This is a genomic window from Pseudomonas sp. Irchel 3E13, from assembly GCF_900187455.1.
GTDB lineage: Bacteria > Pseudomonadota > Gammaproteobacteria > Pseudomonadales > Pseudomonadaceae > Aquipseudomonas.
The window spans coordinates 113,247-169,145 of the sequence record NZ_FYDX01000016.1 but is presented as its reverse complement, the minus strand read 5'-3'; the positions used below and the strand labels follow the sequence as shown (position 1 = coordinate 169,145).

Genomic DNA, 55,899 nt, shown 5'->3' with positions numbered 1-55,899 from the left:
GGTACGGCTACCAGCGCTTCGACACCCAGATCATGCTGACCGTGATCGTCATGCTGGTGGTGCTGGTGGCGTTGATTCAGGTAAGCGGGGACCGATTGGCGCAGCGGTTGAACAAGCGGTGAGGTAGCGCCGGGATCCTGGCTTAAAGCCAGACTGCATCCCAGTGAGAGTAATCTCTTACCCTTCTGGCCAACCCGGCCCGCATATGTCAGGCATTACTATCCAAGCCAGCGAGTTGGCTGCACCCTCCGTTTGTGCCAGACGGAATTGCTCAACCACTAGACGGGCCGGCCTCAAGTCCTGAAACACGGCTTTGCGCCCCTCCGCTACGCAGGTCAGTAAATACAGCCGCCCGCGTTCGGAAAAACGGCCAATACGTAACAGCTCGGAGGCTGGGTAGGGCATGAGGCAGTCCTTGAAAAGATGAGCGTTCAAGGTAGTCAGGCGCTGCGCCGCCGATCGCGGATGAATCCGCTCCTACACCTGCAGTGAGCCTGCTAGCGATTGCGGACTACCAGCCCCCGCCGAGTGCCAGGAACAACCCGATCTGCCCCATCGCCACCTGGGTATTGGCCGTCGCCAGTTGCGCGCGCATGTCGGTGTAGGTGCGGGTCGCTTCCAGGTCGGCGAGGAAGGACGCCCGGCCAGCCTGGTAGAAACGGTGGGTCTGATCCGCCGCCAGCCGCGCCGAGCGCTCTGCGTCTTGCAGCGCATCGCGACGGTCCAGCAAGGCGCTGTACTGGGCCAGGCTGGTCTGGGTTTCGCGGATGGCGTTGAGCACCACGCCGTCGAAGTTTGCCAGCGCGGCCTGGGTGCTGGCCTCCGCTTCGCGAATCCGCGCCCGCGAGCCGTTGGTCGGCACGGTCCAGGTCAGCAGCGGGCCAAAGCCCCAGCGGTTGGTGGCCGGCTTGCCGAGGTTTTCCAGGATGCCGATGGTGCCCACTTGCGCGCCGATGCTGATATCCGGGTACAGCTGACCCGTGGCCACGCCGATGGTCGCGGTGGCCGCCGCCAACTGGCGCTCGGCGCGCCGCACATCAGGGCGGCGCTTGAGCAGCGCAGCGCCATCGCCCACCGGAATCAGTTGGGCGATATGCGGCAGTTCGGCGCAGTCGGCGGTGCCGGCGGGCAACTGGTCGACCGGCTTGGCCAGCAGCATCGACAAGGTGAACAGGCCGGACTCGCGGGCCGCCTGGTAGCGCGGCAGCTCGGCGCGCAGGGATTTGAAGCGGGTTTCCGAGCGGGTCACCTGGGTTTCGTCGCCACGCCCGGCATCGCGCAGGCGCTGGGTCAGGCTGACGCCCTGCTCCTGCAGGTCCAGCGATTCGCGGGCGATGTGCAATTCCTCGTTGGCCGCGCACACCTGGGTGTAGGCGCGAACCACGTCGGCGACCACGGTGATCCGCGCCGTGTCCGCCGCGGCCTGGGCCGCGTCGGCATTGGCCTGGGCCGCCTCGACGCCACGCTTGAGGGTGCCCCAGAGGTCGAACTGATAGGAGGCGCTGAGGATCGCCTCGCCGATGTTCGCCACCGGCACTTTGTCAGGCTGCAGGAACGCCTCGCCCGACTCCTGCAAGCGCTGCGCCCCCAGCTTCACGCCGCCGCTGAAACCACCCTGGGCCTCGGCTTCCTCGACTTGCGCACGCGCGCGGGCAATGTTGGCCGCCGCCACGCGCAACTCGCTGTTGGCCGCCAGCGCCTGATTGACCAGGGTATCCAGCCGCCCGTCACGGTACAGCCGCCACCAATCACCGGGCACCGGCGCCGACACCACGCTGTCGGCATCGGCGCGCAGCGCACCTTGCAGGTCGCCACGGTTGAGCGCCGCCTTCTCTGGCAGGTGGTAATCCGGCCCGACCATCTGGCAGGCCGAGAGCATCAGGCTGACGCCCAGCAGCGACAGCTTGTTCATTGATGCGCGTCCTCGATGATCGACACGGTGGCGGTCCGCCCGGCGATCAGGCGGAAATCCGCGGGCACGTCATCGAAGGCGATCCGCACCGGAATCCGCTGCGCCAGGCGCACCCAACTGAACGCCGGGTTGACGTTGGGCAGCAGGTTGGCGCCGCTGCTGCGGTCGCGGTCTTCGATGCCGGCGGCGATGCTCTGCACATGGCCGCGCAGGCGGGTGCTGTCACCCATCACGCGGATGTCCACGGACTGGCCGATGTGGATGCCGGACAACTTGGTTTCCTCGAAATAGCCATCGACGTGGTACGACTCGCTGTCCACTACCGACAGCACCGGACGGCCGACGCTGACGAACTCGTGGGCGCGCGGCGCGCGGTCGTTGAGGTAGCCGTTGACCGGGCTGCGCACCACCGAACGGTCGAGGTTGAGCTGCGCCGCGTCCACCGCCACCTGGGCTTCATCCAGCGCGGACTGGGCACGGGCCTGACGCGACTGGCTCTCTTCCAGTTGCTCGGCCGCCACCAGGTTGCCGAGACCCTTGTTGCGTTTGGTCTCGCGCTGCGCCTGGGCCAGGGTTTCCTTGCGCTCGGCGAGGGTCGCCTGGGCCTGGCGCAAGGCCAGGTGGAAACGGTCCTGGTCGATGGTGAACAACACGTCGCCGCGCTTGATCAGTTGGTTGTCGCGGACCTCGACCTTCTGGATCAGGCCGGAGACGTCCGGGGCGATCTGGATCACGTCGGCGCGGATATGCCCGTCGCGGGTCCAGGGGGCGAACATGTAATACAGGACCATCTGCCAGACCAGCACGGTCGCCAGGGTCACTACCAGCAGCGTCAGGACAACACGGCCCAAGGTCAACAAAGGTTTTTTCATGGCAGCATCAGGCTTCGGCAAAAGTGGTCCACCGTACCGAGCAGCACGGCGTAGAGCGCAACGTTGAAGAGTGCCCGGTGCCAGACCAGGCGATAGAAATGCACGCGGTTGAGTACGGCATGCAGTGCGAGGAACAGCACATAGGTCAGCAGCATCATCACCAGCAGCGTGGGCAGGAACACCCCGCTGATATCCAGTTCACCGATCACAGGGGCGCTCCATCGATGCCATAAGGCAGTTGCGGTTGACGGTCGGCGGGCTCCAGCACCACTTCCACACCCGGCAGCAGCGCCAGGCGCAGGCCGCTGAGCGCGTGCAGCAAGTGCAGGCGGGCATCGCCGTGGCCGTCCATGGCCGCAATATTCAGGGCGCGGCGCGCCAGTTCCATGCTGCCCAGCAGCGCGGGCGGCGCGTGCAGGCGCTCGCGAGCGTCAAGGCAGGCCTGGAAGTGCGCGCCGACTTCCGCGATGACTTTTTCCAACGCCGCCCGAGGCTGCGCCGACGCCCGCGGCAGGTACGCCAGCAGGTCGAGCAGATTGAGGCCGACACGCAGGTCACGCAGGGCGCTGCCACTGTCCTGGCCGGTCTGGTTCAGGCGCGGCAGGTGCTGCATCAGGCGGTCGAGCATCTGCACGCCGAGGCGCCGATGCTCGGCAAGCGTCGCCGGCCGGGTCATGCCGACGATGTCGCGCCAACTGAAGCGGGTCAGGCGCTTGGCCGCCAGCTCGACGCCGAACGGGCGCATCACCAACGTCCAGAGGAAGGCGAACAGCAACCCCACGGGCCCGGCGATGTTGGCGTTGACGAAGGCCAGGAAGTCGGCGTCGTAGGCGCCCTGGATGCTGATGAACGACGCGGTGTTGACGATGGTCAGCAACGTGCCGAGGTAGAAACGCGGCTGCACGGTCAGGGTGCCGACGCAGATGAACGGGATGGCGAAGGCCAGCACCAGCATCGGGAAGTCATGCAGGTTCGGCAGCACCAGGAACAGGTAGAGGCTGGCGAACACCACCGACAGCGTGGTCCAGAAGAAGAACCGGTAGATCTGCGGCGCCGGGTCGTCCATTGCCGCGAAGAAGCTGCACGCCACCGCCGCGAGGATCACCGCGCTGGCGCCATCGGCCCAGCCCGTCAGGACCCACAGGGCGGTGGCGGCGAGGATCGCGGTGAAGGTGGAGAACACCGAATAGAGCATCAGGCCGCGGTCGAAGAACGGCGTCAGCCGGCCGAGCCGCCAGTGCCGGTACACGGCGCGCCAGGGCGAGAGGTCTTCGCGGGCGATGGCGTGTTTCAGGCTGCAGCAGTCCTGCCACAGGTCGATCCACTCGCCGAGCCGATAGAGCGCGTTGGACAGCAGCAGGCCGGGGCGTTCATCCAGCTCGGCGACGCTGGGTTGCAAGCGTTCGAGCTGTTCGCGCAGCGCCGACCAGCGCGCCACCGAGGCGTCTTCGGCCGTGGCGCGCAGCCACTCACGGGTGCTCGCCAGCAGCGGCTGCAACGCTCGAGCCTCCTGCGGCGCGCGGGCTTCGAGGGCGAGCAAGGCGTCGTCCAGCGCATCGATCACCGGCAGCAGGTGAATCATCCGCCCGCGCAGTTCGCGGGCGTTCTTCACCGTCTGCGGACGGGCGCCTTCATGGGAAAGCTGGCCGATCATCATTTCCAGCGAGTTGAAGGTGGTGACCATCGAGGCGCGCAGGCTGCCGACGGTGTCGGCGGCGGTGTCGCGGGCGAGGAAGGTGTCGCTGTAGCGGATCGCTTCGGCGAACCAGTTGCCAGTGGCACCGACGAACACCGGGGTCAGCCGGCGTGGCCAGAACACCGCGCCGACCACCGCCGCGCAGACGATACCGAGGCAGATTTCCTGGGCCCGCGACGAGGCGATATCGAACACCGCCAGCGGGTTGTCGACCACCGGCAAGGCGATCATTGGCAAGGTGTAGCCGGCCAGCATCAGGGTGTAGCTGTTGGCGGTGCGCAGGTGCAGCGAAAGGAACAGCAACGTGGCCGTCCACAGCGCGACGGCGATGGTCAGCAGCACCGGCGCCTGCACCAGCATCGGCACCAGAAACACCGCGCCGGCAGCACCGATCAGCGTGCCGACCGCGCGGTACAACGCCTTGGAACTGGTGGGCCCGACGAACGGGCTGGAGACGATGTACACCGTGGCCATCGCCCAGTAAGGCCGCGGCAGTTGCAGCAGCAGGGCGATGTACAGCGCGATCATCGACGCGGCGAAGGTGCGCACGCCGTAGAACCAGTCCCGCGCCGGTGGCATGGAGCTGAAGAAGTCTTTCACAAGGGCAGGCCCGGCGAGCGCTGGGCCGCCTCTTCGAAGGCTTTGACCACGCGCAGCGCGGCTTCCAGGTCGGCGGCGGAAATGTCCTTGAGCACATCGCGGCGCAGGCGCACCAGTTCGCCCTCGATGGCTTCGGCCAGTTCCCGGCCCTTGTCGGTCAGGCTCAGGGCCTTGGCCCGGCGGTCGCCCGGGTCTTCGCTGCGGCAGACGTAGCCGGCACCGCACAACTGATCCAGCAGGCGCACCAGCGACGGGCTTTCCACCCCCACCGCCTGCGCCACCGCGACCTGATGCACACCGTCACCCAGGCGCAGGATCATCAGCAGCGGCACCGCACAGGCTTCGGAAATGCCAAAGCGCGCCAGCGTGGTCTGGCAGATGCGCCGCCAGTTGCGGCTGGCCGCGACCATGCCGCTGCTGGTGTTCATTTGCAGTGCGTCGAGTTTCATGGGAACGGTAGTGACCATATTCATAGTTTGCTAACTATCAATGTTCTTCGATCACGCCCCCGAGCGTCAATAGCCTTTCGGCGTGGCCCGGATCAAGGGCCACGGACTCACATCAGATACGCAACTGGGCTTCCAGTTTCATCGCCAGCGCCAGCGGGCTGCCGAGGCTGATGGCCTGATCGCGCCAGAACAGATAACGCAGATCGTTGCCGCTGGTATTGAAGTGCAGCGCCAGCTCTTCCGCCGCCTGCGCAACCCCCGCCACCGCCGCCAGCTCCAGCCAATACACCCCGGCACGGCTGTCGGCGGCGACCTGCTGACCATGCAGCAAACGATAGCCCACCTCGAAACGGCAGCGCGCATCGCCACGCTGGGCGCCACGGAAAAACCATTCGTAGGCTTTTTGCAGGTCCACCGACCAGAGATTGCCGCCGCCGTCGCAGACCTCTTCTTCATACAGATCGCCCAGCGCCGCTGCCGCCTCGGCCAGCCCGGCCTCGAAGGCGTGCCGGTAATACTCGGCGGCGTTGAGATAGGAAATTTCCACGCCCTTGCCGAAGTAATGCTGCTGACCGAGGTTGAACCAGGCCACCGCACTGCCCTGCACCGCCGCCATGCGCAGCAGGTGTCCGGCGAGCGTCGGATCGGCGCGCCAGTAGCGGCCGTTGAGCCAGATCCAGCCCAGGTCGTTGAGCGCCGTGACACTGCCTTCCAGCGCCTGCCGGCGTAGATCGCCATAGACCGCCAGCAAGTCCGGAGCGTCATCCAGCAGGCTGACCAGGCTGAAGCGCTCCCCAAGCGCCGCTCGCTGCGCCGGCAGGCCGACGCCGGTGTACAGCCGTCTCACGCGCAGACGGCCAGGCGCGGGCACGACACGCTCGGGCAAGAGGCGCCCGAGCAGAGAGTAGATATTGCTGGCAGCAGACATGTTCATCCTCACTGAACCGCCCTCCCTGGTTTCTGCGCGGGCGTTGAGGCGTGATTCTGCTGGGCGTCACGACAAAACCTGTCGCGGACACGTTGGTCGGGGCAATTCAACGGTTCATCCCTGAATGGGTAAATTAATGGCAAACTGCCATGCCTTCTGCTGGACATCATGCTTTCGCCGCAAGCCTAGACAAGGACTGACCGTTTTGCCCTCCGCCACCACCCGCGCCACCCTCAGCCGTCAATGGGAATTGCTGCGCCAGCTCCCCAGCCGCTCCCCCGGCATCACCAGCGCGGAGCTGGTCCTGCGCCTCAAGGACGCCGGCTTCAGCATCAGCAAGCGCAGCATCGAACGCGACCTCAACGAGCTGTCGCTGATCTTCCCACTGGAGCGCAACGACCGCAGTATTCCCTACGGTTGGTACTGGGCGGCGAACGCCTACGTGGACTTGCGCGGCCTCAGCGTGGGCGAGGCGTTGAGCCTGGCGCTGGTGGAAGACGCGGTGCGGCCCCTGCTCCCCGGCAGCATGCTCAAAGGGCTGGATGCGCGCTTCAGCCATGCCCGGCAAAAGCTCGAACACCTTTCGTCGGAGAACAAAGCGGCGCGCTGGCTCGACAAGGTCGCCAGCGTGCGTCCGGACATGAACATGCAGGCCCCGGAAGTCTCCGACGCCATACTGGAAACGGTGCAAAAGGCCCTGCTCGAGGAATATCAGTTGCAGTGCCAGTACTACTCGGCGCACACCGACCGCACCGTCGAACTGACTCTCAACCCGCTGGCGCTGATCCAGCGCGGCCAGATCGCCTACCTGATCGCCACCGCCCAGCCGTTCACCGACACCCGCCAGTTCGCGGTGCACCGCTTCCGCCAGGTGAGCGTGCTGGCCAGCCCGGCCCAGGGCCTGGACGCCTTTGACCTGCAAAGCTACCTGCGCAGCGACGCCCTGCAATTCGGCAGTGCCGAGAAAATCGAATTGCACGCCTGGGTCAGCAGCAACCTCGCACGGCTGGTGCGCGAGACGCCGCTGTCAGCGGACATGACCCTGACCGACCTGGAACACGGCCACAGGCTCCAGGCCACGGTCAGCAACAGTTGGAGCCTGCGCTGGTGGCTGCTCAGCCAGGGCGATGAACTGATCGTCGAACAGCCAACGGCACTGCGCCAGTTGATCGCCAAGACCCTGACCAGCGCCGCAGCGCAGTATCAGGACGAGTAATTCAGCGCTGCATCCCCCAGCGCCGCACCGTCACCCGCTCCAGCACGTTGAACACCAGACTCTCCACCAGCAGACCGATCAGGATCACCACCGCAAGGCCGGCGAACACCTTGTCGGTGTACAGCTCGTTGCGATTCTGGAAGATGTACCAGCCCAGCCCGCCTTTGCCGCTGGTGGCGCCGAACACCAGTTCGGCGGCGATCAGCGTGCGCCAGGCGAAGGCCCAGCCAATCTTCAGGCCCGAAAGGATCGACGGCAGCGCCGCCGGCACCAGAATGTGCACCACCAGCCGCAGTCCGCGCAGGCCGTAGTTGCGCCCGGCCATGCGCAGGGTTTCGTTGACGCCGAGAAAACCGGCGTAGGTGTTCAGCGCCAGGGCCCAGAGCACCGAGTGCACCAGCACGAAAATCAGGCTGTTCTCGCCCAGGCCGAACCACAGCAGCGCCAACGGCAACAAGGCGATGGCCGGCAGCGGGTTGAACATCGACGTCAGGGTGTCGAGCAAGTCGCGGCCGATCTGCGTGGATACCGCCAGGCTGGTCAGGCCGAACGCCAGGACGATGCCCAGCACGTAGCCCTTGAGCAGCACCACCAGCGACACGCCGACTTTCTCCAGCAGCTCGCCGCTGATCAGGCCGTCGTACAGCGCCTGGGCGGTTTGCAGGAAGGTCGGCAGCAGCAGGTCGTTGCCCTGATAGCGGGCCGCGGCCTCCCAAAGGATCGCCAGCACGATCAGGATCACGCTCTTGCGCAGCCAACGTTGCTGCCACAGGCGCTGGGCCAGCGGCAGTTCGCGCTCCAGGGCGATGCCGTCCCAGGGTTGCAGGGCGATTTCGTATTCCTGACGCGGGGAAGATGAAGTGGTCATGAGAAAAGCTCCCGGTCAGTAGGCGATGCGAATGTCGTTGAAGCCCAGGTCAGCCTCATCGGCCGGCGCCTGGCCGTCTTCGAACAACAGGTTGTGGATACGCCGGGCGCTGGCCTGGAAGTCGGTGCCGCCGAGGCTGTGCAGGTCGTATTGATGGCTGTGGATCTCGGCGCGGACCCGCCCCGGATGCGGCGACAACAGCAAAATGCGGTTGCCCACCACCAACGCTTCCTCGATCGAGTGGGTGACGAACAGCAGGGTGAAACGCACCTCCTCCCACAACGCCAGCAGCTCTTCCTGCATCTTGCGCCGGGTCAGTGCGTCGAGCGCGGCGAAGGGTTCGTCCATGAGCAGGATCTTCGGCTGCATGGCCAAGGCCCGGGCAATCGAAACCCGCGCTTTCATGCCGCCGGACAAGGTGTGCGGATAGGCGTCGGCGAACGCCGCCAGGCCGACTTTCTCCAGATAGTGCAACGCTCGCGCCTCGGCTTCGGCGCGCTTGAGGGTGCCGGACACCAGCAGCGGGAACATGACGTTCTGCTTCACGGTTTTCCAGGGCGGCAACTGGTCGAACTCCTGGAACACCACGATGCGATCAGGGCCGGGGCCATGCACCGCCTGACCTTGCAGGCGGATGCTGCCTTCGCTCGGTTCGATGAAGCCGGCGACGGCCTTGAGCAAGGTCGACTTGCCGCAGCCGGACGGCCCGAGCAGGACGAAACGGTCGCCCTTGTCCACATCGAAACTGACCTGGTGGGTGGCCCGCACCACGCGCTGCGCGGTGCGGTATTCCAGGCTGAGAGAATCCACCTGCAACAACGGTGGGGTGTCTATGGGGCTGAGCTTGCTGACCGTGTGGCCTTGCAATGGGGCGGTCATGAACTCAGCTCCCCTGCAACGGCTTGTCGTCCTGGAAGAAGTAGTCCTTCCACGATTCCGGCTTGTGCTTGATGGCGCCGACCCGGTACAGGAACTCGGCCAGCGGATAGGTGTTCTTCGGCGTGATGCTGAATTCGTACTTCGGGTTGTCGATGATCTTCAGCAACTCGTCGCGGCTGATCTTGGCCTTGGTCACGCGGATATAGGTGTCTGCCGCCGCAGCCTTGTCGTGTTGGGCGAAGTCCGCTGCTTCGGCGAGCGCGTCAACGAAGGCCTTGTAGGTCTTGGGGTTGTCCGCACGGAATTTCTCGGTGGTGAACAGCACCGTCGGCGAGTTCGGGCCGAGCAGCTCGTAGGTGTCGAGCACCACGTGAACGTCCTTGTTCGCCAGCGCCTGGTCCTGGAACGGCGGGTTGGAAAAGTGCGCGTTCAGCTCGGTGCCGCCGGCCAGCAGCGCCGCGGTGGCGTCCGGGTGCGGGACGGCCAGGCTGTACTTGTCGAGACGGTTGTATTCCTTGTCGCCCCACTGCTTGGCAGCGGCGTATTGCAGGAAGCGCGACTGCACCGAGACACCCACCGCCGGCAGGGCGATGCGGTCTTTTTCGGTGAAGTCGGCGATGGTCTTCACGTTCGGGTTGCTGCTCAGCAGGTAGTACGGGAAGTTGCCGAGCGACGCCACGGCCTTGACGTTCTGCCGGCCGTAGGTGCGGTCCCAGATGGTCAGCAGCGGACCGACGCCGGCGCCGACGATATCCACCGAACCGGACAACAGCGCGTCGTTGGTCGCGGCGCCGCCGGACAGTTGCGTCCAGTCGACCTTGATGTCGAGGCCCTGCGCCTTGCCGTGCTTCTCGATAAGGCCCTGGTCGCGGACGACGTTTAGCAGCAGGTAGACGATGCCGAACTGTTCGGCGATGCGGATCTCGCCTTCGGCCTGAGCCACGCTCGGTGCGACGAGGCTGCCGGCGATCAGGCTGGCGCCCAGGCCGATACTGGCCGCAAGGCGGCTGAATGATTTACGCATGGGGAATTCCTCGACAGGTCAGAACGGGGCGTCGCCCTGGATGGTGGTGCGGTACAGCTTGCGACGCAGGTGCGCCGGGCAGCCGGCGGCCAGATGGATCAACGAACGGTTGTCCCAGAACACCAGGTCGTGGGGGCGCCATTGATGGCGGTAGATGTTCTGCTCCAGCACGCTGTGGGCGTACAGCTCGGCGAGGATCTGCCGGCTTTCGTCTTCGGGCAGGCCGACGATGCGGGTGGTGAAGCCTTCGCTGACGAACAGCGCCTTGCGGCCGTTTTCCGGGTGGGTGCGAACGACCGGGTGAATGACCTCCTGAACCTGCGCCAGTTGTTCGGCGGTCAGGGTCGGGCGCCAGTTGCCTTCGAATTTGGTTTCGCTGTAGCGCGCGGTATAGGAGTGCGCCGCGCTGCGGCCTTCGACCGCCTTGCGCAGGTGTTCCGGCAGGCTTTCCCAGGCTTTGTGCATATCGGCGAACAGGGTGTCGCCGCCTTCGCTGGGCAACTCCTGGGCGTGCAGCATCGAACCCAGGCTCGGCAGCTCCTTGTACGACAGGTCCGAGTGCCAGAACTTGCCGGCATCGCCCAGGCCGACGTTCTGGCCGTTCTCGACGATGTTGGAGACGATGAGGATTTCCGGGTGATTGGCCAGCAGGAACTGCTTCAGCACATGGATCTGCAGCACGCCGAAACGGCGGCTGAAGGCGATCTGTTGTTCGGGGGTTATGCGCTGATCGCGAAAGACCAGGACATGATGGTCGAGGTGTGCCCGGTGGATGCGGGCGAAGTCTTCGCCATTGACCGCAAGGGACAAATCCAGGCCGATGATCTCGGCGCCGACTGCGCCGTTGAAAGGCCGTATTTCAAAGGTTTGTTGCTGCGCGCCGTCGATGGACGACAAGACGTTAGAGACCGCTGACATGATTCACTCCCACCCAGAGCGCGCCCAACAGGTGCGCGCATCGATCAAGAAACTCACGGGTTTGCCGTGTTGGTTCGTGTTCGTGCGGCGCGCCGATTGGTCGGCGGGTACGCAGGGGAATGACTATAAAGGCATAAGAAAAATTATTTAAATATCTTTAGGAAATAAGAATATTCGGGTTTTGGGGCCCTCACCTACGGGCCCTGTAGGAGCGAGCTTGCTCGCGATGAACCCCAAACGGGCCCGCTCTCACCCGGAAAAACTCCCGGCCGTCGCCTGCAACCCCGCCAACAACAACCGCTGATACACCTCCTCCTTCAACCCATCCGGCTTCTCCAGCCCCATCCGCGCCAACTGCGCCGGATACGCCTCCGGCGCCGGAGCATCCAGCGCCGCCTTGCCCAACTCCAATGCCTCACTCAGCTTGAACTTGCTCTTGAGCCAGTTCAGCGCCCGCAACAGATCCCGCTCCTCGGCGGTGAAATCACAACCCAGCGGATACTCCGGAAACAGCCGCCCATGCCGCGCACGCAGCGCTTCCAGACGTTGCGGCGTGTTGTCGGTAAAGCGCGCATCAAGGACGAAGTCTTCCGCCAGCTTGCCGGCCTTCTGCGCCTGGGCCTGCAACTGTGGCTGGAAGCGCGAATCACTGATCGCCAGCAGGCGGGCGATGACTTCGGCGTCGGTCTGCCCGCGCAAGTCGGCGATGCCGTATTCGGTAATCACAATGTCCCGCAGGTGCCGGGGAATGGTGCAGTGCCCGTACTCCCAGACGATATTCGAACTCACCTCGCCGCCCGCCTCGCGCCAGGAGCGCAACAGCAGGATCGAGCGCGCGCCTTCCAGCGCATGGCCCTGGACCACGAAGTTGTATTGCCCGCCCACGCCGCTGAGCACGCGGCCGTCTTCCAGTTGGTCGGCTACCCCGGCGCCCATCAGGGTCATGGTGAACACCGTGTTGATAAAGCGGGCATCGCGGCGTTGCAAACGCTTGAGCGCTTCCTGGCCGTACAACTCGTTGATGAAGCTGATGGCGCCCATGGCGATCCGCGCGCGGCTCTCCATCGGCAGCTCGCGCAAACGCTGATAGAACGCCCGCGGCCCGAGGAAAAAACCACCGTGCACCAGCACGCCCTCGGCGCCGGGCGGCGCGCCGGCGTTGGCCGCCTGCTGGCGTGTTTCGTCGGCATACACCGGGCGCCGGACGATGCCCGCTTCGAGCAACGCCAGCAGGCCGTTGACGAACATTTCGCTGCAACCGTAAAGCCCGTGAGCGAAGGGCATGACGCCGCCTTCCCGCTCAATCAGCCCTTGCCACGGCGACAGGTCCAGCTCGCCCAGCAGCGCCTGATACCCCGGCGTATCCGCCTGCCGCGCCAGCAGTGCGGCGGTCAGCGCATCGCCCATGGCGCCGATGCCGATCTGCAGCGTGCCGCCGTCGCGCACCAGGGTGCTGGCGTGCACGCCGATCAGATGGTCCTGGGTGCTGACCGGCATGTTCGGCGTGGAAAACAGCCGGCAGCGTTCCGAGGTGTCGATCAGCAGGTCGAAGTCATTGCGCGCCAGCTCCGCCGTGCCAGGCATGTACGGCAGTTCGGCGTGCACCTGCCCCAGCAGCAGGATGGTTTCGCCAGCGGCGCGGCGGCGGGCGATCATAGGCAGCAAGTCGAGGGTGATGTCGGGGTTGCAGCTCAGGCTCAGGTGATCGGGGCGGGTGTCGTCCTCGGCCACCAGTTGCGCGATGAGGTTCAGGCCCTTGGCGTTGATGTCACGGGCGGCGTGGCTGTAGTTGCTGCTGACGTAGTCCTGCTGCGCCTGCGGGCTGTGCAGCAGGCTGCCAGGCTGGAGGAAGAACTGCTCGACGCGGATGTTCGCCGGCAACCGGCTGGCCCGCAGGTCGGCGAGGTAATCCAGCTCCTGGTAATCGGCGAACACCCGCTCGACGAAGGGTTCGAGAAAGCGCCGCTGCAGGCCGTCGCCGAGATCGGGGCGGCCGAGGGTCAACGCGGTGTAGATCGTCAAGCGCCGCTCCGGCAGCGCCCGCACCCGCGCATACAGCGCGTTGACGAAGCGGTTGGGCTTGCCCAGCCCCAACGGCAGCCCCATGTGAATATGCGCCGGCAATTGCGCCAACACCTGCTCCACCGCGTCTTCGATCGAATACCTGTGCACTGTGCCCTCTCCCCGTGGCGCCCGTGAGTACAGCTTGGACCGGGCGGGTGTCCGAATTACTCCACGGTAGCCAGAAACGACGAAGCCCGCACAAGGCGGGCTTCGTTGCGAGGTTCGCGAGGCTTACAGGCCGGACATCTTCTTGATGGCGCCTTTCAGGTCGTCATCCGAGCAGTCGGCGCAGGTGCCTTTCGGCGGCATGGCGTTGATGCCGGTGATGGCCTTGGCGAGGATGCCATCGAGGCCACCCTGGTGGTCGGCACGCTCTTTCCAGGCTGCGGTATCGCCAACTTTCGGCGCGCCCAGCAGACCGGTGCCATGGCAGGCATTGCAGTGCTTGGCGATGATTTCATCCGGGGTCTTGGCACCGCCGCCGCCTGCGGAGGCAGCCACTTCCATTCCCTTGCATTCCTGACCCTGGACGCAGACCTGGCCGACGGGTTCCAGTCGCTTGGCGATCTCGTCGTTGGTCGTAGCCTGAGCACTGACTGCCCAAAGGGCCACTACGGTAGCTGGTACGGCCAGCATTTTCTTGATTAGGTTCACACGTACACCCTCATGGTGGCTAGTCACGCCCGCGGCCACGGATTCGCAGGCGGCGCAAGTATAGCGGGAACCCCGCCGCACCGAAACAGCCCTACAGACTAAAGGGGTTTAGCCGCGACAATCAGCCGCGCCACGCGCTGTTCGCAAGCCTCTGTTCAGAAGTTCGCCGGGGTGGCTGCGCTGATCAACCGTGCCGGCTCATCGTAGGGATTGCGGAAGCGGTGCGGCTTGGTGCTTTCGAAATAGTAGCTGTCGCCCGCCTCGAGGATGAAGGTTTCCATGCCCACCACCAGTTCCAGCCGACCTTCAAGCAGGATGCCGGTCTCTTCGCCGTCATGGGTGAGCATTTCTTCGCCGGTATCGGCGCCTGGCGGGTAGATCTCGTTGAGAAAGGCGATGGCGCGGCTCGGATGCCCGTTGCCGACCAGCTTCATGGTCACGGCGCCGTCCGAAATGTCGATCAGTTCGTGGGCCTTGTAGACGATCTGCTTCGGATTTTCCGGCAGCAGGTCTTCGGAGAAAAACTCCATCATCGACATCGGAATCCCGCCGAGCACCTTGCGCAGCGAACTGATGGACGGGCTCACGCTGTTTTTCTCGATCATCGAGATGGTGCTGTTGGTCACGCCCGCACGCTTGGCGAGTTCCCGCTGAGACAGGCCCTTGAGCTTGCGAATGGCTTGTAGTCGTTCACCGACGTCCAATGCTGGAGCCCTCCTGACGAACGTATGGGGTCGAAATGTGCGCCATCATCGCAACAGCGTTCAGTATTTACAACACTTCGACCCGCAGCTCGTCAGTGATGGCGCGTCACTCTCCGGTATAGATCAGCGGCACCCGGCGCAGGTTGCAAAAGATTTGATACGGGATGGTATCGGCCTTCGCCGCCACCTCGCTGGCCAGTACCCGCTTGCCCCACAACTCCACCGGACTGCCGAGACCGGCTTGTGGCACGTCGGTGAGGTCGATGCACAGCATGTCCATGGAAACCCGCCCAATCAGTTGACTGCGCTGGCCGGCGACTACCACCGGCGTGCCGGTTGGCGCGTGACGCGGATAGCCATCGGCATACCCCATGGCGACCACGCCGACCCGGGTCGGACCCGGGCTGACAAAGCGTGCGCCGTATCCCACCGGCTCACCGGCGGGCAATTCACGCACGCTGATGACGCGGGATTTGAGGGTCATCACCGGCTGCAAACGGTCCGCTTCGGCGTGCGAGGTTTCGAACGGGGTGGCGCCGTAGAGCATGATGCCCGGACGCACCCAATCACTCGGAATCTGTGGCCAGCCAAGCACGGCCGGCGAGTTGCGCAGGCTGACTTCGGCATTCAGGCCCTGGCGCGCGGCCTGGAACACCGCCACCTGGTCGTTGCTGGCCTGGCTGTCCAGTTCGTCGGCGCGGGCGAAGTGGCTCATCAGCACGATCTTCGACACCTTGCCGCTGGCCTGCAGGCGCTGGTACGCGGGTTGATAGTCCTTCGGATGCAGGCCCACCCGGTGCATGCCTGAGTCGAGCTTGAGCCAGACCTGAATCGGCTTGGCCAGCGCAGCCTTCTCGATCGCCTCCAGTTGCCACAGCGAATGCACCACGCACCAGAAATCGTGCTGGACGATCAGCGGCAGTTCGTCGGCCTCGAAGAAGCCTTCCAACAACAGCACCGGTGCCTTGATCCCCGCCTCGCGCAGCGCCAGCGCCTCTTCGATGCAGGCCACGGCAAAACCATCCGCCTCGGCTTCCAGCGCCTGGGCGCAGCGCACCGCGCCATGCCCGTAGGCATCGGCCTTGATCACCGCCAGGGCACGGGCCCCGGAGAGTTGACGGGCAATCTGGAAGTTGTGGCGGAGTGCTTGCAGGTCGATCAGGGCACGGGCGGGACGCATGACGGCAGCCTTCTGGCAGTCTGTTTGAGGAAAAAAGACCCGGCGCCTGAACGGCACCGGGTGAAGACGAGAGAGCGTTACGGAAGCGCGGCAACCACCGACATTTCAACCAGGATTTCCGGTTCGCAGAGCTTGGCCTCGACCGTGGCGCGGGCCGGTGCGACGCCTTTGGGCAGCCACTTGTCCCACACCGCGTTCATGCCCTGGAAATCGGCATCGATGTCTTTCAGGTAAATGGTCACCGAAAGCAGGCGGTTCTTGTCGGTGCCTGCCAGGTCCAGCAGGCGTTCGATATTGCCCAGCGTTTCACGGGTCTGTTGTTCGATCCCGGCGTTCATGTCGTTGCCCACCTGGCCCGCCAGATACAGGGTGCCGTTGTGGGTGACGATCTGACTCATGCGCTCATTGGTGAGCTGGCGCTGGATTGCCATGCTTGGCGGTCTCCTGGTGTTGTCCGTAGCGTGAAATATCGAGGCCTTCGGCACTGATCTGCGGCTTTTTCCGGGCGATCAGGTCAGCCAGCAGACGGCCGGAGCCGCATGCCATGGTCCAGCCGAGCGTGCCGTGACCGGTGTTGAGGAACAGGTTGCGGAACGGTGTGGCACCCACGATCGGCGTACCGTCCGGGGTGGTCGGGCGCAGGCCGGTCCAGAATTCGGCCTCGCTCAGGTTGCCGCCCAGAGGATAGAGATCGTTGACGATCATCTCCAGCGTTTCGCGCCGACGCGGGTTGAGCGACAGGTCAAAACCAGCGATTTCAGCCATGCCGCCCACGCGGATGCGGTTGTCGAAACGGGTGATGGCGACCTTGTAGGTCTCGTCGAGAATGGTCGAGGTCGGTGCCATGTCCGGGTTGGTGATCGGCACAGTCAGCGAGTAACCCTTGAGCGGGTAGACCGGCGCCTTGATGCCGAGCGGCTTGAGCAGTTGCGGCGAGTAGCTGCCGAGCGCCAGCACGTAGCGGTCGGCGGTTTCCAGCTTGCCGTCGATCCATACGCCGTTGATGCGGTCACCGGCGAAGTCCAGGCGCTGAATGTTCTGGCCGAAGCGGAACTCGACGCCCAGCTTGATCGCCATGTCCGCGAGGCGGGTGGTGAACAGTTGGCAGTCGCCAGTCTGGTCATTCGGCAGGCGCAGCGCGCCGGCGAGGATGTCGGAAACGTTGGCCAGGGCCGGCTCGACGCGGGCGATGCCTTCGCGGTCCAGCAGCTCGTAAGGCACGCCGGCCTGTTCGAGGACGGCGATGTCCTTGGCGGCGTTGTCCAGTTGCGCCTGGGTGCGGAACAGTTGGGTGGTGCCGAGGGAGCGGCCTTCGTAGGCGATGCCGGTTTCAGCGCGCAGTTCGTCGAGGCAGTCGCGGCTGTACTCGGACAGACGCACCATGCGCTCCTTGTTCACCGCGTAGCGGTTCGCGGTGCAGTTGCGCAGCATCTGGGCCATCCACAGGTACTGGTCGACGTCGCCCGTGGCCTTGATCGCCAGCGGTGCGTGGCGCTGCAGCAGCCACTTGATGGCTTTCAGCGGAACGCCCGGCGCGGCCCATGGCGAGGCATAACCTGGCGAGACCTGGCCGGCGTTGGCGAAACTGGTTTCCATGGCCACCGCCGGCTGGCGATCGACCACCACGACTTCGAAACCTTGCCGGGCCAGATAGTAGGCACTGGCGGTTCCGATCACACCGCTACCAAGTACCAGAACGCGCATGTTGTATCCCTCGAAGCGGCGCACCGCAGACATTTATTGTGAAAGGCATGAATGCGCGCAGTGTAAAAAACTCGAGGCAGTGCATTTCACTATATAAAAACCTATATTTGGCGAGAATTCTCGGCAAAGTTGGCTTTTACAAAGGGGCATCCACTATGAGAACCCAGCACCAAAGCAAGCGTGAACTGGACAAGATCGACCGGAATATCCTGCGCATCCTGCAGACCGACGGGCGTATTTCCTTCACCGAGCTGGGCGAAAAGGTCGGACTTTCGACCACACCGTGCACTGAGCGGGTCCGCCGCCTGGAGCGCGAAGGCATCATCATGGGCTACAACGCCCGCCTCAATCCGCAGCACCTCAAGGGCAGCCTGCTGGTGTTCGTGGAGATCAGCCTGGACTACAAGTCCGGCGACACCTTCGAGGAATTCCGCCGCGCCGTGCTCAAGCTGCCGCACGTGCTGGAATGCCATCTGGTCTCGGGTGACTTCGACTACCTGGTGAAAGCGCGGATTTCCGAAATGGCCTCGTACCGCAAGCTGCTCGGCGACATCCTGCTGAAGCTGCCGCACGTGCGCGAATCGAAGAGCTACATCGTCATGGAAGAAGTGAAGGAAAGCCTGAACCTGCCGATTCCCGACTGATTTCTACACCAGCACCTGACGGGTGCTGGCGATGAACTGATGAATTAATTGCTCAGCGCCCGCATCGATCATCTCTTGCGGGCCGCGCCCACGCGGGCACGGCAAGCGCGGCGTGGTGCCGAACAGCCGGCAGATCAGCGGCCGTTCCTCGTACACCGTGCAGCCTTGGGGCCCGAGGTGCACGCAGTTGAGTTCGGCCAGCGCGGCCTCCTGCTCCTCGGCGCTCTTGCGCGGCAGGCGTGCCATCTCCTCGCTGGAAGTGGTCACCGGCCCGCAGCAGTCGTGGCAGCCGGGCACGCAGTCGAACGACGGAATCTGTTCGCGCAGGAAGCGAATCTTATGGCTGTTACAGGACATGAGAGGACACTGACAGGGACGGCTCGGTATTTTGCCGAAGGGCTCGTCAAACATGAAGCCCAACCACCGCAAAATTATTAATCCACGGTCCGATGAGTAAATCATCCACCTTCGCACCGAATATCCAGGTTCACTACTGTTAAAAATGTCAGTTTTCGCCCTCCCGGCAAGCGCCTATTGTTTGAAGTGCCAAAACGGCGCTTAACAACTTGGACGCGCGATCATGAACCTTATTAAAAATGGAAATTTTGAATCAGGAACTGAACCATGGACAACGATGGCAGGACAACCTTTAACGTTTGAAATTATTTCATGGAACAATAAAAAATGGTTACTTACCAATGGACTTGACGGCCCATCCAATGGAAACCTCCAACAAATAATCCCTAAGTCCGATAACTTGTGGGGCATTCACTTTCGGCTAACGATCACGGCAAAAGCTGTTCCCACCGGGGGAACAATGCAAAGTGGCGCCCAGTTCGACAACGATGCAAATCGTCTGACAGGGGAATTGATCGCTTATCTTTTTTTATATCCTCTATTCCCTGACATATCGCACCCGGCGGGGTCTATACGCGTTTCCGTCAAGGAACAAACTTATAGTCACCGCTTCACAATAAAGCACTTTGCCCCCATCACCCATGGGCGACTTTCGATCATCAACTGGGGCGATATAGATACGGACAAAGCCAATATATTGATAACCGATATAAAGCTTGAAGCGGTCGACCCCGCGGTCGATCCGGAAGAGCCCGCGGAAAACGTCAGAGTCATTGATCTTTCCAGTCTCGGACTGCCGGCAGTCAATGTGTCGCCCATGAAAGTAATCAAATGAGTGCGCACCGCTAGCCTCGGCGACTCCGGTGAGCCGCCGAGCATCATCCCGGCAACGACTGAGCCCTAAGTCGCATGACGCGTTCAGTCCGATATTGTTCCGACCTGATGCAAGACATATCCTGCGCCGCATAGCCCGCCTCAGGACCACTACCCGATGCCGCCTCGCGCTCAGCAGTCAACCTCGCACACCGCTTCCTATTACGCCGCCAGCAGCGTCCCGCAGCCGGACTACCCGCGCCTGACCGGAGAACTGCGCTGTGACGTCTGTGTGGTCGGCGGCGGTTACTCGGGGCTGAACACCGCCATCGAGCTGGCCGACCGCGGTTTCAGCGTGATCCTGCTGGAAGCGCGCAAGGTCGGCTGGGGCGCCAGCGGACGCAATGGCGGGCAACTGATCCGCGGCGTCGGCCACGGCCTTGAGCAATTCCGCCCGGTGATCGGCGAAGACGGCGTGCGCCAGATGAAGCTGATGGGCCTCGAAGCGGTGGAAATCGTCCGCCAGCGGGTCGAACGCCACGACATCCCCTGCGATCTGACCTGGGGCTACTGCGACCTGGCGAACAAGCCGGGCGAATTCGACGATTTCGCCGAAGAGGCCCAGGCCCTGCGCGACCTTGGTTATCGCCACGAACTGCGCCTGGTCCAGCCCGAACAGATGCACAGCGTGATCGGCTCCGACCGCTACGCCGGCGGCCTGATCGACATGGGTTCCGGCCACCTGCACCCGCTGAACCTGGCCCTCGGCGAGGCGGCAGCGGCGACGCAACTGGGCGTGCAGATTTTCGAACAGTCCGCCGTCACTCGCATCAACTACGGCCCGCAGGTGACGGTGCACACCGAGCAAGGCAGCGTCCGCGCCAGCACCCTGGTGCTGTGCTGCAACGCCTACCTGAACGACCTCAACCGCGAGTTGGGCGGCAAGGTTCTTCCCGCTGGCAGCTACATCATCGCTACCGAGCCGCTGGGCGAGGAACGGGCGCGGCAACTGTTGCCGCAGAACATGGCCGTGTGCGATCAGCGGGTCACCGTGGATTACTTCCGCCTGTCCGCCGACCACCGGCTGCTGTTCGGCGGGGCCTGCCATTATTCCGGCCGTGACCCAAAAGACATCGGCGCCTACATGCAGCCGAAGATGCTCAAGGTGTTCCCGCAATTGGCGGACGTGCGCATCGACTTTCAGTGGGGCGGCATGATCGGCATCGGCGCCAACCGCCTGCCGCAGATCGGTCGGCTACGCGACCAGCCCAATGTGTATTACGCACAGGCGTATGCCGGGCATGGACTGAATGCCACGCACCTGGCCGGCCGCCTGCTCGGCGAAGCCATCAGCGGCCAGCAGAGCGGGCGTTTCGACCTGTTCGCCCGGGTCCCGCACATCACCTTCCCCGGCGGCAAACACCTGCGCTCGCCATTGCTGGCGCTGGGCATGCTCTGGCATCGGCTCAAGGAACTGACCTGACCCGTATCACGAGCGCCAGAACGGCTTGAGCCCTTCTTCCTCGGCGGCCTCGCGGCTCAGACCGATGTCATTCAACTGATCGGGCGTCAGCTCGAGCAGCGCCCGGCGGGTGCGCCAGCGATGCAGCATCAGGCCCAGGCGGCCCATGCCGGTCGGCGTGTCGATCAGTGATTTGCGCTGGCCTTGCTCCAGCTCGCAGCCATACAACTTCAATCGCACATCACTCAGGCCGTTCATCGCGTCACTCCTTTCAGGGTGGGAAACCGTGAAGAAATGATGCGCGCGCGGGAAAAAGCATTACAGATCCAACCGGCGACTATTATTTCCATACAGATTTCGCCAAATTCACTCTGAATGCTGTATTTTTCCGACATCTGTACTGGTTGCGTCCTACAAGCCTGTCTGGAGTACGCTCATGACCCTCTACCTCAACCTCGCCGAACTGCTGGGCGCCCGCATCGAACAGGGCCTGTACCGTCCGGGTGACCGCCTGCCGTCGATACGCGCCCTGAGCCTTGAACACGGGGTCAGCCTGAGCACCGTGCAGCAGGCCTATCGACTGCTGGAAGACAACGGCCTGGTGGCGCCGCGGCCCAAGTCCGGCTACTTCGTGCCGCAACACCGCAACCTCCCGGCCCTGCCGGCGATAGGTCGGCCGGCACAGCGGCCTGTGGATATCTCGCAGTGGGAACACGTGGTGGAGTTGGTGCGCAGCGTGCCGCGCAAGGATGTGGTGCAACTGGGCCGCGGCATGCCCGATGTCGACAGCCCGACCCTGAAACCGCTGCTGCGCAGCCTGGCCCAGCTCAGCCGCCGCCAGGACATGCCGGGCCTCTACTACGACACCATCAGCGGCAACCTGGCCCTGCGCGAACAAGTGGCGCGGCTGATGCTCGACTCCGGCTGCACGGTCAACGCCGCCGACCTGGTGATCACCACCGACTGCCACGAAGCGTTGTCGGCGAGCATCCGCGCCGTGTGCGAACCGGGGGACATCGTCGCGGTGGATTCACCGAGCTTCCACGGCGCCATGCAGACCCTCAAGGGCCTGGGCATGAAAGCCATGGAAATCCCCACCGACCCGCTCACCGGCATCAGCCTCGAAGCCCTGGAACTGGCGCTGGAACAGTGGCCGATCAAGCTGATCCAAGTGACGCCAAGCTGCAACAACCCGCTCGGCTACATCATGCCCGAGGCCCGCAAACGCGCGCTGTTGAGCCTGGCCCAGCGCTTTGACGTGGCGATCCTCGAGGACGATGTGTATGGCGACCTGGCCTACACCTACCCACGACCGCGGACTATCAAGTCCTTCGACGATGACGGACGCGTGTTGCTGTGCAGTTCCTTCTCCAAGACCCTCGCTCCCGGTTTGCGCATCGGCTGGGTCGCGCCGGGGCGCTACTTCGAACGGGTGCTGCACATGAAATACATCAGCACCGGCAGCACCGCGCCCCAGCCGCAATTGGCGATCGCCGACTTCATCGAGGCCGGCCACTATCAGCCCCACCTGCGGCGCATGCGCAGCCAATACCAGCGCGGCCGCGACCAGATGATCGACTGGGTCACTCGCTACTTCCCGCAAGGCACCCGGGTCAGCCGGCCACAGGGCAGCTTCCTGCTCTGGGTCGAATTGCCGGAACACTTCGACACCCTGCGCCTCAATCGCGCCCTGCTCGGCCAAGGCGTACAGATCGCCATGGGCAGCATCTTTTCCGCGTCGGGCAAGTACCGCAATTGCCTGCGCATGAACTACGCCGCCCGGCCGAGCCCGGCGATCGAGGCCGCGGTGCGCACCGTCGGCGAAACCGCCATTCGTCTACTGGCCGAGGAGGTAATCGCCGGGTAACGTTGCGCCGCTTCGCGCGGTCTACAGTTCAACTGCCCCGCGACCACGGAATCCTCATTTGACCAGTTATCGGCTGCTGCCCTTCCTGCTCACCCTGCTGCTGGCCCTGAATGGCTGTGCCAGCGTCAGCGCCCCGCGCGATGTCAGCCAGGCGCTGCCGGCCAACGAATCGGCGTTCGGCCGCTCGGTGCAACGTCAGGCCGCGGCCTATGACGGGCGCTCCGGCTTTCGCCTGCTGCCCAACAGCAACGAAGCCTTCCGCGCCCGCGCCGAGCTGGTCCGCAACGCGCAAAGCAGCATCGACCTGCAGTACTACATCGTCAACGACGGCCTCAGCACCCGGGCACTGGTGCATGAACTGCTGGCCGCCGCCGACCGCGGGGTGCGGGTGCGCATCCTGCTCGACGACACCACCAGCGATGGTCAGGACACCGAGATGGGCGTGCTGGCCGCCCATCCGAACATTCAGATCCGCGTGTTCAACCCGCTGCAACTGGGCCGCAGCACCGGCGTCACCCGCGCCATGGGCCGGCTGTTCAACCTCTCGCGCCAACACCGGCGGATGCACAACAAGCTCTGGCTGGTGGACAACAGCATGGCCATCGTCGGCGGGCGCAACCTGGGCGACGCCTATTTCGACGCCGAGCCGAACCTGAACTTCACCGACATCGACCTGCTGGGCGTCGGTCCGGTCGCCGAACAACTCGGGCACAGCTTCGACCAGTACTGGAACAGCGCCCTGAGCCAGCCCATCGGTGATTTTCTCTACCGCCAGCCGGACGCCGACGACCTGCGCGCCAGCCGCCAGCGCCTGGAACAATCACTGGCCGAGGCGCGGCTGCAGCACAAACAACTCTACGACCGGCTGATGGCCTACCAGACCCAGCCGCGCCTCGACATCTGGCGCAACGAACTGATCTGGGCCCACAGCCAGGCCCTGTGGGATGCGCCGAGCAAAGTGCTGGCCGACGACGAGCCGGACCCGCAGTTGCTGATGAGCCAGCAACTGGCGCCGGACCTCAACAACGTGCGCCATGAACTGATCCTCATCTCGGCGTACTTCGTCCCCCGCGAGCCGGGCCTGCTGTACCTGACCGGACGCGCCGACGCCGGCGTCTCGGTGAGCCTGCTGACCAACTCCCTGGAAGCCACCGACGTACCGGCCGTGCACGGTGGCTACGCGCCTTATCGCAAGGCGTTGCTGGAGCACGGCGTGAAACTCTTCGAATTGCGGCGCCAGCCCGGTGATCCGGGGCAGCCGCGCTACAGCGTCAGTGGCGGCTCGGATTCGAGCCTGCACAGCAAAGCGATCGTCTTCGACCGGCAGAAGACGTTCATCGGCTCATTCAATTTCGACCCGCGCTCGGTGCTATGGAACACCGAAGTCGGGGTGCTGGTGGACAGCCCGGAGCTGGCGCAATACACCCGCGACCTGGCGATCCAGGGCACGGCGCCAGCGGTGGCGTATCAGGTGGAATTGCAGGACGGGAAGCTGGTGTGGGTCACCGAGGACAACGGCCAGCGGCGCGTGCTGACCACCGAACCCGGCGGCCTGTGGCGGCGTTTCAATGCCTGGATCACAAAGGCCGTCGGGTTGGAGAAGATGCTGTGAGGTGGGGTTGGGCGCGGGCTTGGTGAGGACCGGAGGACGTTGCGGCTGTCATGGAGCCGTTCTTGATTCCAGGTCCATATCGGCGGGCCATTTGACCTTCGGTGCCAGGAGCATGGCGATGTTGCACCACGACACATCGTTGTGGTCTTTCGGCGGGTCGGGAGGCGGTAGCGCGTCGGGGCCTTGTTGCATGTAGGTGCAGATATAGGCCCACGCGTGTTCGTCAGCGCCCATGGTAGTCAGGGGGAAGCGGTCGATGACTTCATTGGTGCCCGGCTTGACGATGGAGAGCACCACGCCGCCCTTGATGACGACTCCATGCGCAGTCGCGCCGCGCTTCAGCCAGCGCTCGGCGCGGACCTGTGACCAGTCGTACGCCACCGGCTCGACCCGCCAGCGCTCGAAGGGGTTCCACCAGCGGTAGTTGAAGTTGTAGGCGTAGAGGCGTTGGCGGGTGCGGTTGAAGCGCAGGGGCATATCGCGGGGAGGCGATACATCGAACTTCCAGAAGATCGGGGCTGACCAAACTCCAACGGATAAACAGCAGAAGAATATCGTCCAGATTTCAAACCTAAGTTTTTGCTCAATTGAAAAAAAGAGCCATGACAGAACAACCATCAGGATGCTCATGGCCAGCGCGAACCAGATCATCAAACCTCTGATCAACGCAGATGCACGCGGTAGTTCCAGAAAGACATCATCTTGATGATTGGGTGTATCGAATCCAAGAGCCGGCATTACGATCGGCACTTCATCAGGATGAGGCAGATCTTCTTGCCAGCCAGAACAAGGAGGAACTAGGCGAGGTTTTTTCATATGAAGCCCAGCCCACGCGTCCCCTCAATCTTGTCTTCCTTCACGATCAGCCGGGCTACGCCGGACTCATCGTGTCTGTCCAGCCAATAAGGCACTTCGAGCTTGATAGTTTGAGCATCGAGAACCTCGAACTCCATCGACATATCACTCATGGCGCCGTCCTCGACTCCAGGTCCATATCGACGGGCCACTTGACCTTGGATGCCAGCAGTAACGCGATATTGAAACCCACATCGTCGTGGTCTTTCGGTGGGCCAGGTGGGGGGAGTGCGTCGGGGCCTTGCTGCATGTAGGTGCAGATATAAGCCCAGGCGTGGGCGTCGGCGCCCATGGTGGTGAGGGGAAAGCGGTCAATGACTTCATTGGTGCCCGGCCTGACGATGGAGAGCACCACGCCGCCCTTGATGACGACCCCGTGCGAAGTCGCACCGCGTTTCAGCCAGCGCTCGGCACGGACCTGTGACCAGTCGTAGGCCACTGGCTCCACCCGCCAGCGTTCGAAGGGGTTCCACCAGCGGTAGTTGAAGTTGTAAGCGTAGAGGCGTTGGCGGGCTCGGTTGAAGCGGAGGGGCTGATCGCGGGGAGGTGCTACATCGAATTTCCAGAAGATACAGATAGACCAGATTCCAACTATCAAAGTGGCGATAACCATTAAATGCAACTCAAAGCGAATTGCCTGCATAGCCGGCAGATAGTCCCACAACAACATGGCAAGAAAGGCCATCGATAGTGGTACGAACCAAATCACCGATCCTCTGACAAGCGCTGACGAACGCCGTAGTTCCAGATAAATATCATCCTGATGGTTGGGCGTATCGAATCCAAGAGCCGGCATTACGATCGGCACTTCATCAGGATGAGGTAGATCTTCTTGCCACCCGGAGCAGGGAGGAACGAGTTGCGGTCGGTTCATACGACTCACCACTTTGCTCCCCCAGAAATCTTGTCTTCCTTCACGATCAGCCGGGCTACGCCGGACTCATCGTGTCTGTCCAGCCAATAAGGCACTTCGAGCTTGATAGTTTGAGTATCGAGAACCTCGAGTTCCATCGACCTATCGATCATGGCGCTGTTCTCGATTCCAGGTCCATTTTGGCGGGCCATTTGACCTTGGGCGCCAATAGCAGCGCGATGTTGAAGCCCACATCGTTGTGGTCTTTCGGTGGGCCAGGTGAGGGGAGTGCGTCGGGGCCTTGCTGCATGTAGGTGCAGATATAAGCCCAGGCGTGGGCGTCGGCGCCCATCGTGGTGAGGGGGAAGCGGTCGATGACCTCGTTGGTGCCCGGCTTGACGATGGAGAGCACCACGCCGCCCTTGATGACGACCCCGTGAGAAGTCGCGCCGCGTTTCAGCCAGCGCTCGGCACGGACCTGTGACCAGTCGTAGGACACCGGCTCCACCCGCCAGCGTTCGAAGGGGTTCCACCAGCGGTAGTTGAAGTTGTAGGCGTAGAGGCGTTGGCGGGTGCGGTTGAAGCGGAGGGGCTGATCCCTGGGTGGGGCCAATTCAAATTTCATGCAGAACAGGAACGACCAAACGCCAACGAAACCACTAGAGAGGAACATGAACCACTCTTCGAATCCCGGCGTGCGATCAGTTGATAAATGGCTCCAAAACGAGTCTATCGTCAGAAAGCCTTGAGCCATTCCGAGCCAGATTAGCCATCCTCTTACTAGCGCCGACGCACGCGGCAGCTCAAGAAAGACATCATTCCGATGGTTGGGTGTATCGAATCCAAGAGCCGGCATTACGATCGGCACTTCATCAGGATGAGGCAGATCTTCTTGCCACCCGGAGCAGGGAGGAACGAGTTGTGGTCTGTTCATACGACTCACCACTTCGGCTCCCCAGAAATCTCATCTTCCTTCACGATTAGCCGGGCTACGCCGGACTCATCGTATGTATCCGGCCAATAAGGCACTTCGAGCTTGATAGTTTGAGCATCGAGAACCTCGAACTCCATCGAAACATCACTCATGGCGCCGTCCTCGACTCCAGGTCCATGTCGTCGGGCCACTTGACCTTCGGCGCCAGCAGCAGCGCGATGTTTAATCCCCCATCGTTGTGGTCTTTCGGCGGGCCTGAGGGCGGCAGTGCGTCGGGGCCTTGCTGCATGTAGGTGCAGATGTAAGCCCAGGCATGGGCGTCGGCGCCCATGGTGGTGAGGGGAAAACGGTCGATGACCTCGTTGGTACCCGGCCTGACGATGGAGAGCACCACACCGCCCTTGATGACGACCCCGTGCGAAGTCGCGCCGCGCTTTATCCAGCGCTCGGCGCGTACCTGTGACCAGTCGTAGGCCACCGGTTCCACTCGCCAGCGTTCGAAGGGGTTCCACCAGCGGTAGTTGAAGTTGTAGGCGTAGATGCGTTGGCGGGTGCGGTTGAAGCGAAGGGGCTGATCTCTAGGAGGTGCCACATCGAACTTCCAGAAGATAAAGGTAGACCAGACTCCAATGAACAAAGTGGAAAGAAATATTATCCACTCCTCAAAACTCAGCGCTTGCCAGTCTGATAAAAAAAGCCAAAACAAAATTCCCAGGCCCACAGTGCAAACAGCGACGAACCAGATCATCAAACCTCTGATCAACGCAGATGCACGCGGTAGTTCCAGATAGACATCATCCTGATGGTTGGGTGTATCGAACCCAAGAGCCGGAATTACTATCGGCACTTCATCGGGATGAGGCAGATCTTCCTGCCATCCAGAGCAAGAGGGAATGAGTCGCGGTCTTTTCATACGACTCACCACTTCGCTCCCCCAGAAATCTTGTCTTCCTTCACGATCAGGCGGGCTACTCCGGCTTCATCACTCTTGTCGGGCCAGTAGGACACCTCAAGCACCAAAGCATGAAAATCAGGAGTACCCCGGAAGGCCATACAGCCCTGGATTTCGAGCGATTTTGACTCTGCATCGTAATCAATGACTGGAGCCGTAGTATCAGACTCGTAACCCGATAGCTTCCGGGAAGCCGGGGCCGGCAAAGGACTATTCGCGTCGCCAGTGCGCCCGGCTGCGATAATCCCTCCCGGTACTACGCCTGGACGGTAGGCCCACAACGCCCATTCATAGGATGACGCGACAGGGTCATACCCTGGTAGAACGAGCGTGTACTCTATGTTTCCAGCGACCCCTACTACTTTGCTGCCCTGTCTGTCGGCGCGGTGAGTCACGTCAAGGTCTGCAGCCAGCCCCAGCAGTGCAGCATTCAAGGCGCCAATCGCCGTATCCATGTCATGCGAATCCTTCCAACGACGGTGCTCATCCGGTAGTCCCCAGAGTGAGTATCTCGCCCACAATTCAAGCGGCTGCGACTCGAGCCTTTTTGCCCATACTGCAAACCCATACGTAGCAAAACCTAGCAATACGGCGACCGCGAGCGGGAGGAGCAATACGCTTGCAGCACCAATGGAGCCTACGACGCCAAACCCTGCCGAGAACATTCCGCCTAGAGCGGCAATCGCATAAGCATTTCTCGCCATTTTGTCGCCAATCCTCTCCGCACGCCCCGCCGCCAACGCATACTGCAACCCCTCCATCACACTCGCCACCGACACAATCGCCCCGCCGAACTGCAGAATCCGCGATCCCAATCCAACCGGCTGCACCCGCCCAGCTGAGGTAATCAAGACCTCCAAATCAGGCCGCAACAGCTGGAGAGTTCCGCCGACAATTTCGACACTCGCCCCCATCACCCCAACCGACGCCGACATGACCGCAGCCACCGCCTCGTCATGCTCGTCGCCTATCGTCTTGAGCATGTTCTGGTAGCTTCTGCGCAGGGCGTCCTGCTGGAAATACAGGCTGCCCAGGGCAAGCCCCAGATTGACGCCCCCGGTCCCGTCGAGTGTCACGGTGTTGCGCATGTTGCGCATGTTGCGCATGGCGTCTCCGGCCAGCAGGCGGGCAGCCTCGGCATTGACGCTCAGGTGGCGGGCGAAGTCCTGCATGCCGCCCTTCAGGGCGGAGCTATCGATGCTGACGCTACGCAGGGCATTGTCAACGCCATCGCCGAGACCGACCCGCAGCTTCTCCAGCCGGGCCTTGAGGTCCTCGGTGTTTTCCTTCGTCCATACGACGATATCGATCAGCTTGGCGTGATTGCTGGCCAGTGCCGGTGCAAAGTAGTTGCTCAGCAGCATGGCGCGCACCTTGCGCTCGGCCGGTTTGCGAAATTGCTTGTCGAGCTGCGCGATATAGCGCTCGGTGCCTTCGTAAAGCGCCTCGTTGAGCAGCGTCAGGTACTCGCCCACCTTGAGGGACACGGTGATCCGGGTAAGTTCGACACCGTGGTAGTGCAACCAGGCTTCCTGGTGCAGATGCGTCAACAGCGCCCTGGCCTGCCCTGATAACTGCTCCCCCAGGGCATTGCTGGCAGTGGCGGCAGCCCCGAGCAGTAGGCTGACAGCGGCCTTCGTCGACACGCCCAAGGCCTTGTCGCCTTCCATGGCGCCAATCAAGGTCTTGCCACCATGGAAGACCCGGGTCTGCTCGTCCCCGGCCAGGTCGTGGGCGAATTGTTGCAAAGGTTTCCTGTCTTCGGTCAGCAGGGCCCTGTAAAGCAAGCTGCCTGGATTCTCCAGTTGTTGCTTCCACAGGCTCTGGGTGGCCCCTGACACTCCGTCAGCAATGCGCTCGGTGGGACCGCCGGCCTGACACATTGCCAACATGCGGATAAAGGCCTCGGTCGAGTCACTGCTCGTGATGCTGTAGTCGTGACGGGCCGCCAACTGGAACGCCGCACCGCCGTGCTGGCTCGCATAGGGTTCGGCGACGTCGTCGACGATTCTTTGCCAGGCCGCCAGTGTCTTGTTGTAGCGGTCCTCGAAGTCCTGGCGGGCTTTTTCGTCGTAGCGTTCGTCGAGCCGTTCGCGGGCATCGGTCATTGCTTCGGCGGTCCTGCGCGCTTTCTCCTTCTCCAGATCAAGAACCGGCAGCGGCGCCATGTAGAACTGGGGCCGGGAGTGATAGGCGAGGTTCTCCTCAACGGCCTCCTTGGCTTCCTTGATCGCCCTGGCCTCGGCCCTGCTGACGTTCAACTGGCGGATGCCGAGCAGGGCCAGGGAGGTGAAGTGCTCGAAACGCCGCTGCGATTCGGAGCACCATTCCTGCATGGCCTGGTAGCGGAACAGGCGCTGGGCGTTGAGTTCCTGCACCACGCCAACAGGGTCGGGCAGGACCAGGGCCAGCACCCCCTTGGCCAACTTGTATTCCTGAGTAACCGTGCGGACATGGCCTGCCAGGGCACGCAGTCGGTTATTGCGTGGGTAGAAACCGTGCACGCTGTGAAAATCACCCGCCATGGGCTGGGCGTATTCGAGCACCTGATGCATCTGCAGGTCGGCTTCGGTCATGGCGATCCCGACGCTGGCGGGGTCATTGCGGGCGGTCTTGAGGTCAAGCTTGTAGAAGCGGTCCTCCAGCGCCATGCCATCGACCACGCCGCCGCGCAGGTAGCCATTCAGCACACTCTCGGGCCAGGGATCGTTGGCAATGGCGAGCCAGGCAGTGGAGTACTTGTTGGTGTCGATATTGAGGAACGCACCCGGAATATCATGGTCCGCCGTGATGCAGGACTCGGGCAGGGGCCGAGGCTCTTCGCGGGGCATCTGGTACGGCGGGAACTGGCGCAACATACCTTCGGGCGTGATCTTGTAGGCCTGCCACTCCCTGCCGTCGAGCATCACGTAGAGAAAGCCCTGGCGCAGAATGCGCGGCTGCTCCAGCCGCATGCGCACGGCCTTGACCTCAGAACCGCGGTTCAGCGGCAGCGCCTGGGTGTACCAGGGCTCCGGAGCATAGGCAGCGCGCAGGGGCAGGATCGGCAGGCCGCTGCGCTGGCAGACCCGGCAGATGCCAGGGTCCAGCGGGTTGGCTTCGTTGCAGGCAATGTCGATGCAGAGGCCGAAATCAAAACGGTTATCGGAATTCATGAGTAGTCCTTCGCGCGGGGCAAATCGGCAACGATGCGTCTCCAATGGGCTTCGCTGTAGCTGCTTGAAAAATGACTTTGCAAATCAAGCTTGCCGGCGCTCGCCTGGGCGATGAGGTGCTTGATATCCGGGTGCTGCGGCAGATGGGGATGCATGAGCACGCGGTACAGGCTGAGGGCGATCAGGTCGCGACTGTTGCGAAGCCCAAGCCTGTGGGCATCACGAATCAGCTGGAAAGCGTGCGCGGCGGCATAGGTCGGCAGGCCGGAAGAGCCCGTCCAGCGCCACGGGGCGAAGCGAGGAGGTTGTCGCAGGGCCTGGCGCCAAACGGCCAGGAACCGGTTGATCACAGGCGCCAGTTGCTGGCTTTCCCGGGCATCCTGGGGAAGCCCGGGAGCGCCAGAACTGCTGGTGCTGCGCACGATGGTATAGCCCTCCCAACTGAGCGGAAGAAGCCATAACCGGACCGGGCCCAGCAATTGACCTGCCTGCGTGCGCATCGTGGCAAACAACAGCTCCAGCCTCAGCGGCTCGAACCAGGGCGAGATTTGCCCGTCCTTGGCTGCAGCGGTACTGCATCGGGCCGCGATGTGGGTGGCGATGACATCAAGCGGCTGCGGGCTGAACAACCAGCCACAGATATAACGCTCGTTGTAGGCAAGATCCCGTGCGGCATAGTCGGCACTGAGCGTCAGATAGAGTTCTGGCACCGCCTCGCCCGGCATCGCCAGTTGAATCAGCGCGGGGCATCGATCCGGAGCATGGGCCAGGCCCGGCCGCAGCACGCGTGTAACGGCAGCGTCGCCCAGCGAATGGATCAGGGACGGCACGCTGATCGGATGATCGAAGGCGCATTCGGCCAGCCCGTTCACCAGCAGATAGACATGGTCGTCCGGTGCGCGGTGCTGCTCGATAACCCCCATGACGGTTTCGCCTGTCATCAGCTTTGCTCCTCGCACTGCGTACCCCGTGTCTGCACGACCTCGCTTGCCAGCGTCAGGCTGTTACCGCCCCCTCCGTCTGTCTTGGTCGCCGGCCCCTTGAGCGTGATCGCGATGCCATCCAGCGTGATACCCGCGCCATCGATACGCAGCGTGCCGCCGGGGCCCTTGATGACAAACGCGTCGGCAGCGTGGATTTCATACACCTTGGTGTGCTGCGTAATGCTCTGGCCGGCCTTCACCGTGACATCCCCTTGCACCTGCTGGTCCAGATGCCCGCCAATCTCCACCCGCTGATTCGCCGCGGTCTTGTCCAAGCGGTCATTGCCGACCTGTTCGGTACGGTCCTGGCCCGTGGTGATGGTGTGATGGCGACCAATGCTCAGTTCGTCGTCCTGGCCGATCTGATGCCGCCGGTTCACGCCAATGACCACCTGCTCGTGATTGCCCACGGTGTCCTTGCGGTCGTGGCCGATGGTCAGGGTTTCGTCGTTCTCGACCTGCTCGCTGCGGTCATGGCCGACGAAGGTGGTCTCGTCATTCCTGACCACATTGTTCTGGTCCTTCTGCGCATGGATGAATACCTCTTCCTGCCCCGCCTCATCCTCGAAACGCAGCTCGTTAAAGCCATTTCCCTTGTGGGTCTGGCTCTTCAGGGTCATCCGCGTTTTGTGCTTCGGCAGTTCGTAGGGCGGGCGCTGCAGGGCGTTGAAGCCTCGGCCGGTGATAACCGGTTGGTCCGGGTCGCCGTCGAAGTTGCTGACGATCACTTCCTGGCCAATACGCGGAATCGCCATATGGCCCCAAAGTGCGCCGGCGATGTTCTGCGAGACGCGGATCCAGCAGGAGCTGTGTTCGTCCTCGTTACCCTCGCGGTCCCACGGGAACTGCACCTTCACCCGGCCGAATTCGTCGCAGTAGATTTCCTCTCCGGGCGGGCCGACCACCTTTGCCGGCTGCGGGCCATCGATGCGTGGTTTGGGCAAGGCCTCGGCGCGCCATTCGGCATCGTCCGGCACCAGGGTGGCGGTGCAGTTGTAGTGGGTGCCCTGGGTGGCGTCGGCGCTGTCCTCGCCTTGGCTGACGTATTGTTTGCCGTGGTGCTCCAGGCGGATTGGGCGCCAGCCGCGGTTCAGGTCTTCGCGCGGGTGGCCGACGAGGTCGAAATAGATGCCCGGCACCAGCCGCGCGTCGTCACCTTCGGTGATGACCTGACAGGCCTCGCCGCGCAGTCCACGCAGACGGTCGCGGGTGAAGGCTTCGCCAGATTCGCCTTTGTAACGGCCGGGATAGTCGTAACGCTCGTAGTTCTTGGCCTGGTGCGCCAGGTCAGTGGCTTCGCGCCGGGTTTGCTGGTTGTACAGCGGGTTCTTGAAGCTGTAGTCGCGCTGGGTCTGGCGGGCACTGCGCACGTTCTCGGTGTAGGTGAAGGTGTGCAGCGCCGGGCCCGGCCGGTCGCCGCCGGGCCTGGGGTTGTATTCAACCGGCGGGCCGGGCTGTTTGCCGAAGATCCACAGTCGGTCGCAATGGACCAGGCGGTGGCCTTCGGCGCTGTGCAGGAAACCGTAGAAAAAGCCTTCCTCGCGCATGATGCGTTCGACGAAGTGGTAGTCGGTGTCGCCGGCCTGTACGCAATATTCCCGCGTTTCATGGGTGTTGGTGATGCGTTGTTCATAGTCCAGGGCGAGGGCGTGCTTCTTGAGCATCGCGGTGGCGATATCGGGCACGGTGAGAGTCTGGAAAATGCGCCAGTCCGAAGCCAGTCGCAGGCGGGCCAGGCGCGGCTCGACGATGGCGCGGTAGCGGGTGCGGCGAAAGCCTGTCGCGCCTTGCTGGAACGAGCTGACCGATCCGTGCACATAGCGCACGGGCTGGCCGCCTTGCCAGAGGGTGAGCAGCGCCGGACGGTCGAGGACCTGGCCGAAGTCGACGGCAGGGTTGGCGCAGCTCAGGTCTACGTCGAGGCGGAAGGTCTCGGAAAGACCTTCGGTGAGGTGGAATTCGACGACCTCGAAGTCGTCGGGACCGGCAGTAAAGGTGAAGCGCAGGTCGGATTGGGCGGGCATGCAGTGCTCCCTGTAACTACGCGCCCAACGCCAGATTCAGCGCCGGATCACATGTGGACAGGTTCCACCATGAGCAGGACCACACAGGTGGTGGCCGCTGGGCATGGGATCCTTGAGGAAGAAATTCCGCGAGGATCCTGAATGCTGGTCAGCGGCGGGTATATAGGAAAATTCCCTGTTAAATGGATGAAATGGCTGCGCTTTGGAAAAGCGAGCTGTGTTGCAAGTCAGTCGGAGGCGGTAGCCGGCTCGAACGCATTGGGCCGACGCGACAACAGCACCAGGCCCAACGCGCCGATGGCCATGAACCACGGCAACGCATGACCGCTGACCCACTGGCTGCCCGCCCCCGCGGCCAGCGGCCCGATCAGGCAACCAATGCCCCAGAGCTGCGCCACATGGGCGTTGGCGCGCACCAGCGCATCGTCGCGGAAGCGCTCGCCGATCAGGATCAGCGACAGGGTGAACAAGCCGCCGGCGCTGGCGCCGAACAACACCCAAACCGGCCAGATCAGCGGCGTCTGCAACAGCAGCGGAATGGCGATGCTGGACAACGCCAGGGTCAACGCGCAGCCACTGAACAAGGTGCGCCGGGAGATGCGGTCGGCCAGCGCGCCGATCGGCAGTTGCAGCACGGCGTCGCCCACCACCACGGTGCTGACCATGAACAGCGCGACCTCGGCGGTGAAACCCTGTTGCAGGCAGTACACCGGCAACAGCGTCAGAATCATCGCCTCGAACGCGGCGAACAGGGCGATGGCCCAGGCGATCACCGGCAGGTTGCGGCAGAAGCCGAACAGGTCGCGGAACGTTACCGCGCCGGCCTCGGTACTCGGCGCGCCACTACGCCCGAACAGCAACAGCGGCGACACCAGCAGCAGGCCGACGCCGATCCAGAAGCCCAGGTCATTCTCAGAACCGACCACGCCAAGCAGCAGCGGCCCGGCGAGCTGGCTCAAGGCATAACTGCTGCCGTACAGCGCCACCAGGCGCCCGCGCCATTGCTCCACCACCAACTGGTTGATCCAGCTTTCGCCGAGAATGAACACGATGGTCAGCACCACGCCGATCAGCAGGCGCAGCACCAGCCACACCGGATAGCTGGGCAACAGCCCCAGCGCACCGATCGACAGCGCGCCGGCCCACAGGCACAAGCGCATCAGCCCCGGCGTGCCGAAGTAGGCCGCCAACCGGCTGGACAGGCTGGCACCCAGCAGCACACCAATGGCCGGCATCGCCGCCATCACGCCGATGGCGAAGCTGCCGTAGCCCCAGCTTTCCAGGCGCAAGGACACCAGCGGCATGCTGACGCCCAGCGCCAGGCCGACGCTGAGCACCGCCGCCAACACGGCGAAGTAAGTCCCCCAACGCATTTCACCCTCCTCGTAGATTTTCAGACGGCACAGACGACACAGCCGGGCCTGCTTTGCGGCAGGCCCGGCTGTGCGACCGGATCGGACGGGCGCGGCTCAAGGCCGCGCCTGTGCTGTTACAGCTTGATCCAGGTGGCTTTCAGCTCGGTGTACTTTTCCAGCGCGTGCAGCGACTTGTCGCGGCCGTTGCCCGACTGCTTGAAGCCACCGAACGGCGCGGTCATGTCGCCACCGTCGTACTGGTTGACCCAGACGCTGCCGGCGCGCAGCGCCTTGGCGGTCTGGTGGGCCTTGGTGATGTTCGCGGTCCACACACCGGCGGCCAGGCCATACTGGGTGTCGTTGGCGATGGCGATGGCTTCCTCGACGGTGTCGAAGGTGATGACCGACAGCACTGGGCCGAAGATCTCTTCCTTGGCGATACGCATGGCGTTGTTCACGCCATCGAAGATGGTCGGCTCGACATAAGTGCCGCCGGTTTCTTCAAGGATGCGCTTGCCGCCCGCCACCAGCTTGGCGCCGTCGGCGTGGGCCGATTCGATGTAGCCGAGCACGGTGTTCATCTGCTGGGTGTCCACCAGCGCGCCGACGGTAGTCGCCGGGTCCAGTGGGTTGCCCGGTTTCCAGGCCTTCAGCGCTTCCAGCACCATCGGCAGGAACTGGTCCTTGATCGAACGCTCCACCAGCAGGCGCGAGCCGGCGGTGCAGACTTCGCCCTGGTTGAATGCGATGGCGCTGGCGGCAGCTTCAGCAGCAGCTTTCAGGTCCGGGGCGTCAGCGAAGACGATGTTCGGGCTCTTGCCGCCGGCTTCCATCCAGACGCGCTTCATGTTCGATTCGCCAGCGTAAATCATCAGTTGCTTGGCGATCTTGGTCGAACCGGTGAACACCAGGGTATCGACGTCCATGTGCAGGGCCAGGGCCTTGCCGACGGTGTGACCGAAGCCTGGCAGCACGTTCAGCACGCCAGCCGGGATACCGGCATCTACCGCCAGTTGGGCGATGCGGATGGCAGTCAGCGGGGATTTTTCGGACGGCTTGAGGATCACCGAGTTACCGGTGGCCAGGGCCGGGCCGAGTTTCCAGCAGGCCATCAGCAGCGGGAAGTTCCACGGCACGATGGCGGCGACAACGCCCACGGGCTCACGGGTCACCAGGCCAAGCTGGTCATGCGCGGTCGGCGCGACTTCGTCGTATACCTTGTCGATGGCTTCGCCGTTCCAGGCCAGCGCGTTGGCGGCGGCCGGGATGTCGATGGTCGACGAATCGCCGATCGGCTTGCCCATGTCCAGGGTTTCCAGCAGCGCCAGCTCTTCCACGTTCTGCTTGAGCAGGTTGGCGAAGCGGATCAGGGTGGCCTTGCGCTTGGCCGGCGCCATGCGCGACCAGACACCGGAGTTGAAGGTGGCGCGGGCGTTTTCCACGGCGCGCTGGGCATCGGCTTCATCGCAGCTGGCGATGTGCGCCAGGAGGCGTCCGTCGACCGGGCTGGAGCACTCGAACGTCGCGTTCGAGACAGCGGCGGTGTATTCACCATTGATGAAAGCACGGCCTTCGATCTTCAGTTGCTGGGCACGTTGTTCCCAGTCCGCACGCGTCAGGGTGGTCATACCAAACTCCTCCTGTTGTAGAGATGCAGCGCGGCACGTGAGGTCGGCGACGCTGTCGGAAAATTCTGCTGGAGCGGTCATCGCTCTACAGCATTCGACACCCTAAACTACTGACACACGAATTATCAATATATTTGACACTTTGCCGATAAATGCTTAGTGATGTTCAATTTATTTAACAATAAGGCGAGCCGCTTCATGAATATCCAGCAGATTGTCGATTTTTCCCACGCCCTGACCGAAGTCGAACGCTACCGCCCCGCCGCCGAAAAGGTGCTCAAGGGCGACCCTGAGCAGGCGGTCTACAACCACTACGCCAGCCCGTGTGGCCAATTTGCTGCTGGCGTGTGGGAAGGTGCGGAGGGGCAATGGACCGTCAACTACACCGAACACGAATACTGCGAAATCGTTTATGGCGTCTCGGTCCTGCGCGACGAACAGGGCCAGGCCAAGACGCTGCGGGCCGGTGATCGCTTCGTGATTCCCGCCGGCTTCAAAGGCACCTGGGAAGTGCTCGAGCCGTGCCGCAAGATCTACGTGATGTTCGAGCAGAAATAGATAACTACCGCCGGGCACACCTGAGGGGAGAGGAGCATGACGCGGTCCACCCGGACATCGACCCTACAAGGAAGACGCGTCATGACCAATGAAGAAGTTCTGGTAGTGCTCAACGATCTGATCGGCACCGCCTACGCCAAGAGCACCAAGGCACAGATCGGCGAACTGACCGGCCGCACTCGCATCGTTGCCCCGGGAGAAGCGACCACCCTGGACTACGATCTCGGCCGTATCCATATCATCACCGGTGGCAACTGCCTGATCGAAGGTTTCAATTTCGGTTGAGCACCCTGAAATGAAAAACGCCCGGCACTGCGCCGGGCGTTTTTTTGCTGACCATAAAAAAAGCCCGTATCCGGAGATACGGGCTTTTTCTGAAAACCAGACCAATTACTTGATCTTGGCTTCCTTGTACGTCACGTGCTTACGGACGACCGGATCGTATTTCTTGATCTCGATCTTGTCCGGAGTAGTGCGTTTGTTCTTGTCGGTGGTGTAGAAGTGGCCAGTACCAGCGCTCGACACCAAACGGATCAATTCACGCATGACTTTCTCCCTTAAACCTTGATGCCGTTACGGCGAATTTCGACCAGAACGACGTCAATGCCGCGCTTGTCGATGATACGCATGCCCTTGGCGGAAACGCGCAGACGCACGAAACGCTTCTCGGACTCGACCCAGAAGCGATGATGCTGCAGGTTCGGCAGGAAACGACGACGGGTTTTGTTGTTTGCGTGGGAAATATTGTTCCCGGTTACTGGACCCTTACCAGTAACTTGACAGACTCTCGACATGCCTCAGCCCTCTAAAACCACATGCCCAACCCGGCATGGGTTGGCCGCTTAATCTCTCAGTCTTTGGCGCCAGGCGCCGTGATTCTTCGGGGTCTTACCGGCTACACCCGAGGATGCTACACACCGGGCCCCTAGAAAAGAGCGCTGCTTTATACCAGAAACACCAGAGCACAACAACACAAGATGTGAATTGCCCTCCCCGCTCCCGGGCCCGTCCTGCAAGGTACAGGGCCTGCGGGGCAGACAACCGCTCGTCGCGAAACTGCTGAAAAATCAGTTGGCGTTTGTAATCCAGCGCACTAGGGTAGGACTTTTCCAAACTGCACAGGCAGATGGGCCATCGTTCAGCCTGAGGAATTCCTATGCGTCCCGCCGTTCTACCCCTGTTGTTCGCCGCCCTGCTCGGCCCCGCCGCGGCACAGGCCGCCGCCCTCAGCGTGTGCACCGAGGCCAGTCCGGAAGGATTCGATGTGGTCCAGTACAACGCGCTGACCACCACCAACGCCTCCGCCGACGTGCTGATGAACCGCCTGGTGGAGTTCGATGCGGCCGCCGGCAAGGTCGTACCGAGCCTGGCCGAAAGCTGGACCGTCTCCCCCGATGGCCTGGTCTACGAGTTCAAGCTGCGCCCGGAAGTGAAATTCCACACCACCGCGTACTTCAAGCCCAGCCGCAGCCTGAACGCCGACGACGTGCTGTTCAGCTTCCAGCGCATGCTCTACCCCGCGCACTCGTGGCACAAGATCGCCCAGAGTGGTTTTCCTCACGCCCAGTCGCTGCAACTGCCTGACCTGATCAAGCAGGTCGAGGCACCGGACCCGCTGAGCGTGCGCTTCACCCTGAGCCACCCGGACGCGACCTTCCTCGCCACACTGAGCATGGGCTTCGCCTCGATCTACCCGGCCGAATACGCCGATCAGCTGCTCAAGGCCGGTACCCCGGAGAAGCTCAACAGCCAGCCGATCGGCACCGGGCCCTTCGTCTTCACCCGTTTCCAGAAAGACGCCAGCATCCGCTACAAGGCCAACCCGGACTATTTCGCCGGCAAGCCCACCGTCGACCCGCTGATCTTCGCTATTACCCCGGACGCCAACGTGCGCCTGCAAAAATTGCGGCGCAACGAATGCCAGATCGCCCTCTCGCCCAAGCCGCTGGACATCGCCGCGGCGGCTGGCGATGCGACCCTGAAGGTCGAAAAAACCGAAGCCTTCATGACCGCCTTCGTCGCCATCAACAGCCAGCATCCGCCGCTGGACAAGCCCGAAGTACGCCAGGCAATCAACCTCGCCTTCGACAAGGACAGCTACCTCAAGGCCGTGTTCGAAGGCACCGCCGTGGCGGCCAACGGGCCATTCCCGCCGAACACCTGGAGCTACGACAAAACGCTGCCTGGCTACCCGACGGACCTCGCCAAAGCCCAGGAGCTGTTGAAGAAAGCCGGCCTGCCCGACGGCTTCAGCACCACCATCTGGACCCGCCCGTCGGGCAGCCTGCTCAACCCCAACCCGAGCCTGGGCGCGCAATTGCTGCAAGCGGACCTGGCGAAGATCGGCATCAAGGCCGAAATCCGCGTGATCGAGTGGGGCGAGCTGATTCGTCGGGCCAAGGCCGGCGAACATGATTTGCTGTTCATGGGCTGGGCCGGTGACAACGGCGACCCGGACAACTTCCTCAGCCCGCAATTCTCCTGTGCGGCAGTCACGTCCGGGACCAACTTTGCCCGCTATTGCGACCCGCGCCTGGATCAGTTGATCAGTGCCGGCAAGACCACCAGCGACCAGAGCGTGCGCAGCCGGCTTTACCAGCAGGCCCAGGCGCAGATCCAGCAACAGGCGCTGTGGCTGCCGCTGGCGCACCCCACCGCCGCGGTGCTGATGCGTAGCGGCGTGGAAGGCTACAAGGTCAGCCCGTTCGGTCGTCAGGACTTTTCCGGGGTCAAGGTGGATCGTTGAAGAAGCAGCCGTGCTCGCGCATCGACAGCGGTTCGCCGTCGCCGATGATGAAGTGGTCGAGCACGCGCACATCGATCATTTCCAGCGCTTCCTTGAGCCGATGGGTCAGGCGAATGTCGGCCTGACTCGGCTCGGGGTTCCCGGAAGGATGGTTGTGACACAGGATCAATGCCGCCGCATTGCGCGCCAGAGCTCGCTTGAGCACCTGCCGCGGATAGACGTTGGCGCTGTCGATCGAGCCTTGAAACAGTGCCTCGAACCCCAGCGGACGGTGCTTGGTATCGAGAAAAAGGCAGCCGAACACCTCATGCTGCTCGTGCCTCAATTGCGCCTGGAGATAGGCCCGAACACCCGCCGGGTTTTCCAGTGCCGAACTGCGACTGAGGTGCTCGCCCAGATGACGCCGCGCCATTTCCATCACCGCCTGTAACTGGGCGTACTTGGCCGGCCCCAGCCCCAGTTGCTTGTTGAAGCACGGTTGGTCCGCCTCCAGCAAACCCCGCAGCCCGCCGAAGCGGTTCAACAGGTCCCGGGCCAGGTCCACCGCACTGCGTCCCCGCACTCCCGTCCGCAGAAAAATAGCCAGCAACTCCGCATCGGAGAGGCTAGCCGCGCCTTGTCCCAACAGCTTTTCCCGTGGTCGTTCCAACACAGGCCAGTCCCTGATACTCATGACAATTTCCCTCTGTCTGTCCGTTACTGCTCCCGGCGCTCTTGCAGGGAGCAGCCCTGTGCTATCTTAGCGGCCACTTTTTGCGCAGCGATCCGGCCTGGGGAGGCGTTGGCGTTGCGCGCAAACCCTCATCGGAAAAAGGCAGGCCTATGCAGCGGCTGTATCGGAAACGCATCGTTCTCGGCGTCGGCGGCGGCATCGCCGCCTACAAGAGCGCCGAGCTGGTTCGCCGACTTCTGGAACACGGCGCCCAGGTGCGCGTGGTCATGACCCGTGGCGGTGCTGAATTCATCACCCCCCTGACCATGCAAGCCCTCTCCGGGCACCCCGTGCACATGGACCTATTGGATCCGGCTGCCGAAGCGGCGATGGGCCACATCGAACTGGCCAAGTGGGCCGATCTGGTGCTGATTGCACCAGCCACCGCCGATCTCATCGCTCGCCTGGCCCAAGGCGTGGCCGACGATCTGCTGACCACCCTGGTGCTGGCCACCGACGCCACGGTCGCCGTGGCCCCGGCCATGAACCAGGCCATGTGGCGCGACCCGGCCACCCAGGCCAACCTCGAAACCCTGCAAAGCCGCTCGATCCAGGTCTTCGGCCCGGCCTCGGGCAGCCAGGCCTGCGGCGACGTCGGCCTGGGCCGCATGCTCGAGGCCAGCGACCTGGCCTGGTCCGCCGCCGAGTGCTTCCAGCGCCAGTCGCTGACCGGCAAGCATGTGCTGATCACCGCCGGCCCGACCCAGGAAAACATCGACCCGGTGCGCTACATCACCAACCACAGCTCCGGCAAGATGGGCTTCGCCCTCGCCGAAGCCGCGGCCGAAGCCGGCGCACGGGTGACCCTGGTCACCGGCCCGGTGCACCTGCCGACGCCTGACCGGGTCACCCGGATCGATGTGGTCAGCGCCCGCGACATGCTCGCGGCCTGCGAAGCGGCGATTCCCTGCGACCTGTTCATCGCTTCGGCCGCAGTCGCCGACTACCGTCCGGAAGTCGTCGCCCCGCAAAAACTCAAGAAAGACCCTACGACCGGTGACGGCCTGCTGCTGCAGATGGTGCGCAACCCGGACATCCTGGCCACCATTGCCACCCGTCCGGACCGTCCGTTCAGCGTTGGCTTCGCCGCCGAGACCGAACACCTGCTCGATTACGCCGCACGCAAGCTCAAGGACAAGAACCTCGACCTGATCGTCGCCAATGACGTGGCCAACCCCAGCATTGGCTTCAACAGCGAGGAAAACGCCTGCAGCGTGATCGACCGGCAGCTCCATGAAACCCTGTTCGCGCAGACCAGCAAGGGCAAGATCGCCCGCCAGTTGGTCGCCTTCATCGCCGAACGCCTCAACCAGGTTTGACCCAAATGCACGCTCTGCAAGCCAAGATTCTCGATCCACGCATCGGCGGCGAATTCCCGCTGCCGCAGTACGCCACCCCAGGCTCGGCCGGTCTCGACCTGCGCGCCATGCTCAAGGAAGACACTGTCCTGGAGCCGGGCCAGACCCTGCTGATCCCCACCGGCCTGTCGATTTACATCGGCGACCCGGGCCTGGCGGCGCTGATCCTGCCGCGCTCGGGCCTCGGCCACAAACACGGCATCGTGCTGGGCAACCTGGTCGGTCTGATCGATTCCGACTACCAGGGCGAACTGATGGTCTCCTGCTGGAACCGCGGCCAGAACGCCTTCACCATCACCGTCGGCGAGCGCATCGCGCAACTCGTCCTGGTGCCGGTGGTACAGGCTCATTTCGACATCGTCGAGGCCTTCGACGAGAGCCAACGCGGTGCTGGCGGCTTCGGTCACTCCGGTAGCCAATGATCCCCTGATCGCCCCCGGATCCATGCCGGGGGCGAACTCTCCGGCAAAATGGCCGTCCAAGCGTTCCACACGCCCGAAAGCCATCGAGACTGGAGTTCCGTGATGAACGATATGGCCCAACTGATCCCCGCACTGCCTGACAGCATTTTCCGCGCCTACGATATCCGTGGTGTCGTGGGAGATACCCTGCACGCCGAAACGGCTTATTGGATTGGACGCGCCATCGGTGCACAGAGCCTGGCCCAGGGGGAACCGAACGTGTCGGTTGGCCGCGACGGCCGCCTGTCCGGACCGATGCTGGTGGAACGGCTGATCCAGGGGCTGCTCGATGCCGGTTGCCAGGTCAGCGATGTCGGCCTGGTGCCGACACCCGCGCTGTACTACGCCGCCAACGTGCTCGCCGGCAAATCCGGCGTGATGCTCACCGGCAGCCACAACCCGCCGAACTACAACGGTTTCAAGATCGTCATCGCCGGCGACACCCTGGCCAACGAACAGATCCAGGCGCTGCTGACCCGACTGAAAACCAACGACCTGAGCCGCGGTGAAGGCAAGGTCGAAAAAGTCGACATCCTTCCTCGCTACCACCAGCAAATCGTCGGTGACATCAAGCTCGCCAAGCGCCTGAAAGTGGTAGTGGACTGCGGTAACGGCGCCGCCGGCGTCAACGCCCCGCAACTGATCGAAGCGCTGAACTGCGAGGTCATCCCGCTGTTCTGCGAGGTCGACGGCAACTTCCCCAACCATCACCCGGACCCGGGCAAACCGGAAAACCTGGTGGACCTGATTGCCAAGGTCAAGGAAACCGGCGCCGACCTCGGCCTGGCCTTCGACGGCGACGGCGACCGCGTCGGCGTGGTGACCAACACCGGCAGCATCGTCTACCCGGACCGCCTGCTGATGCTTTTCGCCCAGGACGTACTGGCCCGCAACCCCGGCGCCGAGATCATCTTCGACGTCAAATGCACCCGCCGCCTGACCCCGCTGATCGCCGAATACGGCGGCCGCTCGCGGATGTGGAAGACCGGCCACTCGCTGATCAAGAAGAAAATGAAGGAAACCGGCGCACTGCTCGCCGGTGAGATGAGCGGGCACATCTTCATCAAGGAACGCTGGTTCGGTTTCGACGACGGCATCTACAGTGCCGCGCGTTTGCTGGAGATCCTCAGCAAGTCCGCACTGGACGCCGAAACCCTGTTCGCAGGCTTCCCGAATGATATTTCCACACCGGAAATCAACATTGATGTGACCGACGAGAGTAAATTCGCCATCATTGATGCACTGCAACGCGACGCCGACTGGGGCAAAGCCGACCTGACCACCATCGACGGTGTGAGAGTCGATTATCCCCACGGCTGGGGCCTGGTCCGCGCGTCCAATACCACACCGGTACTGGTGCTGCGTTTCGAGGCCGACAACGAAGCCGAACTGCAGCGAATCAAGGCTATATTCCACGCGCAACTCAAGCGCGTTGCCCCTGACCTGCAACTACCGTTCTGACCGAACCACTTGTTCCAACTGGAGCCCTGCATGACCCTCGATCGCGATGCCGCTACCCATGTCGCCCAGGTACTGTCCGAAGCGCTGCCTTACATCCGACGCTTTGTCGGCAAGACCCTGGTGATCAAGTACGGCGGCAACGCGATGGAAAGCGAGGAGCTGAAAACCGGCTTCGCGCGCGACGTGGTCCTGATGAAGGCCGTCGGCATCAACCCGGTGGTCGTCCACGGTGGTGGCCCGCAGATCGGTGACCTGCTCAAGCGCCTGTCGATCGAAAGCCGTTTCGTCGATGGCATGCGCGTCACCGACGCCCAGACCATGGACGTGGTGGAGATGGTTCTCGGCGGCCAGGTGAACAAGGACATCGTCAACCTGATCAACCGTCACGGCGGCAGCGCCATCGGCCTGACCGGCAAGGACGCTGAGCTGATCCGTGCGAAAAAGCTCACCGTCACCCGTCAGACCCCGGAAATGACCACGCCGGAAATCATCGACATCGGCCACGTCGGCGAAGTCGTTGGCGTTAACACCGACCTGCTGAACATGCTGGTCAAGGGTGACTTCATCCCGGTCATCGCGCCCATCGGCGTGGGCCCGAATGGCGAGTCCTACAACATCAACGCCGACCTGGTTGCCGGCAAGGTCGCCGAGGCCCTGAAAGCCGAGAAGCTGATGTTGCTGACCAACATCGCCGGCCTGATGGACAAGCAAGGCACCGTGTTGACCGGCCTGAGCACCGAGCAGGTCGATAGCCTGATCGCCGACGGCACCATCTACGGCGGCATGCTGCCGAAGATCCGTTGCGCACTGGAAGCGGTCCAGGGCGGCGTGCACAGCTCGCACATCATCGACGGTCGCGTACCGAACGCCGTTCTGCTGGAAATCTTCACCGACAGCGGCGTGGGCACCCTGATCACCAATCGCAAGCCGCGTCAGTAATACCTTTCAATGAGAAGCCCGCTACCAGGCGGGCTTTTTCATGATCGCTTGAACCGTTTTCTGTGTTTATTTGGGAGAAACAGCGTGAAATATGCTTCACATGGACTCGTGCTGGCAGCCGCCATCGCTTTCGGGTCGTTGGCAGGTTGTGCAACAGAAACATCCAGAGCGGTCGCCGTGCAGCAGGTCGAAAGCGTCAGCCGCCCCTATAGCGGTGTGCGTGCGCCTATCGCGGTCGGCAAGTTCGACAACCGCTCCAGCTACATGCGCGGCATCTTCTCCGACGGCATCGACCGTCTCGGCGGTCAGGCGAAGACCATCCTCATCACCCACCTGCAGCAGACCAATCGCTTCAACGTGCTGGACCGCGACAACATGAGCGAGATCCAGCAGGAAGCGGCTATCAAAGGCCAGGCCCAGCGTCTGAAAGGTGCGGATTACGTGGTGACCGGTGATGTGACCGAATTCGGTCGCAAGGAAGTCGGCGACCATCAGCTCTTCGGCATCCTCGGTCGCGGCAAGACCCAGATCGCCTACGCCAAGGTTGCGCTGAACATCGTCAACATCAGCACCTCCGAAGTGGTCTATTCCAGCCAGGGCGCGGGCGAGTACGCCCTGTCCAACCGCGAAATCATCGGTTTCGGCGGTACTGCCAGCTACGACTCGACGCTCAATGGCAAGGTGCTCGACCTGGCCATGCGCGAAGCCGTGAACAAGCTGGTCGACGCCGTGGAAAGCGGCGCCTGGAAACCTGTCACCCCTTAAAGACTCTACGCACAAGGACGAACCGTAATGAGTACGGCAACCCTGAGCTGGCGCGCAGTCGCCGGCGTTCTGCTGGGCAGCATCCTGCTGTCCGGCTGCACCGGGCCGAAAACCCTGTATCAGTGGGAAGGCTACCAACCGCAGGTCTATCAGTACTTCAAGGGCGAGTCGAAAGAAGCGCAGGTCGAAGCACTGGAAGGTGATCTGCAGAAAATTCGCGCCAAGAACGGCGCCGTTCCTCCGGGCTACCACGCCCAGCTTGGCCTGCTGTATTCGAGCCTCGGCAAGGATGATCAGATGGTCCAGCAGTTCCAGACCGAGAAAGCGCTGTTCCCTGAATCGGCGGCCTACATGGACTTTCTGCTGAAAAACGCACGCCAGGGAGTGGCCAAACAATGATCCAGCGTCTGTTCAAACTGGCGGCGAGCGCCTGCATCCTCGCGCTGTTCGCCGGCTGCGCTCACCAGCAAAAGAGCGTCGATTACTCGGAATACAAGCAGGCCAACCCGCGCTCGATTCTCATCCTGCCGCCGCTGAACGAGTCGCCGGATGTGAAGGCGACCTACAGCATGCTGTCGAACGTGACCTATCCGCTGGCCGAAGCCGGGTATTACGTGCTGCCGGTGGCGCTGGTTGATGAGACCTTCCGTCAGAACGGCATGACCACGCCCAGCGACATCCACCAGTTGCCCACCAACAAGCTGCACGACATCTTCGGTGCGGACGCGGCGCTGTATGTCACCGTGAGTGACTATGGCACGCGTTACATGGTCATCAGCAGCGCAACCATCGTGACGGCCAAGGCCAGCCTGGTCGACCTGCGCAGCGGCAAGACCCTGTGGACCGGTGCGGCCACGGCCTCGAGCCAGGAGAATCAGAACAACAGCGGAGGCGGGATTATCGGCCTGCTGATCACCGCTGCGGTCAATCAGATCATCAGCAGCGTGCAGGACGATGCCGGCTACCCGATTGCCGGGATCACCGGTGCCCGTCTGCTGACGCCGTACAAGAACGGCGGCATCCTCTACGGCCCCCGCTCGCCGAACTACGGAAAAGACTGAGCCAAATGAAAACGGGCCGCTTGAAGCGGCCCGTTTTCATTTCAGACGCCGAATTGGGCGCGGTAGGCTTCCACTGCCGGCAGGTGCTGCTTGAGCGCCGGATCGTCGGCAAGGAACTCAAGGACCTGAGTCAGGGAAACGATGCTGACCACCGGAATGCCGAAGTCGCGTTCCACTTCCTGGATCGCCGACAGCTCGCCGTTGCCGCGCTCCTGGCGGTTCAACGCGATCAGCACCCCAGCGGCCTTGGCCTGCTGGCCCTGGATGATCTGCATGACTTCGCGGATCGCGGTACCTGCGGTGATCACGTCGTCGATGATCAGCACCTCGCCCGTCAGCGCCGCGCCCACCAGGCTGCCGCCTTCGCCGTGGTCCTTGGCTTCCTTGCGGTTGAAGCACCACGGCACGTCAAGCTGGTGCTGCTCGGCCAGGGCCACCGCGGTCGCCGCGGCAAGGGGGATACCCTTGTAGGCCGGGCCGAACAGAACATCGAACGGGATCTTGCTGTCGACGATCGCCGCCGCATAGAAACGTCCGAGCTGGGCCAGGGCCGAGCCACTGTTGAACAAGCCGGCATTGAAGAAATACGGGCTGGTACGACCCGACTTGAGAGTGAACTCACCGAAGCGCAGAACCCCGCGATCGATGGCAAAACGAATGAAGTCGCGCTGATACGGCTGCATGAAGAGTCCCGGATTACCACGGATTTAGCTAATTGAGTAGAGCTCGGGTATCATACACGCACGTGATTTTTGGGGCCATTTATGCGGATCATCAGTGTGAACGTTAATGGCATTCAGGCTGCGGTCGAGCGTGGTTTGCTCAGCTGGCTGCAAGCTCAGAATGCCGACGTCATCTGCCTTCAGGATACCCGCGCCTCGGCCTTTGAACTCGACGACCCGGCTTTTCAGCTAGATGGCTACTTCCTTTATGCCTGCGACGCAGAAGTACCCGCCCAAGGCGGCGTGGCACTTTATTCGCGGTTGCAGCCCAAGGCAGTCATCAGCGGCCTGGGCTTCGAGACAGCCGACCGCTACGGACGTTACCTGCAGGCCGATTTCGACAAAGTCAGTATTGCAACCTTGTTGCTGCCTTCCGGGCAGAACGGCGATGAAGACCTGAACCAGAAGTTCAAGTTGATGGACGACTTCGCCAAGTACCTGGACAAGCAACGGCGCAAACGCCGCGAATACATCTATTGCGGCTCGCTGTACGTGGCGCAGCAGAAGCTCGACATCAAGAACTGGCGCGACAGTCAGCAGTCGCCAGGCTTCCTCGCCCCGGAACGCGCGTGGATGGACGAGATCGTCGGCAACATGGGCTATGTCGATGCCCTGCGCGAAGTCAGCCGCGAAGGCGACCAGTACAGCTGGTGGCCAGATAACGAACAAGCCGAGATGCTCAACCTGGGCTATCGCTTCGACTACCAGTTGCTGACCCCCGGCCTGCGCCGCTTCGTACGAAGCGCACGCCTGCCGCGCCAGCCGCGCTTCTCGCAACACGCGCCGCTGATCGTGGACTACGACTGGACGCTGACGATCTGATCGCCAGCCACAAAAAAGCCGACCCTTGGGTCGGCTTTTTTATTGGGCGATGGCTCAGTCAGCCAGCGACACCTTTTGCAGCTCGAACAGATCGGTCATGCCTTTCTGCGCCAGCTCCAGCATGGCGTTGAGTTCCTGTGGCTGGAACGGCGCGCCTTCAGCGGTGCCCTGGACTTCGATGAAACCGCCAGCGCTGGTCATGACCACATTCAGGTCGGTTTCGGCAGCGGAGTCTTCGAGGTAATCCAGGTCCAGGACCGGCTCGCCCTGGTACATGCCCACCGAAACGGCAGCGATCATGTGCTTGAGCGGGTCGCCGCCTTTCAGGCCGCCACGTTTCTTGACCACACGCAGCGCATCGACCAGGGCAACCATGGCGCCGGTGATGGACGCGGTGCGGGTGCCGCCGTCAGCCTGGATCACGTCGCAGTCGACGTACAGGGTGATGTCGCCCAGCTTGCTCATGTCCAGCGCGGCGCGCAGCGAGCGGCCGATCAGGCGCTGGATTTCGAGGGTGCGGCCACCCTGTTTGCCACGGCTGGCTTCGCGCTGGTTACGCTCACCGGTGGAGCGCGGCAGCATGCCGTACTCGGCGGTCAGCCAGCCTTGGCCCTGGCCTTTCAGGAAGCGTGGAACACCATTTTCGACGCTGACCGTGCAGACGACTTTGGTGTCGCCAAACTCAACCAGTACCGACCCTTCGGCGTGCTTGGTGTAGTTGCGGGTGATGCGGATCGAGCGGAGCTGATCGGCAGCGCGACCACTTGGACGTTTCATAGGGGATACCTGTACTGGGTTCGAATCTGCCGAGCATTATAGAGCGCCAGGCCGCGACTGGACATGCCTGAGCGCGAAAGGCCCGCCCGCCGCCCGTCGCACGGCTCAAACCCCGCGCACATCAGGCTTCGACAGGTTTTTGTCGGCGTTCAGCGCAGTGTTTGTCACATCCGTTTATGGGAGCCGGCAGCGCACTGCGTTACAATCCTGCGCCTTTGCAGCCTGTCGGCTTTCCCTTCATCTATCTGCGAGGTACTTCCCATGGTGCACAGCATGACCGCCTTTGCTCGTGTCGAACGAGCCGGGACCCAAGGCACCCTGATATGGGAACTGCGCTCGGTCAACCATCGCTACCTTGAGCCGCACCTGCGCCTGCCGGAAGCCTTCCGCGATCTTGAAGGCGCCATCCGCGAGTCGCTGCGCCAGGGGATTTCCCGCGGCAAGGTCGAGTGCACCCTGCGCTTCAACGAAGAAAACGCCGGCAAGCCGTTGCAGGTGGACCGTGAGCGCGCCGCGCAACTGGTGGCCGCCGCCGAGACCGTGGCCAGCCTGATCAAGCAGCCAGCACCGCTCAATCCCCTGGAAGTGCTGGCCTGGCCCGGCGTGCTGGTCGCCGATGCCAACGACCCGCAAGCCTTGAACGTCGAAGCCATCGAGCTGTTCGACGCGGCGCTCCAGGAGCTGAAAAATGGCCGTAACCGCGAAGGCGCGGAACTGGCCCGGCTGATCAACGAGCGCCTGGACAGCATGAGCCAGGAAGTCACCACCCTGCGCGCGCTGGTGCCGCAGATGCTCGCCGCCCAGCGGCAGAAGATCCTCGACCGCTTCAGCGACATGCAGGCCGAACTCGACCCGCAACGCCTGGAACAGGAAATGGTCCTGCTGGCGCAGAAGAGCGATGTCGCCGAGGAGCTCGACCGTCTCAGCACGCACGTCACCGAAGTGCGTCGGGTGCTCAAGTCCGGCGGTGCAGCGGGCCGGCGCCTGGACTTCCTGATGCAGGAGCTCAATCGCGAAGCCAACACCTTGGGCTCCAAAGCCTTCGACCCACGCAGCACCCAATCGGCGGTCAACCTCAAGGTTCTGATCGAGCAGATGCGTGAACAAGTACAGAACATCGAGTAAGGCCACCCCCATCATGAAACACAGCAGCGGCACCCTGTACATCATTTCGGCCCCGTCCGGCGCCGGCAAGACCAGCCTGGTCAAGGCCCTGACCGACGACCTGAACCACATTCGCGTGTCGGTCTCGCACACCACGCGGACCATGCGTCCGGGCGAACACGACGGGGTGAACTACCACTTCGTCGACCGCGCCGAGTTCGACCGCCTGAACGCTCAGGGCGACTTCCTCGAGCAGGCCGAAGTCTTCGGCAACTGCTACGGCACCTCGCGCAGTGCGCTGCAGCAGACCCTTGATGAAGGCCATGACCTGATCCTGGAAATCGATTGGCAAGGTGCGCAACAGGTGCGCGACCAGATGCCGGGCACTCGCTCGATTTTCATCCTGCCGCCGAGCCAGCAGGCGCTGCGTCAGCGCCTGACCAACCGTGGCCAGGACAGTGACGAAATCATCGAAGGTCGGATGCGCGAAGCGGTCAGCGAGATGAAGCACTACGACGAATACGAGTACGTCATCATCAATGACGACTTCGCCACGGCGCTGGAAGATTTGAAAGCGGTGTTCCGCGCCAATCGCCTGCAGCGCGAAAGCCAGCAACAACGCCACGGCGAGCTGCTCAAGCAACTGCTGGCTTGAGCCCTCGCCGCCCCGGCCGCCTCAGCGGCGGCTGGGGATGGTTGCGTGACGGCGCAGCGTCATGCCAAGGAAGAACGCCGGCGCGCGCAGACGCGAGAGCAGCATCAGGACGATGCCCAGCAGCAGGATGATCATCGCGATCACGAACACCAGCCCCAACCCGCCCACATGCGAACCGCTGCCGAACGAAGGCGAGGCGCTGTCGATCGCGGTCTGAACGAAGATCACCGAAAGAATCCCGCCGCCCAGCAACGGGCACACGCCTCTCATCATGAAGTGCCGCGCGCTGTCCATCAGGCTGTGGCGGAAGTACCAGACACAGGCGAACGCCGTCAGCGAATAGTAGAAGCAGATCATCATGCCCAAGGCTGTGATGGTGTCCGCCAGCACGTTTTCGCTCAAGGTGCGCATGGTCACGTAGAACACACCGGCGGCGATGCCGGCGCAGATGGTGGCATAACGCGGAGTCTGCGAGCGCGGGCAGATGCGCGCGAAGCGCTCTGGCACGGCGCCGTAGTAGCCCATGGCGAGCAGAGTGCGGGCCGGGGAGACGAAGGTCGATTGCAGCGACGCGGCGGTACTCGCCAGCACGGCGATAGACATCAGGATTGCCAGCGGGCCCATGACTGGACCTGCGAGGTGAGCGAAGACGTTTTCCTGGATCCGTGGATTGCCCAGGCCAAGCCCTACTTCACTGATACCGGCGAATTGCAGCGTGGCGATAGCGGTGACCAGGTACAGGCCGAGGATCAGCAGTACGGTCAGGGTCGCGGCGCGGCCAGGCACTTCATCGCTGCCCACCGACTCTTCGCTCATGGTCAGGCATACGTCCCAACCCCAGAAGATGAAGATAGACAGCGACAGGCCGGCGGTAAAGGCCGAGAAGGACTCGACGCCGAACGGGTTGAACCAGTCCATCTGGAAGTTCATCGGCGGTTGCTCGGGGGTCGAGCCGCCGAACGCCGCGATGGCGAAACCTATCAGCACCAACAATTGCAGCGCCACCAGGCCGTACTGCACCGCCATGGTCGTGCCGATGCCGCGACAGCAGATCCACACCGCCATGGCGATGAACACGCAACAGGTGATGACGTTGATCAGCAGGTTGTCGCTGAGCGCAGCCACCTCGTGGCTGCCAGTGAGTTGCCCGAGGAAGAGATAGAAGAAGTCCACCGCCACACCGGCCAGGTTGGACAGCACGATGGTCGTCGCCGTAACCAGGCCCCAGCCGCCGATCCAGCCGATCATCGGGCCAAAGGCGCGAGCCGACCAGGTAAAGGAGGTGCCGCTGTCCGGTTCGGCCGCGTTCAGCTCGCGATAGCCGAGGGCTACCAGCAGCATCGGCAGGAAGCCGACGATGAACACCGCCGGCAAGTGCGCGCCGACTTCGCGGACCGTTGGACCCAGCGCGCCGGTGAGGGTGTACACCGGGGCGATGGTGGAGATGCCGAGCACGATACTGGCGAGCAGTCCGAGCCGGCCCTTGGCCAGCCCCTTGGATGCTCCGGATGTGCCGGCGCTTGCGCGAGCCTGCCCCGCCGTACTCGGGGTCAGGCTTGCCTGGAAATCGCTCATGAGTAGTTGCCGTCGCTATTGGTATTGTTTTTCAGGGCATCAATTGATGCCCGCACTCAATGAATCTGCCGGATCGGCCTGGGCGCAAACGTCGCTCCCGAGGCGTTACAGGCTCGCCTCGCGGTAGCGCTGACCACCGGCGTAGGCATTACAGGCTGCACGGAACGCCTGAAAAAGACGCAACGAAACCGGGTTTTCGGCATAACGCCATTCCGGATGCCACTGCACTCCGACCACAAAGCCGGGCGCATCCTCCATGGAAACTGCTTCGATCAACCCGTCCGGGGCCAATGCCTCGACACGCAAGCCCTCAGCCAGGCGGTCGATGCCCTGGCTGTGGAGCGAGTTGACCATGAACTGCTGCGGTAACCCCAGTCGCTCGAATTTCCCATCGGGTTCGACCGTCACCAGGTGACGCGGGCTGTACTGTTCTTCGAGCGGGGCGTCCTGCGGCTCGCGGTGGTCCAGATAGCCGGGCAGCTCCTGGACACGCTGGTGCAAGCTTCCGCCCAGGGCCACATTGAGCTCCTGGAAACCACGGCAAATGCAGAACACCGGCACGCCGGCGGCAATCGCCGCCTGCAGCAACGGCAGGGTCAGCCGGTCACGAAACACGTCGTGCCGGGTGCCTTCGACGCTGGGGGCGCCATTGTAATGATGCGGCTCGACATTTGAAGGCGAGCCGGTAAAAAGAATGCCGTCGAGGCGTTCCAGCAGGCGCTGCGGGTCCAGCGCCTCGGTGAGCGCCGGCAGGATCAGCGGCACGCCGGCAAACGCGGCGGCCTCGACGTATTTGTCGCCCACGGTGTGGGAGGCAGTGTTGCCCAACATCTGACGGCATGCAGTGACGCCGATCAACGGCGTCTTGCGCAAATCCTGCTTCATCGATCCAGCCTCCCTTAGAGCTTGATCCAGGTCGCCTTGAGTTCGGTGTATTTGTCGAACGCGTGCAGCGACTTGTCGCGGCCGTTGCCCGACTGCTTGAAACCACCGAACGGCGCGGTCATGTCGCCGCCGTCGTACTGGTTGATCCAGACGCTGCCGGCGCGCAGGGCGCGAGCGCTGCGATGGGCCTTGGAAAGGTCCGAGGTCCACACCGCCGCGGCCAGTCCGAACGGCGAGTCGTTGGCGATGGCGATGGCTTCTTCGGCGCTGTCGAAGGTGATGACCGACAGCACTGGACCGAAGATTTCCTCGCGGGCGATGCGCATGGCGTTGTTCACGCCATCGAAGATCGCCGGCTCGACGTAGACGCCGCAGGTGTCTTCAAGCACACGGCGGCCACCGGTGACCAGGGTCGCGCCATCGGCCTTGCCGGCCTCGACGTAGCCAAGCACGGTGTCCAGTTGAGTGGTGTCGACCAGCGCACCGACGCGGGTTTCCGGCTCCAGCGCATGGCCTGGTTTCCAGGCCTTGAGCGCCTCCACCACCATCGGCAGGAACTGCTCCTTGATCGAGCGCTCCACCAGCAGGCGCGAACCGGCGATGCAGACCTCGCCCTGGTTGAACGCGATAGCGCTGGCGGCGGCTTCAGCCGCGGCCTGCAGGTCCGGCGCGTCGGCGAAGACGATGTTCGGGCTCTTGCCGCCGGCCTCCAGCCAGACGCGTTTCATGTTCGATTCGCCGGCATACACCATCAGTTGCTTGGCGATGCGGGTCGAACCGGTGAACACCAGAGTGTCGACGTCCATGTGCAAGGCCAGGGCCTTGCCGACGGTGTGGCCGAAACCTGGCAGCACATTGAGCACACCGGCCGGAAGGCCAGCTTCCACCGCCAGTTGGGCGATGCGGATGGCGGTCAGCGGAGATTTTTCCGACGGTTTGAGGATCACCGAGTTGCCGGTGGCCAGGGCCGGGCCGAGTTTCCAGCAGGCCATCATCAGCGGGAAGTTCCAGGGCACGATGGCGGCAACCACACCCACCGCCTCGCGGGTCACCAGGCCAAGCTGGTCAGGCGCGGTCGGCGCGACTTCGTCGTAGATCTTGTCGATCGCCTCGGCGTTCCAGCGGATGGCGTTGGCCGCCGCGGGAATGTCGATGCTCAGCGAATCGGCGATCGGCTTGCCCATGTCCAGGGTATCCAGCAACGCCAGCTCGCGGGCGTTGGCCAGCAGCAGGTCGGCGAAGGCGATCAGCACGCGCTTGCGCTGGGCCGGCGCCTGGAGCGCCCAGACGCCACTGTCGAAGCTGCGGCGCGCGGCAGCGACCGCACGCTCGGCGTCGGCGGCATCGCAACTGGCGACGGCGGCCAGGGCACGGCCGTCCACCGGGCTGATGCAGTCGAAGGTCTCGCCAGAGGCGCTTTCGAGGTATTCACCGTCGATGAAGGCGCGCCCCTCGATGCGCAGTTGCTGGAAGAGGGTTTCCCATTGTTCGCGGGTCGGAATTGTCATTGTTCTGTTCTCCGGGCATCACACGGTATGCAGGTACCAGTTGTATTCGAGGTCGGAAATCGACACCTCGAACTCCGCCAGTTCGCTTTCCTTGCAGGCGACGAAAATATCGATGTAGTCGGGGCTGATGTACTGGTTCAGGACTTCGCTGTCGTCCAGTTCGCGCAGGGCATCGCGCAGGTTGTTCGGCAGGCTCTGTTCCAGTTGCTCGTAGGAATTGCCTTCGATGGGCGCGCCCGGTTCGATCTTGTTGGTCAGCCCGTGGTGAATACCGGCGAGGATCGCCGACATCATCAGGTAAGGGTTGGCGTCGGCGCCGGCCACGCGGTGCTCGATGCGTACGGCGTCGGCGCTGCCGGTCGGTACACGGACGGCCACGGTGCGGTTGTCCAGGCCCCAGCTCGGCGCGTTGGGCACATAGAACTGCGCGCCGAAACGACGGTAGGAGTTGATGTTCGGGCAGAGGAAGGCCATCGACGCCGGCATGGTTTCCAGCACGCCGCCGATGGCGTGGCGCAGGGCGTCGTTCTGCTCGGGGTCTTCGCTGGTGAAGATGTTCTTGCCGGTGGCCTTGTCCAGCAGCGAAATGTGCACGTGCAGGCCATTACCGGCCTGGCCCGGGTAGGGC

At 63.0% G+C, this 55,899-nt stretch carries 57 protein-coding genes and 2 pseudogenes (2 of these 59 running past the window's edge); 20 read left to right on the top strand and 39 right to left on the bottom strand.

The features are described 5' to 3' along the window. Positions 1-122, top strand: partial view of a methionine ABC transporter permease gene (locus CKW37_RS25665; RefSeq protein WP_095159000.1) — the 3' portion only. It extends 523 nt beyond the left edge of the window; the window shows 122 of its 645 coding nt (coding positions 524-645); the start codon falls outside the window, past its left edge; the stop codon is at positions 120-122. A 389-nt stretch (positions 123-511) separates the two neighbouring features. Here the strand turns inward: CKW37_RS25665 and CKW37_RS25655 are convergent, their stop codons facing one another. From CKW37_RS25655 to CKW37_RS25630, 6 genes are all read right to left on the bottom strand, one after another. Further along, complete coding sequence (locus tag CKW37_RS25655; protein WP_095158999.1) at positions 512-1,912, bottom strand: efflux transporter outer membrane subunit; 1,401 nt, start codon at positions 1,910-1,912, stop codon at positions 512-514. Beyond that, positions 1,909-2,784: an HlyD family secretion protein gene (locus CKW37_RS25650; protein WP_095158998.1), complete on the bottom strand. Its 876-nt coding sequence runs from the start codon at positions 2,782-2,784 to the stop codon at positions 1,909-1,911. The genes CKW37_RS25655 and CKW37_RS25650 overlap by 4 nt, the downstream gene beginning before the upstream one ends. Continuing rightward, complete coding sequence (locus tag CKW37_RS25645; RefSeq protein ID WP_095158997.1) at positions 2,781-2,993, bottom strand: DUF1656 domain-containing protein; 213 nt, start codon at positions 2,991-2,993, stop codon at positions 2,781-2,783. Before CKW37_RS25645 ends, CKW37_RS25650 begins: the two co-directional genes overlap by 4 nt. Beyond that, a complete protein-coding gene (locus tag CKW37_RS25640) occupies positions 2,990-5,080 on the bottom strand; it encodes an FUSC family protein (protein WP_095158996.1) in 2,091 nt (696 codons plus the stop codon). The genes CKW37_RS25645 and CKW37_RS25640 overlap by 4 nt, the downstream gene beginning before the upstream one ends. Then, positions 5,077-5,529 (bottom strand): MarR family winged helix-turn-helix transcriptional regulator, encoded by a 453-nt coding sequence (locus CKW37_RS25635; protein ID WP_095158995.1) that lies wholly within the window; start codon positions 5,527-5,529, stop codon positions 5,077-5,079. The genes CKW37_RS25640 and CKW37_RS25635 overlap by 4 nt, the downstream gene beginning before the upstream one ends. Before the next feature lie 112 nt (positions 5,530-5,641). Next, positions 5,642-6,457: a tetratricopeptide repeat protein gene (locus tag CKW37_RS25630; protein WP_095159011.1), complete on the bottom strand. Its 816-nt coding sequence runs from the start codon at positions 6,455-6,457 to the stop codon at positions 5,642-5,644. A 205-nt stretch (positions 6,458-6,662) separates the two neighbouring features. On the opposite strand from CKW37_RS25630, the gene CKW37_RS25625 reads away from it, so the two are divergent. Further along, a complete protein-coding gene (locus CKW37_RS25625; protein ID WP_095158994.1) occupies positions 6,663-7,673 on the top strand; it encodes a YafY family protein in 1,011 nt (336 codons plus the stop codon). Between the two features lies 1 nt (position 7,674). On the opposite strand, the gene CKW37_RS25620 is transcribed toward CKW37_RS25625, so the two are convergent. From CKW37_RS25620 to dadA, 10 genes and pseudogenes are all read right to left on the bottom strand, one after another. Next, the gene (locus CKW37_RS25620) at positions 7,675-8,541 is read right to left on the bottom strand and encodes an ABC transporter permease (protein ID WP_095158993.1); all 867 of its coding nucleotides are present in this window, start codon (positions 8,539-8,541) and stop codon (positions 7,675-7,677) included. A gap of 15 nt (positions 8,542-8,556) precedes the next feature. Then, positions 8,557-9,420 carry an ABC transporter ATP-binding protein gene (locus CKW37_RS25615; protein ID WP_095158992.1) on the bottom strand — a complete coding sequence of 288 codons (864 nt, stop codon included), beginning with the start codon at positions 9,418-9,420 and terminating at the stop codon, positions 8,557-8,559. 4 nt (positions 9,421-9,424) lie between these two features. Further along, the gene (locus tag CKW37_RS25610; protein WP_095158991.1) at positions 9,425-10,444 is read right to left on the bottom strand and encodes an ABC transporter substrate-binding protein; all 1,020 of its coding nucleotides are present in this window, start codon (positions 10,442-10,444) and stop codon (positions 9,425-9,427) included. A gap of 18 nt (positions 10,445-10,462) precedes the next feature. Continuing rightward, positions 10,463-11,379: pseudogene (locus CKW37_RS25605) on the bottom strand (TauD/TfdA dioxygenase family protein). Between the two features lie 232 nt (positions 11,380-11,611). Further along, positions 11,612-13,534, bottom strand: coding sequence for an acetyl-CoA hydrolase/transferase C-terminal domain-containing protein (locus CKW37_RS25600; RefSeq protein WP_095158989.1), 1,923 nt, complete (start codon positions 13,532-13,534; stop codon positions 11,612-11,614). A gap of 123 nt (positions 13,535-13,657) precedes the next feature. Continuing rightward, positions 13,658-14,062: a cytochrome c5 family protein gene (locus CKW37_RS25595; protein WP_095159010.1), complete on the bottom strand. Its 405-nt coding sequence runs from the start codon at positions 14,060-14,062 to the stop codon at positions 13,658-13,660. Between the two features lie 173 nt (positions 14,063-14,235). Then, positions 14,236-14,784 (bottom strand): cupin domain-containing protein, encoded by a 549-nt coding sequence (locus CKW37_RS25590; RefSeq protein WP_095158988.1) that lies wholly within the window; start codon positions 14,782-14,784, stop codon positions 14,236-14,238. Positions 14,785-14,890: 106 nt separating this feature from the next. Beyond that, positions 14,891-15,964, bottom strand: a complete 1,074-nt coding sequence (gene alr / locus CKW37_RS25585) for an alanine racemase (protein WP_095158987.1) — start codon at positions 15,962-15,964, stop codon at positions 14,891-14,893. A 77-nt stretch (positions 15,965-16,041) separates the two neighbouring features. After that, positions 16,042-16,395 (bottom strand): RidA family protein, encoded by a 354-nt coding sequence (locus tag CKW37_RS25580; protein WP_095158986.1) that lies wholly within the window; start codon positions 16,393-16,395, stop codon positions 16,042-16,044. Beyond that, entirely contained in the window at positions 16,367-17,668 is a 1,302-nt protein-coding gene (dadA, locus tag CKW37_RS25575) for a D-amino acid dehydrogenase (protein WP_095158985.1), read from the bottom strand. Before dadA ends, CKW37_RS25580 begins: the two co-directional genes overlap by 29 nt. Positions 17,669-17,823: 155 nt before the next feature. On the opposite strand from dadA, the gene dadR reads away from it, so the two are divergent. Then, the gene (gene dadR / locus CKW37_RS25570) at positions 17,824-18,312 is read left to right on the top strand and encodes a transcriptional regulator DadR (RefSeq protein ID WP_042121505.1); all 489 of its coding nucleotides are present in this window, start codon (positions 17,824-17,826) and stop codon (positions 18,310-18,312) included. A gap of 3 nt (positions 18,313-18,315) precedes the next feature. Here the strand turns inward: dadR and CKW37_RS25565 are convergent, their stop codons facing one another. Next, positions 18,316-18,669, bottom strand: coding sequence for a YkgJ family cysteine cluster protein (locus CKW37_RS25565; RefSeq protein ID WP_095158984.1), 354 nt, complete (start codon positions 18,667-18,669; stop codon positions 18,316-18,318). Between the two features lie 223 nt (positions 18,670-18,892). Here CKW37_RS25565 and CKW37_RS32630 point away from each other — a divergent pair, with 223 nt between their 5' ends. After that, on the top strand, positions 18,893-19,504 hold the full coding sequence (locus CKW37_RS32630; RefSeq protein ID WP_143502137.1) for a hypothetical protein: 612 nt from the start codon (positions 18,893-18,895) through the stop codon (positions 19,502-19,504). 156 nt (positions 19,505-19,660) lie between these two features. Next, a complete protein-coding gene (locus tag CKW37_RS25555; RefSeq protein ID WP_095158982.1) occupies positions 19,661-20,965 on the top strand; it encodes an FAD-binding oxidoreductase in 1,305 nt (434 codons plus the stop codon). A gap of 6 nt (positions 20,966-20,971) precedes the next feature. On the opposite strand, the gene CKW37_RS25550 is transcribed toward CKW37_RS25555, so the two are convergent. Continuing rightward, positions 20,972-21,202 (bottom strand): DUF1127 domain-containing protein, encoded by a 231-nt coding sequence (locus tag CKW37_RS25550; RefSeq protein WP_095158981.1) that lies wholly within the window; start codon positions 21,200-21,202, stop codon positions 20,972-20,974. A 178-nt stretch (positions 21,203-21,380) separates the two neighbouring features. Here CKW37_RS25550 and CKW37_RS25545 point away from each other — a divergent pair, with 178 nt between their 5' ends. Together CKW37_RS25545 and CKW37_RS25540 are read left to right on the top strand one after the other, a co-directional pair. Beyond that, positions 21,381-22,811, top strand: coding sequence for a PLP-dependent aminotransferase family protein (locus CKW37_RS25545; RefSeq protein WP_095158980.1), 1,431 nt, complete (start codon positions 21,381-21,383; stop codon positions 22,809-22,811). A gap of 58 nt (positions 22,812-22,869) precedes the next feature. Beyond that, positions 22,870-24,423 carry a phospholipase D family protein gene (locus CKW37_RS25540; RefSeq protein WP_095158979.1) on the top strand — a complete coding sequence of 518 codons (1,554 nt, stop codon included), beginning with the start codon at positions 22,870-22,872 and terminating at the stop codon, positions 24,421-24,423. 48 nt (positions 24,424-24,471) lie between these two features. Here CKW37_RS25540 and CKW37_RS33340 read toward each other — a convergent pair whose 3' ends face one another. From CKW37_RS33340 to CKW37_RS25495, 12 genes are all read right to left on the bottom strand, one after another. Next, a complete protein-coding gene (locus CKW37_RS33340; protein WP_256587859.1) occupies positions 24,472-25,239 on the bottom strand; it encodes a DUF6708 domain-containing protein in 768 nt (255 codons plus the stop codon). Then, complete coding sequence (locus tag CKW37_RS32855; protein ID WP_159985323.1) at positions 25,236-25,391, bottom strand: hypothetical protein; 156 nt, start codon at positions 25,389-25,391, stop codon at positions 25,236-25,238. The genes CKW37_RS33340 and CKW37_RS32855 overlap by 4 nt, the downstream gene beginning before the upstream one ends. After that, entirely contained in the window at positions 25,388-26,152 is a 765-nt protein-coding gene (locus CKW37_RS33335; RefSeq protein WP_256587858.1) for a DUF6708 domain-containing protein, read from the bottom strand. The genes CKW37_RS32855 and CKW37_RS33335 overlap by 4 nt, the downstream gene beginning before the upstream one ends. A 5-nt stretch (positions 26,153-26,157) precedes the next feature. Then, a complete protein-coding gene (locus CKW37_RS33330) occupies positions 26,158-26,289 on the bottom strand; it encodes a hypothetical protein (RefSeq protein ID WP_256587857.1) in 132 nt (43 codons plus the stop codon). Between the two features lie 11 nt (positions 26,290-26,300). Further along, complete coding sequence (locus tag CKW37_RS33325) at positions 26,301-27,065, bottom strand: DUF6708 domain-containing protein (RefSeq protein ID WP_256587856.1); 765 nt, start codon at positions 27,063-27,065, stop codon at positions 26,301-26,303. Between the two features lie 5 nt (positions 27,066-27,070). Then, positions 27,071-27,217: a hypothetical protein gene (locus tag CKW37_RS32850; protein WP_159985321.1), complete on the bottom strand. Its 147-nt coding sequence runs from the start codon at positions 27,215-27,217 to the stop codon at positions 27,071-27,073. Further along, a complete protein-coding gene (locus CKW37_RS25520; protein ID WP_371864341.1) occupies positions 27,214-27,813 on the bottom strand; it encodes a DUF6708 domain-containing protein in 600 nt (199 codons plus the stop codon). Before CKW37_RS25520 ends, CKW37_RS32850 begins: the two co-directional genes overlap by 4 nt. 170 nt (positions 27,814-27,983) lie before the next feature. Next, positions 27,984-31,172 carry a T6SS effector BTH_I2691 family protein gene (locus CKW37_RS25515; protein ID WP_095158977.1) on the bottom strand — a complete coding sequence of 1,063 codons (3,189 nt, stop codon included), beginning with the start codon at positions 31,170-31,172 and terminating at the stop codon, positions 27,984-27,986. Continuing rightward, positions 31,169-32,113: a hypothetical protein gene (locus CKW37_RS25510; RefSeq protein ID WP_095158976.1), complete on the bottom strand. Its 945-nt coding sequence runs from the start codon at positions 32,111-32,113 to the stop codon at positions 31,169-31,171. Before CKW37_RS25510 ends, CKW37_RS25515 begins: the two co-directional genes overlap by 4 nt. Next, a complete protein-coding gene (locus CKW37_RS25505) occupies positions 32,113-34,179 on the bottom strand; it encodes a type VI secretion system Vgr family protein (protein WP_095158975.1) in 2,067 nt (688 codons plus the stop codon). Before CKW37_RS25505 ends, CKW37_RS25510 begins: the two co-directional genes overlap by 1 nt. A gap of 227 nt (positions 34,180-34,406) precedes the next feature. Next, complete coding sequence (locus tag CKW37_RS25500) at positions 34,407-35,552, bottom strand: MFS transporter (protein WP_095158974.1); 1,146 nt, start codon at positions 35,550-35,552, stop codon at positions 34,407-34,409. A 116-nt stretch (positions 35,553-35,668) separates the two neighbouring features. Next, complete coding sequence (locus tag CKW37_RS25495; protein ID WP_095158973.1) at positions 35,669-37,162, bottom strand: aldehyde dehydrogenase; 1,494 nt, start codon at positions 37,160-37,162, stop codon at positions 35,669-35,671. A gap of 198 nt (positions 37,163-37,360) precedes the next feature. Here CKW37_RS25495 and CKW37_RS25490 point away from each other — a divergent pair, with 198 nt between their 5' ends. Both CKW37_RS25490 and CKW37_RS25485 read left to right on the top strand, forming a co-directional pair. Continuing rightward, complete coding sequence (locus CKW37_RS25490) at positions 37,361-37,720, top strand: cupin domain-containing protein (protein ID WP_095158972.1); 360 nt, start codon at positions 37,361-37,363, stop codon at positions 37,718-37,720. A gap of 81 nt (positions 37,721-37,801) precedes the next feature. After that, positions 37,802-38,005 carry an I78 family peptidase inhibitor gene (locus tag CKW37_RS25485; RefSeq protein WP_095158971.1) on the top strand — a complete coding sequence of 68 codons (204 nt, stop codon included), beginning with the start codon at positions 37,802-37,804 and terminating at the stop codon, positions 38,003-38,005. Between the two features lie 105 nt (positions 38,006-38,110). On the opposite strand, the gene rpmG is transcribed toward CKW37_RS25485, so the two are convergent. After that, entirely contained in the window at positions 38,111-38,266 is a 156-nt protein-coding gene (gene rpmG / locus CKW37_RS25480) for a 50S ribosomal protein L33 (RefSeq protein ID WP_021702025.1), read from the bottom strand. 11 nt (positions 38,267-38,277) lie between these two features. Continuing rightward, the gene (rpmB, locus tag CKW37_RS25475; protein WP_095158970.1) at positions 38,278-38,514 is read right to left on the bottom strand and encodes a 50S ribosomal protein L28; all 237 of its coding nucleotides are present in this window, start codon (positions 38,512-38,514) and stop codon (positions 38,278-38,280) included. Between the two features lie 362 nt (positions 38,515-38,876). Here rpmB and CKW37_RS25470 point away from each other — a divergent pair, with 362 nt between their 5' ends. Next, a complete protein-coding gene (locus CKW37_RS25470; RefSeq protein ID WP_095158969.1) occupies positions 38,877-40,466 on the top strand; it encodes an ABC transporter substrate-binding protein in 1,590 nt (529 codons plus the stop codon). Here CKW37_RS25470 and radC read toward each other — a convergent pair. Further along, on the bottom strand, positions 40,450-41,139 hold the full coding sequence (gene radC, locus CKW37_RS25465) for a DNA repair protein RadC (protein WP_095158968.1): 690 nt from the start codon (positions 41,137-41,139) through the stop codon (positions 40,450-40,452). The genes CKW37_RS25470 and radC overlap by 17 nt on opposite strands. Positions 41,140-41,288: 149 nt before the next feature. Between radC and coaBC the strand changes: the two genes are divergently transcribed. The 7 genes and pseudogenes from coaBC to CKW37_RS25430 all read left to right on the top strand — a co-directional run bounded on the left by coaBC (position 41,289) and on the right by CKW37_RS25430 (position 47,223). Then, on the top strand, positions 41,289-42,497 hold the full coding sequence (gene coaBC, locus CKW37_RS25460) for a bifunctional phosphopantothenoylcysteine decarboxylase/phosphopantothenate--cysteine ligase CoaBC (protein ID WP_095158967.1): 1,209 nt from the start codon (positions 41,289-41,291) through the stop codon (positions 42,495-42,497). Positions 42,498-42,502: 5 nt separating this feature from the next. After that, positions 42,503-42,958: a dUTP diphosphatase gene (gene dut, locus CKW37_RS25455; RefSeq protein ID WP_095158966.1), complete on the top strand. Its 456-nt coding sequence runs from the start codon at positions 42,503-42,505 to the stop codon at positions 42,956-42,958. A 126-nt stretch (positions 42,959-43,084) separates the two neighbouring features. Then, a pseudogene (locus tag CKW37_RS25450) lies at positions 43,085-44,458 on the top strand (phosphomannomutase/phosphoglucomutase); the annotation flags it as partial. Between the two features lie 30 nt (positions 44,459-44,488). Next, a complete protein-coding gene (gene argB / locus CKW37_RS25445) occupies positions 44,489-45,397 on the top strand; it encodes an acetylglutamate kinase (protein WP_095158964.1) in 909 nt (302 codons plus the stop codon). 84 nt (positions 45,398-45,481) lie between these two features. Next, the gene (locus tag CKW37_RS25440; RefSeq protein WP_095158963.1) at positions 45,482-46,162 is read left to right on the top strand and encodes a CsgG/HfaB family protein; all 681 of its coding nucleotides are present in this window, start codon (positions 45,482-45,484) and stop codon (positions 46,160-46,162) included. A 27-nt stretch (positions 46,163-46,189) separates the two neighbouring features. Then, positions 46,190-46,561 carry a DUF4810 domain-containing protein gene (locus tag CKW37_RS25435; RefSeq protein WP_095158962.1) on the top strand — a complete coding sequence of 124 codons (372 nt, stop codon included), beginning with the start codon at positions 46,190-46,192 and terminating at the stop codon, positions 46,559-46,561. Then, the gene (locus CKW37_RS25430) at positions 46,558-47,223 is read left to right on the top strand and encodes a DUF799 domain-containing protein (protein WP_095158961.1); all 666 of its coding nucleotides are present in this window, start codon (positions 46,558-46,560) and stop codon (positions 47,221-47,223) included. The genes CKW37_RS25435 and CKW37_RS25430 overlap by 4 nt, the downstream gene beginning before the upstream one ends. A 41-nt stretch (positions 47,224-47,264) precedes the next feature. Here CKW37_RS25430 and pyrE read toward each other — a convergent pair whose 3' ends face one another. Then, positions 47,265-47,906: an orotate phosphoribosyltransferase gene (gene pyrE / locus CKW37_RS25425; protein WP_095158960.1), complete on the bottom strand. Its 642-nt coding sequence runs from the start codon at positions 47,904-47,906 to the stop codon at positions 47,265-47,267. Between the two features lie 81 nt (positions 47,907-47,987). Between pyrE and CKW37_RS25420 the strand changes: the two genes are divergently transcribed. Next, positions 47,988-48,767 carry an exodeoxyribonuclease III gene (locus CKW37_RS25420; RefSeq protein WP_095158959.1) on the top strand — a complete coding sequence of 260 codons (780 nt, stop codon included), beginning with the start codon at positions 47,988-47,990 and terminating at the stop codon, positions 48,765-48,767. A gap of 54 nt (positions 48,768-48,821) precedes the next feature. Here the strand turns inward: CKW37_RS25420 and rph are convergent, their stop codons facing one another. Next, complete coding sequence (gene rph / locus CKW37_RS25415; protein WP_095158958.1) at positions 48,822-49,544, bottom strand: ribonuclease PH; 723 nt, start codon at positions 49,542-49,544, stop codon at positions 48,822-48,824. 261 nt (positions 49,545-49,805) lie between these two features. On the opposite strand from rph, the gene CKW37_RS25410 reads away from it, so the two are divergent. Both CKW37_RS25410 and gmk read left to right on the top strand, forming a co-directional pair. Then, positions 49,806-50,669, top strand: a complete 864-nt coding sequence (locus CKW37_RS25410) for a YicC/YloC family endoribonuclease (protein ID WP_095158957.1) — start codon at positions 49,806-49,808, stop codon at positions 50,667-50,669. A gap of 13 nt (positions 50,670-50,682) precedes the next feature. After that, entirely contained in the window at positions 50,683-51,303 is a 621-nt protein-coding gene (gmk, locus tag CKW37_RS25405) for a guanylate kinase (RefSeq protein WP_095158956.1), read from the top strand. Between the two features lie 21 nt (positions 51,304-51,324). On the opposite strand, the gene CKW37_RS25400 is transcribed toward gmk, so the two are convergent. The 4 genes from CKW37_RS25400 to CKW37_RS25385 all read right to left on the bottom strand — a co-directional run. After that, the gene (locus CKW37_RS25400; RefSeq protein ID WP_095158955.1) at positions 51,325-52,878 is read right to left on the bottom strand and encodes an APC family permease; all 1,554 of its coding nucleotides are present in this window, start codon (positions 52,876-52,878) and stop codon (positions 51,325-51,327) included. A gap of 105 nt (positions 52,879-52,983) precedes the next feature. After that, positions 52,984-53,763, bottom strand: a complete 780-nt coding sequence (locus CKW37_RS25395) for a gamma-glutamyl-gamma-aminobutyrate hydrolase family protein (RefSeq protein WP_095158954.1) — start codon at positions 53,761-53,763, stop codon at positions 52,984-52,986. 14 nt (positions 53,764-53,777) lie between these two features. Continuing rightward, positions 53,778-55,271, bottom strand: coding sequence for an aldehyde dehydrogenase (locus CKW37_RS25390; protein WP_095158953.1), 1,494 nt, complete (start codon positions 55,269-55,271; stop codon positions 53,778-53,780). Between the two features lie 18 nt (positions 55,272-55,289). Then, positions 55,290-55,899 carry the final stretch of a glutamine synthetase family protein gene (locus CKW37_RS25385; RefSeq protein WP_095158952.1) on the bottom strand. It continues 773 nt past the right edge of the window, so the window shows 610 of its 1,383 coding nt (coding positions 774-1,383); the start codon falls outside the window, past its right edge; its stop codon occupies positions 55,290-55,292.

Coding starts and splice junctions, on each gene's coding strand:
- CKW37_RS33325 (WP_256587856.1), bottom strand. CDS start 27,065: ATGAACAGACCACAACTCGTTCCTCCCTGCTCCGGGTGGCAAGAAGAT.
- CKW37_RS25595 (WP_095159010.1), bottom strand. CDS start 14,062: ATGCTGGCCGTACCAGCTACCGTAGTGGCCCTTTGGGCAGTCAGTGCT.
- CKW37_RS25430 (WP_095158961.1), top strand. CDS start 46,558: ATGATCCAGCGTCTGTTCAAACTGGCGGCGAGCGCCTGCATCCTCGCG.
- dadA (WP_095158985.1), bottom strand. CDS start 17,668: ATGCGCGTTCTGGTACTTGGTAGCGGTGTGATCGGAACCGCCAGTGCC.
- CKW37_RS25630 (WP_095159011.1), bottom strand. CDS start 6,457: ATGTCTGCTGCCAGCAATATCTACTCTCTGCTCGGGCGCCTCTTGCCC.
- rpmB (WP_095158970.1), bottom strand. CDS start 38,514: ATGTCGAGAGTCTGTCAAGTTACTGGTAAGGGTCCAGTAACCGGGAAC.
- rph (WP_095158958.1), bottom strand. CDS start 49,544: ATGAAACGTCCAAGTGGTCGCGCTGCCGATCAGCTCCGCTCGATCCGC.
- CKW37_RS25545 (WP_095158980.1), top strand. CDS start 21,381: ATGACCCTCTACCTCAACCTCGCCGAACTGCTGGGCGCCCGCATCGAA.
- CKW37_RS25550 (WP_095158981.1), bottom strand. CDS start 21,202: ATGAACGGCCTGAGTGATGTGCGATTGAAGTTGTATGGCTGCGAGCTG.
- radC (WP_095158968.1), bottom strand. CDS start 41,139: ATGAGTATCAGGGACTGGCCTGTGTTGGAACGACCACGGGAAAAGCTG.
- CKW37_RS33340 (WP_256587859.1), bottom strand. CDS start 25,239: ATGAAAAAACCTCGCCTAGTTCCTCCTTGTTCTGGCTGGCAAGAAGAT.
- CKW37_RS25565 (WP_095158984.1), bottom strand. CDS start 18,669: ATGTCCTGTAACAGCCATAAGATTCGCTTCCTGCGCGAACAGATTCCG.
- CKW37_RS25435 (WP_095158962.1), top strand. CDS start 46,190: ATGAGTACGGCAACCCTGAGCTGGCGCGCAGTCGCCGGCGTTCTGCTG.
- CKW37_RS25620 (WP_095158993.1), bottom strand. CDS start 8,541: ATGACCACTTCATCTTCCCCGCGTCAGGAATACGAAATCGCCCTGCAA.
- CKW37_RS25520 (WP_371864341.1), bottom strand. CDS start 27,813: ATGATCTGGTTCGTCGCTGTTTGCACTGTGGGCCTGGGAATTTTGTTT.
- CKW37_RS25470 (WP_095158969.1), top strand. CDS start 38,877: ATGCGTCCCGCCGTTCTACCCCTGTTGTTCGCCGCCCTGCTCGGCCCC.
- pyrE (WP_095158960.1), bottom strand. CDS start 47,906: ATGCAGCCGTATCAGCGCGACTTCATTCGTTTTGCCATCGATCGCGGG.
- CKW37_RS25485 (WP_095158971.1), top strand. CDS start 37,802: ATGACCAATGAAGAAGTTCTGGTAGTGCTCAACGATCTGATCGGCACC.
- rpmG (WP_021702025.1), bottom strand. CDS start 38,266: ATGCGTGAATTGATCCGTTTGGTGTCGAGCGCTGGTACTGGCCACTTC.
- CKW37_RS25610 (WP_095158991.1), bottom strand. CDS start 10,444: ATGCGTAAATCATTCAGCCGCCTTGCGGCCAGTATCGGCCTGGGCGCC.
- CKW37_RS32855 (WP_159985323.1), bottom strand. CDS start 25,391: ATGAGTGATATGTCGATGGAGTTCGAGGTTCTCGATGCTCAAACTATC.
- CKW37_RS25395 (WP_095158954.1), bottom strand. CDS start 53,763: ATGAAGCAGGATTTGCGCAAGACGCCGTTGATCGGCGTCACTGCATGC.
- CKW37_RS25505 (WP_095158975.1), bottom strand. CDS start 34,179: ATGCCCGCCCAATCCGACCTGCGCTTCACCTTTACTGCCGGTCCCGAC.
- CKW37_RS25390 (WP_095158953.1), bottom strand. CDS start 55,271: ATGACAATTCCGACCCGCGAACAATGGGAAACCCTCTTCCAGCAACTG.
- CKW37_RS25650 (WP_095158998.1), bottom strand. CDS start 2,784: ATGAAAAAACCTTTGTTGACCTTGGGCCGTGTTGTCCTGACGCTGCTG.
- CKW37_RS25555 (WP_095158982.1), top strand. CDS start 19,661: ATGCCGCCTCGCGCTCAGCAGTCAACCTCGCACACCGCTTCCTATTAC.
- alr (WP_095158987.1), bottom strand. CDS start 15,964: ATGCGTCCCGCCCGTGCCCTGATCGACCTGCAAGCACTCCGCCACAAC.
- CKW37_RS25410 (WP_095158957.1), top strand. CDS start 49,806: ATGGTGCACAGCATGACCGCCTTTGCTCGTGTCGAACGAGCCGGGACC.
- coaBC (WP_095158967.1), top strand. CDS start 41,289: ATGCAGCGGCTGTATCGGAAACGCATCGTTCTCGGCGTCGGCGGCGGC.
- gmk (WP_095158956.1), top strand. CDS start 50,683: ATGAAACACAGCAGCGGCACCCTGTACATCATTTCGGCCCCGTCCGGC.
- CKW37_RS25495 (WP_095158973.1), bottom strand. CDS start 37,162: ATGACCACCCTGACGCGTGCGGACTGGGAACAACGTGCCCAGCAACTG.
- CKW37_RS25635 (WP_095158995.1), bottom strand. CDS start 5,529: ATGAAACTCGACGCACTGCAAATGAACACCAGCAGCGGCATGGTCGCG.
- CKW37_RS32850 (WP_159985321.1), bottom strand. CDS start 27,217: ATGAGTGATGTTTCGATGGAGTTCGAGGTTCTCGATGCTCAAACTATC.
- CKW37_RS25580 (WP_095158986.1), bottom strand. CDS start 16,395: ATGGCAATCCAGCGCCAGCTCACCAATGAGCGCATGAGTCAGATCGTC.
- CKW37_RS25490 (WP_095158972.1), top strand. CDS start 37,361: ATGAATATCCAGCAGATTGTCGATTTTTCCCACGCCCTGACCGAAGTC.
- CKW37_RS33330 (WP_256587857.1), bottom strand. CDS start 26,289: ATGGAACTCGAGGTTCTCGATACTCAAACTATCAAGCTCGAAGTGCCT.
- CKW37_RS25510 (WP_095158976.1), bottom strand. CDS start 32,113: ATGACAGGCGAAACCGTCATGGGGGTTATCGAGCAGCACCGCGCACCG.
- CKW37_RS25515 (WP_095158977.1), bottom strand. CDS start 31,172: ATGAATTCCGATAACCGTTTTGATTTCGGCCTCTGCATCGACATTGCC.
- argB (WP_095158964.1), top strand. CDS start 44,489: ATGACCCTCGATCGCGATGCCGCTACCCATGTCGCCCAGGTACTGTCC.
- CKW37_RS25655 (WP_095158999.1), bottom strand. CDS start 1,912: ATGAACAAGCTGTCGCTGCTGGGCGTCAGCCTGATGCTCTCGGCCTGC.
- CKW37_RS25400 (WP_095158955.1), bottom strand. CDS start 52,878: ATGAGCGATTTCCAGGCAAGCCTGACCCCGAGTACGGCGGGGCAGGCT.
- dadR (WP_042121505.1), top strand. CDS start 17,824: ATGAGAACCCAGCACCAAAGCAAGCGTGAACTGGACAAGATCGACCGG.
- CKW37_RS33335 (WP_256587858.1), bottom strand. CDS start 26,152: ATGAACCGACCGCAACTCGTTCCTCCCTGCTCCGGGTGGCAAGAAGAT.
- CKW37_RS25500 (WP_095158974.1), bottom strand. CDS start 35,552: ATGCGTTGGGGGACTTACTTCGCCGTGTTGGCGGCGGTGCTCAGCGTC.
- CKW37_RS32630 (WP_143502137.1), top strand. CDS start 18,893: ATGAACCTTATTAAAAATGGAAATTTTGAATCAGGAACTGAACCATGG.
- CKW37_RS25615 (WP_095158992.1), bottom strand. CDS start 9,420: ATGACCGCCCCATTGCAAGGCCACACGGTCAGCAAGCTCAGCCCCATA.
- CKW37_RS25420 (WP_095158959.1), top strand. CDS start 47,988: ATGCGGATCATCAGTGTGAACGTTAATGGCATTCAGGCTGCGGTCGAG.
- dut (WP_095158966.1), top strand. CDS start 42,503: ATGCACGCTCTGCAAGCCAAGATTCTCGATCCACGCATCGGCGGCGAA.